56 protein-coding genes, 1 tRNA gene and 2 pseudogenes (1 of these 59 only partly in view) are annotated in these 52,686 nt (G+C 72.0%); 23 read left to right on the forward strand and 36 right to left on the reverse strand.

Annotated elements, in window-relative coordinates; all coding sequences use genetic code 11:
* Both ACE3Q8_RS16880 and sugE read left to right on the forward strand, forming a co-directional pair.
* On the forward strand, positions 1-544 hold a 544-nt coding region (locus ACE3Q8_RS16880), incomplete at its 5' end, for a hypothetical protein (RefSeq protein ID WP_374471462.1).
* 96 nt (positions 545-640) lie between these two features.
* Complete coding sequence (gene sugE / locus ACE3Q8_RS16885; RefSeq protein WP_374471463.1) at positions 641-970, forward strand: quaternary ammonium compound efflux SMR transporter SugE; 330 nt, start codon at positions 641-643, stop codon at positions 968-970.
* Here the strand turns inward: sugE and ACE3Q8_RS16890 are convergent.
* The 4 genes from ACE3Q8_RS16890 to ACE3Q8_RS16905 form a co-directional block, all read right to left on the reverse strand.
* On the reverse strand, positions 967-1,728 hold the full coding sequence (locus ACE3Q8_RS16890) for an alpha/beta fold hydrolase (RefSeq protein ID WP_374471464.1): 762 nt from the start codon (positions 1,726-1,728) through the stop codon (positions 967-969). The two genes, sugE and ACE3Q8_RS16890, sit on opposite strands and share 4 nt — an antisense overlap.
* Positions 1,729-1,817: 89 nt before the next feature.
* On the reverse strand, positions 1,818-2,324 hold the full coding sequence (locus ACE3Q8_RS16895) for an RNA pyrophosphohydrolase (RefSeq protein WP_374471465.1): 507 nt from the start codon (positions 2,322-2,324) through the stop codon (positions 1,818-1,820).
* On the reverse strand, positions 2,321-3,445 hold the full coding sequence (locus tag ACE3Q8_RS16900) for a divergent polysaccharide deacetylase family protein (RefSeq protein WP_374471543.1): 1,125 nt from the start codon (positions 3,443-3,445) through the stop codon (positions 2,321-2,323). Before ACE3Q8_RS16900 ends, ACE3Q8_RS16895 begins: the two co-directional genes overlap by 4 nt.
* 43 nt (positions 3,446-3,488) lie before the next feature.
* Positions 3,489-4,100: a hypothetical protein gene (locus ACE3Q8_RS16905; RefSeq protein WP_374471466.1), complete on the reverse strand. Its 612-nt coding sequence runs from the start codon at positions 4,098-4,100 to the stop codon at positions 3,489-3,491.
* A 56-nt stretch (positions 4,101-4,156) separates the two neighbouring features.
* Between ACE3Q8_RS16905 and ACE3Q8_RS16910 the strand changes: the two genes are divergently transcribed.
* On the forward strand, positions 4,157-4,624 hold the full coding sequence (locus ACE3Q8_RS16910) for a DUF417 family protein (protein WP_374471467.1): 468 nt from the start codon (positions 4,157-4,159) through the stop codon (positions 4,622-4,624).
* A 55-nt stretch (positions 4,625-4,679) separates the two neighbouring features.
* Here ACE3Q8_RS16910 and ACE3Q8_RS16915 read toward each other — a convergent pair whose 3' ends face one another.
* The 3 genes from ACE3Q8_RS16915 to rlmH all read right to left on the reverse strand — a co-directional run bounded on the left by ACE3Q8_RS16915 (position 4,680) and on the right by rlmH (position 7,458).
* Positions 4,680-6,074 (reverse strand): S41 family peptidase, encoded by a 1,395-nt coding sequence (locus tag ACE3Q8_RS16915; RefSeq protein WP_374471468.1) that lies wholly within the window; start codon positions 6,072-6,074, stop codon positions 4,680-4,682.
* 73 nt (positions 6,075-6,147) lie between these two features.
* Positions 6,148-6,993, reverse strand: a complete 846-nt coding sequence (locus ACE3Q8_RS16920; protein WP_374471469.1) for a murein hydrolase activator EnvC — start codon at positions 6,991-6,993, stop codon at positions 6,148-6,150.
* On the reverse strand, positions 6,994-7,458 hold the full coding sequence (rlmH, locus tag ACE3Q8_RS16925; RefSeq protein WP_374471470.1) for a 23S rRNA (pseudouridine(1915)-N(3))-methyltransferase RlmH: 465 nt from the start codon (positions 7,456-7,458) through the stop codon (positions 6,994-6,996). It abuts the gene before it with no gap.
* A 106-nt stretch (positions 7,459-7,564) separates the two neighbouring features.
* Here rlmH and ACE3Q8_RS16930 point away from each other — a divergent pair, with 106 nt between their 5' ends.
* Positions 7,565-8,065, forward strand: coding sequence for a DUF2231 domain-containing protein (locus tag ACE3Q8_RS16930; RefSeq protein WP_374471471.1), 501 nt, complete (start codon positions 7,565-7,567; stop codon positions 8,063-8,065).
* Here the strand turns inward: ACE3Q8_RS16930 and ACE3Q8_RS16935 are convergent.
* From ACE3Q8_RS16935 to rplU, 11 genes and pseudogenes are all read right to left on the reverse strand, one after another.
* Positions 8,037-9,350, reverse strand: a complete 1,314-nt coding sequence (locus ACE3Q8_RS16935) for a hypothetical protein (RefSeq protein ID WP_374471472.1) — start codon at positions 9,348-9,350, stop codon at positions 8,037-8,039. The genes ACE3Q8_RS16930 and ACE3Q8_RS16935 overlap by 29 nt on opposite strands.
* Before the next feature lie 16 nt (positions 9,351-9,366).
* The gene (gene rsfS / locus ACE3Q8_RS16940) at positions 9,367-9,795 is read right to left on the reverse strand and encodes a ribosome silencing factor (protein WP_374471544.1); all 429 of its coding nucleotides are present in this window, start codon (positions 9,793-9,795) and stop codon (positions 9,367-9,369) included.
* A 128-nt stretch (positions 9,796-9,923) separates the two neighbouring features.
* Complete coding sequence (locus ACE3Q8_RS16945; protein WP_374471473.1) at positions 9,924-10,592, reverse strand: nicotinate-nucleotide adenylyltransferase; 669 nt, start codon at positions 10,590-10,592, stop codon at positions 9,924-9,926.
* A gap of 8 nt (positions 10,593-10,600) precedes the next feature.
* Positions 10,601-12,163, reverse strand: a complete 1,563-nt coding sequence (locus tag ACE3Q8_RS16950) for an aldehyde dehydrogenase family protein (protein WP_374471474.1) — start codon at positions 12,161-12,163, stop codon at positions 10,601-10,603.
* Between the two features lie 53 nt (positions 12,164-12,216).
* Positions 12,217-14,592, reverse strand: a complete 2,376-nt coding sequence (locus ACE3Q8_RS16955) for a PAS domain S-box protein (protein WP_374471475.1) — start codon at positions 14,590-14,592, stop codon at positions 12,217-12,219.
* Between the two features lie 73 nt (positions 14,593-14,665).
* Positions 14,666-15,796, reverse strand: coding sequence for a glutamate 5-kinase (gene proB / locus ACE3Q8_RS16960; protein WP_374471476.1), 1,131 nt, complete (start codon positions 15,794-15,796; stop codon positions 14,666-14,668).
* Positions 15,793-16,851, reverse strand: a complete 1,059-nt coding sequence (gene obgE, locus ACE3Q8_RS16965; RefSeq protein WP_374471477.1) for a GTPase ObgE — start codon at positions 16,849-16,851, stop codon at positions 15,793-15,795. The genes proB and obgE overlap by 4 nt, the downstream gene beginning before the upstream one ends.
* Positions 16,848-17,426, reverse strand: a complete 579-nt coding sequence (locus tag ACE3Q8_RS16970; RefSeq protein ID WP_374471478.1) for a biotin transporter BioY — start codon at positions 17,424-17,426, stop codon at positions 16,848-16,850. The genes obgE and ACE3Q8_RS16970 overlap by 4 nt, the downstream gene beginning before the upstream one ends.
* Positions 17,427-17,553: 127 nt before the next feature.
* Positions 17,554-18,087 (reverse strand): GNAT family N-acetyltransferase, encoded by a 534-nt coding sequence (locus tag ACE3Q8_RS16975; protein WP_374471479.1) that lies wholly within the window; start codon positions 18,085-18,087, stop codon positions 17,554-17,556.
* A 133-nt stretch (positions 18,088-18,220) separates the two neighbouring features.
* Positions 18,221-18,496: a 50S ribosomal protein L27 gene (rpmA, locus tag ACE3Q8_RS16980; protein WP_374471480.1), complete on the reverse strand. Its 276-nt coding sequence runs from the start codon at positions 18,494-18,496 to the stop codon at positions 18,221-18,223.
* A 169-nt stretch (positions 18,497-18,665) separates the two neighbouring features.
* A pseudogene (gene rplU / locus ACE3Q8_RS16985) lies at positions 18,666-19,178 on the reverse strand (50S ribosomal protein L21); the annotation flags it as partial.
* Between the two features lie 157 nt (positions 19,179-19,335).
* On the opposite strand from rplU, the gene ACE3Q8_RS16990 reads away from it, so the two are divergent.
* Together ACE3Q8_RS16990 and ACE3Q8_RS16995 are read left to right on the forward strand one after the other, a co-directional pair.
* Positions 19,336-19,794 carry a GFA family protein gene (locus tag ACE3Q8_RS16990; RefSeq protein ID WP_374471481.1) on the forward strand — a complete coding sequence of 153 codons (459 nt, stop codon included), beginning with the start codon at positions 19,336-19,338 and terminating at the stop codon, positions 19,792-19,794.
* A gap of 352 nt (positions 19,795-20,146) precedes the next feature.
* Positions 20,147-21,064: a sulfotransferase domain-containing protein gene (locus ACE3Q8_RS16995; protein WP_374471482.1), complete on the forward strand. Its 918-nt coding sequence runs from the start codon at positions 20,147-20,149 to the stop codon at positions 21,062-21,064.
* Between the two features lie 10 nt (positions 21,065-21,074).
* Here ACE3Q8_RS16995 and ACE3Q8_RS17000 read toward each other — a convergent pair whose 3' ends face one another.
* The 3 genes from ACE3Q8_RS17000 to ACE3Q8_RS17010 form a co-directional block, all read right to left on the reverse strand.
* The gene (locus ACE3Q8_RS17000) at positions 21,075-21,482 is read right to left on the reverse strand and encodes a hypothetical protein (RefSeq protein ID WP_374471483.1); all 408 of its coding nucleotides are present in this window, start codon (positions 21,480-21,482) and stop codon (positions 21,075-21,077) included.
* A 254-nt stretch (positions 21,483-21,736) separates the two neighbouring features.
* The gene (locus tag ACE3Q8_RS17005; RefSeq protein WP_374471484.1) at positions 21,737-22,681 is read right to left on the reverse strand and encodes an electron transfer flavoprotein subunit alpha/FixB family protein; all 945 of its coding nucleotides are present in this window, start codon (positions 22,679-22,681) and stop codon (positions 21,737-21,739) included.
* Positions 22,681-23,433 (reverse strand): electron transfer flavoprotein subunit beta/FixA family protein, encoded by a 753-nt coding sequence (locus ACE3Q8_RS17010; RefSeq protein ID WP_374471485.1) that lies wholly within the window; start codon positions 23,431-23,433, stop codon positions 22,681-22,683. Before ACE3Q8_RS17010 ends, ACE3Q8_RS17005 begins: the two co-directional genes overlap by 1 nt.
* Positions 23,434-23,584: 151 nt before the next feature.
* Between ACE3Q8_RS17010 and ACE3Q8_RS17015 the strand changes: the two genes are divergently transcribed.
* Complete coding sequence (locus ACE3Q8_RS17015; RefSeq protein WP_374471486.1) at positions 23,585-23,863, forward strand: hypothetical protein; 279 nt, start codon at positions 23,585-23,587, stop codon at positions 23,861-23,863.
* A gap of 7 nt (positions 23,864-23,870) precedes the next feature.
* Here the strand turns inward: ACE3Q8_RS17015 and ACE3Q8_RS17020 are convergent, their stop codons facing one another.
* Together ACE3Q8_RS17020 and ACE3Q8_RS17025 are read right to left on the reverse strand one after the other, a co-directional pair.
* Positions 23,871-24,440 carry a cob(I)yrinic acid a,c-diamide adenosyltransferase gene (locus tag ACE3Q8_RS17020; protein WP_374471545.1) on the reverse strand — a complete coding sequence of 190 codons (570 nt, stop codon included), beginning with the start codon at positions 24,438-24,440 and terminating at the stop codon, positions 23,871-23,873.
* An 11-nt stretch (positions 24,441-24,451) separates the two neighbouring features.
* Positions 24,452-24,649: a twin transmembrane helix small protein gene (locus ACE3Q8_RS17025; RefSeq protein WP_374471487.1), complete on the reverse strand. Its 198-nt coding sequence runs from the start codon at positions 24,647-24,649 to the stop codon at positions 24,452-24,454.
* Positions 24,650-25,080: 431 nt separating this feature from the next.
* Between ACE3Q8_RS17025 and ACE3Q8_RS17030 the strand changes: the two genes are divergently transcribed.
* Positions 25,081-25,731, forward strand: coding sequence for a TetR/AcrR family transcriptional regulator (locus ACE3Q8_RS17030; protein ID WP_374471488.1), 651 nt, complete (start codon positions 25,081-25,083; stop codon positions 25,729-25,731).
* A 28-nt stretch (positions 25,732-25,759) separates the two neighbouring features.
* Complete coding sequence (locus tag ACE3Q8_RS17035) at positions 25,760-26,398, forward strand: TetR/AcrR family transcriptional regulator (RefSeq protein ID WP_374471489.1); 639 nt, start codon at positions 25,760-25,762, stop codon at positions 26,396-26,398.
* A gap of 2 nt (positions 26,399-26,400) precedes the next feature.
* Here the strand turns inward: ACE3Q8_RS17035 and ACE3Q8_RS17040 are convergent, their stop codons facing one another.
* Positions 26,401-28,041 (reverse strand): acyl-CoA dehydrogenase family protein, encoded by a 1,641-nt coding sequence (locus ACE3Q8_RS17040; protein ID WP_374471490.1) that lies wholly within the window; start codon positions 28,039-28,041, stop codon positions 26,401-26,403.
* 74 nt (positions 28,042-28,115) lie between these two features.
* On the opposite strand from ACE3Q8_RS17040, the gene ACE3Q8_RS17045 reads away from it, so the two are divergent.
* Complete coding sequence (locus ACE3Q8_RS17045) at positions 28,116-28,727, forward strand: glutathione S-transferase family protein (protein ID WP_374471491.1); 612 nt, start codon at positions 28,116-28,118, stop codon at positions 28,725-28,727.
* A 31-nt stretch (positions 28,728-28,758) separates the two neighbouring features.
* On the opposite strand, the gene ACE3Q8_RS17050 is transcribed toward ACE3Q8_RS17045, so the two are convergent.
* Positions 28,759-29,544, reverse strand: coding sequence for an alpha/beta fold hydrolase (locus ACE3Q8_RS17050; protein WP_374471492.1), 786 nt, complete (start codon positions 29,542-29,544; stop codon positions 28,759-28,761).
* A gap of 17 nt (positions 29,545-29,561) precedes the next feature.
* Complete coding sequence (locus ACE3Q8_RS17055; RefSeq protein WP_374471493.1) at positions 29,562-30,497, reverse strand: D-alanyl-D-alanine carboxypeptidase family protein; 936 nt, start codon at positions 30,495-30,497, stop codon at positions 29,562-29,564.
* Positions 30,498-30,527: 30 nt separating this feature from the next.
* Between ACE3Q8_RS17055 and ACE3Q8_RS17060 the strand changes: the two genes are divergently transcribed.
* Together ACE3Q8_RS17060 and ACE3Q8_RS17065 are read left to right on the forward strand one after the other, a co-directional pair.
* The gene (locus ACE3Q8_RS17060; protein WP_374471494.1) at positions 30,528-31,616 is read left to right on the forward strand and encodes a L,D-transpeptidase; all 1,089 of its coding nucleotides are present in this window, start codon (positions 30,528-30,530) and stop codon (positions 31,614-31,616) included.
* Positions 31,617-31,675: 59 nt separating this feature from the next.
* A complete protein-coding gene (locus ACE3Q8_RS17065) occupies positions 31,676-33,307 on the forward strand; it encodes an NAD(P)/FAD-dependent oxidoreductase (RefSeq protein WP_374471495.1) in 1,632 nt (543 codons plus the stop codon).
* Here the strand turns inward: ACE3Q8_RS17065 and ACE3Q8_RS17070 are convergent.
* Entirely contained in the window at positions 33,304-34,395 is a 1,092-nt protein-coding gene (locus ACE3Q8_RS17070) for a Rieske 2Fe-2S domain-containing protein (RefSeq protein ID WP_374471496.1), read from the reverse strand. The two genes, ACE3Q8_RS17065 and ACE3Q8_RS17070, sit on opposite strands and share 4 nt — an antisense overlap.
* Positions 34,396-34,534: 139 nt before the next feature.
* On the opposite strand from ACE3Q8_RS17070, the gene ACE3Q8_RS17075 reads away from it, so the two are divergent.
* On the forward strand, positions 34,535-34,924 hold the full coding sequence (locus ACE3Q8_RS17075; protein WP_374471497.1) for a hypothetical protein: 390 nt from the start codon (positions 34,535-34,537) through the stop codon (positions 34,922-34,924).
* Here ACE3Q8_RS17075 and ACE3Q8_RS17080 read toward each other — a convergent pair.
* The 3 genes from ACE3Q8_RS17080 to ACE3Q8_RS17090 all read right to left on the reverse strand — a co-directional run bounded on the left by ACE3Q8_RS17080 (position 34,921) and on the right by ACE3Q8_RS17090 (position 38,723).
* Complete coding sequence (locus ACE3Q8_RS17080; RefSeq protein ID WP_374471498.1) at positions 34,921-36,540, reverse strand: alpha-glucosidase family protein; 1,620 nt, start codon at positions 36,538-36,540, stop codon at positions 34,921-34,923. The genes ACE3Q8_RS17075 and ACE3Q8_RS17080 overlap by 4 nt on opposite strands.
* A gap of 1 nt (position 36,541) precedes the next feature.
* Positions 36,542-37,165: an ATP-dependent Clp protease proteolytic subunit gene (locus ACE3Q8_RS17085; protein WP_374471499.1), complete on the reverse strand. Its 624-nt coding sequence runs from the start codon at positions 37,163-37,165 to the stop codon at positions 36,542-36,544.
* 82 nt (positions 37,166-37,247) lie between these two features.
* Entirely contained in the window at positions 37,248-38,723 is a 1,476-nt protein-coding gene (locus ACE3Q8_RS17090; RefSeq protein ID WP_374471500.1) for a M20 family peptidase, read from the reverse strand.
* Between the two features lie 94 nt (positions 38,724-38,817).
* Between ACE3Q8_RS17090 and ACE3Q8_RS17095 the strand changes: the two genes are divergently transcribed.
* The gene (locus tag ACE3Q8_RS17095) at positions 38,818-39,564 is read left to right on the forward strand and encodes an extensin family protein (RefSeq protein WP_374471501.1); all 747 of its coding nucleotides are present in this window, start codon (positions 38,818-38,820) and stop codon (positions 39,562-39,564) included.
* Positions 39,565-39,649: 85 nt separating this feature from the next.
* Entirely contained in the window at positions 39,650-40,435 is a 786-nt protein-coding gene (locus tag ACE3Q8_RS17100) for an SDR family oxidoreductase (protein WP_374471546.1), read from the forward strand.
* Here ACE3Q8_RS17100 and ACE3Q8_RS17105 read toward each other — a convergent pair.
* Positions 40,399-41,601 carry an aminotransferase gene (locus ACE3Q8_RS17105; protein ID WP_374471502.1) on the reverse strand — a complete coding sequence of 401 codons (1,203 nt, stop codon included), beginning with the start codon at positions 41,599-41,601 and terminating at the stop codon, positions 40,399-40,401. The genes ACE3Q8_RS17100 and ACE3Q8_RS17105 overlap by 37 nt on opposite strands.
* 57 nt (positions 41,602-41,658) lie before the next feature.
* Between ACE3Q8_RS17105 and ACE3Q8_RS17110 the strand changes: the two genes are divergently transcribed.
* Complete coding sequence (locus ACE3Q8_RS17110) at positions 41,659-42,111, forward strand: GNAT family N-acetyltransferase (protein ID WP_374471503.1); 453 nt, start codon at positions 41,659-41,661, stop codon at positions 42,109-42,111.
* Positions 42,112-42,177: 66 nt separating this feature from the next.
* The gene (locus tag ACE3Q8_RS17115) at positions 42,178-42,633 is read left to right on the forward strand and encodes a hypothetical protein (RefSeq protein ID WP_374471504.1); all 456 of its coding nucleotides are present in this window, start codon (positions 42,178-42,180) and stop codon (positions 42,631-42,633) included.
* 9 nt (positions 42,634-42,642) lie between these two features.
* On the opposite strand, the gene ACE3Q8_RS17120 is transcribed toward ACE3Q8_RS17115, so the two are convergent.
* From ACE3Q8_RS17120 to ACE3Q8_RS17130, 3 genes are all read right to left on the reverse strand, one after another.
* On the reverse strand, positions 42,643-43,311 hold the full coding sequence (locus ACE3Q8_RS17120; RefSeq protein ID WP_374471505.1) for a hemolysin III family protein: 669 nt from the start codon (positions 43,309-43,311) through the stop codon (positions 42,643-42,645).
* A 47-nt stretch (positions 43,312-43,358) separates the two neighbouring features.
* Complete coding sequence (typA, locus tag ACE3Q8_RS17125; protein ID WP_374471506.1) at positions 43,359-45,191, reverse strand: translational GTPase TypA; 1,833 nt, start codon at positions 45,189-45,191, stop codon at positions 43,359-43,361.
* Positions 45,192-45,571: 380 nt separating this feature from the next.
* Complete coding sequence (locus ACE3Q8_RS17130) at positions 45,572-46,477, reverse strand: N-formylglutamate amidohydrolase (RefSeq protein WP_374471507.1); 906 nt, start codon at positions 46,475-46,477, stop codon at positions 45,572-45,574.
* 113 nt (positions 46,478-46,590) lie between these two features.
* Between ACE3Q8_RS17130 and cpdR the strand changes: the two genes are divergently transcribed.
* The 4 genes from cpdR (at position 46,591) to ACE3Q8_RS17150 (ending at position 48,578) form a co-directional block, all read left to right on the forward strand.
* Positions 46,591-46,950, forward strand: a complete 360-nt coding sequence (cpdR, locus tag ACE3Q8_RS17135; protein ID WP_374471508.1) for a cell cycle two-component system response regulator CpdR — start codon at positions 46,591-46,593, stop codon at positions 46,948-46,950.
* Positions 46,951-47,027: 77 nt separating this feature from the next.
* Positions 47,028-47,102 (forward strand) — tRNA-Val (locus tag ACE3Q8_RS17140).
* Between the two features lie 169 nt (positions 47,103-47,271).
* On the forward strand, positions 47,272-47,673 hold the full coding sequence (locus ACE3Q8_RS17145; protein ID WP_374471509.1) for a hypothetical protein: 402 nt from the start codon (positions 47,272-47,274) through the stop codon (positions 47,671-47,673).
* Positions 47,674-47,753: 80 nt separating this feature from the next.
* Positions 47,754-48,578, forward strand: coding sequence for a matrixin family metalloprotease (locus tag ACE3Q8_RS17150; protein ID WP_374471510.1), 825 nt, complete (start codon positions 47,754-47,756; stop codon positions 48,576-48,578).
* A gap of 75 nt (positions 48,579-48,653) precedes the next feature.
* On the opposite strand, the gene ACE3Q8_RS17155 is transcribed toward ACE3Q8_RS17150, so the two are convergent.
* Positions 48,654-50,339, reverse strand: a complete 1,686-nt coding sequence (locus ACE3Q8_RS17155; protein ID WP_374471511.1) for a S8 family serine peptidase — start codon at positions 50,337-50,339, stop codon at positions 48,654-48,656.
* A 242-nt stretch (positions 50,340-50,581) separates the two neighbouring features.
* Here ACE3Q8_RS17155 and ACE3Q8_RS17160 point away from each other — a divergent pair, with 242 nt between their 5' ends.
* Entirely contained in the window at positions 50,582-51,754 is a 1,173-nt protein-coding gene (locus ACE3Q8_RS17160; protein ID WP_374471512.1) for a hypothetical protein, read from the forward strand.
* Positions 51,755-51,769: 15 nt separating this feature from the next.
* On the opposite strand, the gene ACE3Q8_RS17165 is transcribed toward ACE3Q8_RS17160, so the two are convergent.
* Complete coding sequence (locus tag ACE3Q8_RS17165) at positions 51,770-52,462, reverse strand: Crp/Fnr family transcriptional regulator (protein ID WP_374471513.1); 693 nt, start codon at positions 52,460-52,462, stop codon at positions 51,770-51,772.
* 127 nt (positions 52,463-52,589) lie between these two features.
* Here ACE3Q8_RS17165 and ACE3Q8_RS17170 point away from each other — a divergent pair.
* Positions 52,590-52,686: pseudogene (locus ACE3Q8_RS17170) on the forward strand (adenylate/guanylate cyclase domain-containing protein) (its annotated part continues 323 nt past the right edge of the window); the annotation flags it as partial.

The raw sequence follows: 52,686 nt of genomic DNA on the forward strand, positions 1-52,686 counted from the left end.
CCCCGCCGCGGCCCCGCCGGCCGCGACCCCGGCGCCCGCCGCCGCCGAGCCCGCGCCGACGCTGCCGACCTCCGGCCCCGCGGCCGAGGTGATCGCGGTGCTGGACAACGTCTGCGTGCCGGCCGTGCGCGGCCAGAAGCTGGACGACCTCGCCAAGGCGCAGGGCTTCAAGCAGAATCGCCGGGACATGACGTGGGCGAAGATGCTGGGCGGCCAGAAGGCCTACCAGGTGGTCCTGTTCCCGCAGGGCTCCAACAAGGACGTCTGCTTCGCCGAGCTCCGCTACGGTCCGGGCCAGGCGGAGGAGATCGCCAAGGGCCTGAACGTGTGGGCGTTCACCCGCCAGCCGCCGCTGGACCCCACCGCCAACTACACCCAGCCGGTGGATCCGGACGGCCTGAAGCGCGTGCGCCGTTCGTGGGAGAGCCTGTCCTCGGCCCAGTCCATCGGCCTGAACTTCTCCACCGTCCGCAAGCCGGACGACAGCCAGGTCAACGCCCGCTACGACATGGGCACCCTGCAGTACCAGGAGCGCAAGCTCTAAGGGATCGGCCAGCGCCGAGCGGATCAGCGCCGGGGACGACCCCGGCGCTTTTCTTTTGCCCGCGGGGACGACCCCGCAGAATCCTGGGAGTCCGCCATGGCCTGGGTCATCCTTTTCATCGCCGGCCTGTTCGAGATCGGCTGGGCGATCGGCTTGAAGTACACCGAGGGCTTCACACGCGTGGGGCCGACGATCTTCACCGCGGTCAGCCTGGTGCTCTCCATGGGCCTGTTAGGTCTGGCGGTCCGCAGCCTGCCGATCGGCACCGCCTATGCGGTCTGGACCGGCATCGGGGCGGTGGGCACCGCGGTGCTGGGCATTCTGCTGTTCAAGGAGCCGGCCACGGCGCTCCGGCTGATGTGCCTGGGGCTGATCATCGCGGGAATCCTGGGGCTGAAGTTCCTCAGCCCGGGGGGCGGCGCCTAGGCGGCGGCGCGAGCCTCCTCGGCCAGCCAGCGCAGCACCCGGCGGGCCACCTCCTCCCAGCCCGGCTCCCCCACCAGCCAGTGACTCATGCCCGGCATCTGCAGGAAGCCTGCGCCGACCCGATCGGCGGTGAGGCGCACGGTGGCCGGCGGATGGACGAGGTCGTGCTCGCCCGCCACGGCGAGCGCCGGGGCGCCGAGGGGGCCCGGGCCAACGCTCGTGGTCATGAACGGGTCCAGCCACCAGTTCAGCGTCTCGCGCAGCGCCCGCGCGCTCTCGGGGCGCAGGCTGGCGAGGATCGGCGCGCGCTCCCCCTTCGGCATCCGGCTCAGGCTGTAGCGCTTCATCAGGCCCAGGTCGGGCTCCACGGCGCCGGAGGAGAACGGGCCGAGCATCTGGATCCCGAAGGCCGTCGCCGCTTCCTCGAAGCTGGAGCCGGCGACGCCCCACGGCGCCGAGGGCGCCAGCAGCACGAGGGCGCGCGGACGCACGCGCCGTGCGGCGAGCTGGGCCACGAGGCCGCCCATGGAGTGGCCGACCAGGACCGGCGGCTCGGACAGGCTCTCGCACAGCGCCGCGACGGCGGCGGCGTAGTCGGTCATCGAGAGGTTGGTCACCGCGCCCGCCGGGTCGCCGGCGGCGTGGCCGGGCAGGTCCGGGGCGATCACCCGGTGGCCGGCCGCCTCGAAGGGACGCCGGAAGCGCTCGAACGCCCAGCCGCCGCAGAATGCGCCGTGGACCATCACCGTGGTCGTCATGATCCCCTCGTCCGGACCGGCGCCGGCCTTCTGCGGGACCCAGTCGCCGCCACCATCCTAACCCGGAACGCCAAAGGGGTCCTGCGGTCTCAGGCGCGGTGCGGCATCGGGGCCGCGAAGCCGTCGAAGGCGCGCACCACCTGCTCGTAGGCCGCCCGCTTGAACGGCACCACCAGGCCCGGCGCTTCGGCCAGCCAGCCCCAGCGCCAGGTGTCGAACTCCGGCTCGTGGTGGGCGGCGAGGTCGAACTCCGTCTCGTCGCCATCGAAGCGGAAGGCGAACCACACCTGCTTCTGTCCCTTGAAGCCACGCCAAGCCTTGGGGCCGCCCATGTTCTCCGGGAAGTCGTAGGCGATCCAGCCGTCGGTGCGGCCGAGATAGGCGATGGTCCGGGCGCCGGTCTCCTCCTCGAGCTCCCGGCGGGCGGCGGCCTCGAAGTCCTCGCCGGCGTCGACTCCGCCCTGCGGGAACTGCCAGTTCCAGGGGCCGGGCGCGCCGGCGCGCCGGCCGAACCAGACCCGTCCGTCGGGGTGGAACAGCACCACGCCGACGTTCGGCCTGTGGTGGGGAAGGGGATCGTCGCGTTCGGGTCTCATCGCTTCTCGGCCAGGGCGGAGGCAGGGGCAAGCTGATAGCCCCTTTGCTCCACGCTGGCAGCCCAACGCGCGACCTTCTCGAGGGTTACCGGGTAGGCGAATCCGGAGCCCAGCGCCTTGCCTCGCTGCAGGGCGCCGGCCTCCAGCGCCAGGAGCTGCTGGTCGATGGCCTTGGCGGTGAGCTGGTCGTCGATCACCCGGTCGGCGGTGGCGCGCGGCAAGCCGCCGCCGCGCCGACCGGCCGAGCCGTCGTCGATGAAGCCGAGCCCGCGGGCGCGCACCGCGGCGGCGAAGCCCTCGTAGGCGCCCTCGTCGGCCAGGAAGCGCGAACCGAGGTAGTTGGTGACGCCGAAGTAGCCGGTCGCCCGCGAGAGCACCCACTCCAGCTTCTTGGCGGTCTCCGCCGCCCCCCCGTCGACCATCAGGGCGTAGGGGCCGGGATCGTTCTCGGGAAAGTCCTCGGGCTCCATCGGCGTCTCGAGCAGCACCTCGTGGCCGTGCTGCCGGGCGAGGTCGATCCAGCCCTGCAGGCCCTCGGCGTAGGCGACGAAGGACAGGGTCACCGGCGCGGGCAGGGTCTCGATGGCCTGCTGGGTGGCGCGGGCGTTGAGGCCCAGGCCGCCGATCACCAGGGCCACCTTGGGCTTGCCGTTGTCGCGGAATGGGCGGGCATAGGCCTCGAAGGGCGTGCGGCCGTCGGCGGCGATGATCGGCAGCGGGCCGCCCGGCCCGGGCGCGAACAGGCCGGCGATGGGCGCGCGTGGCAGGGGCCCGCTGGGCGGCGCACGGTCGACGAGCGGGGACGGCGTGTTCCAGTCGCCGCCGGCCAGCGGCGCGAGCGGGCGGTCTGACAGCCGCACGAGGTCCTCAGTGACCGGCGCGCCCTTCACCTTCGGCAGGGCCTCGCGCCAGCCGTGCGGCGCGGCGCGGAGCGCCTGGTCGAGGGAGACATGGACGATGGGCGCGCTGGGGTCGGCCGGCCCCATGATGGCGAGCAGGGAGGCGGCGGCCACCAGCAGCAGGGCCCCCGCGGCGCCGACGCCGGCATAGGGGCTGGCCGCCAGCCCGCGCAGCTTCTCAAGGCTGACCGCCGGCGCCTGCAGACGGGGAATCGCGATCATGGCCAAGGTCGGGCTCCAGTGGCCGGAGCCTCCCGCCATATGGTTAACGAAGGGTCGCCGGCTCCCGCCCGAACAGCAGGCGCGCGTCGTCAAGCCGCAGGGACAGCAGCGGCCGGCGGCGATCCAGGAAGGCCAGCGGTCCCGCCGCCCGCCAGCAGGCGCGGGCGAGCCGCAGGCGGGCGACCAGCCGCACCGGCGTCTCCACCGGCTCGGCTCCCCGACCCTGCGCCACGCGGATCGGCGCCGGCCAGCGGCCGGGCAGGGCCGCGCCGGCCACGGCGTCCACGGCGGCCAGCCCCGGCGCCGCGTGGGCCGGCCAGCCTTCGAAGGCCGCCATCTCCTTCGGGATCGCCCAGAGGCGTCGCGCCCCGTCGCGGGAGGCTGCGCTGTCGACCCAGATCCAGGGGATGGTCACCGCGACCCGCAGCCCGCGTCGCACCAGGACCGCGGCGACCAGCTCGCGATAGGCGAGGTCGCCGGGCGAGCGGTAGGTGGCGAAGGCCGCGCCGACGCAGAGCCGCCCCCACAGCCTCACCGGCCGCCACCCCGGCGGGGGGGCGAACGGGGCGTACGTCGCCGGGACGAGCCAGAACGACGCCCAGGCCTCGGCGGTGAGGCGCCAGGGCTCCGGCGGAAAGGCGGACGGCTTCGCCATTGACGCCGCAACCCGGGGACGGCAGGGCGGTTCCTCCCGTCCGTACGGAGAGTCCCTTGCCCAGACGCGCCCCCACCGCCGGCCTGCGCCGCTTCGCCACCGGCTATCTCTGGCTGGTCCTCGGCCTGATCTTCCTCGGCATCGGGCTGCAGAAGCTGACCGCCTACGAGGCGTTCGCGGTGCGTCCGTACGCCGCCAGCAGCCCGTTCCTCGCCCACTGGTACGAGTGGCTGGGCGTGCGCAACGCGAGCCGCCTGTTCGCCGCGGTGGAGGTGCTGATCGGCCTGGGGCTGCTGTCCGGCCTGCGCTGGCCGACGCGCTGGCCGGCTCGGGCAGGCGCCCTGCTGGCGGCCGGCACGTCGTTCATCACGGCCAGCTTCCTGTTCACCGCCCCCGGCGTGCTGGTGGCCGACGCCCAGATCCCGCTACTCACCCTTGGGGTGGGCCAGCTCTTCCTGAAGGACCTCGTGCTGCTGGGCGCGGCCCTGCTGCTGTTCGCCGAAAGCCTCGGCGGCCGGCGCTGAACGCGAAAAGGGCGGCCCCGCGGGACCGCCCCTCCGTGAGGCCTGGGCCTCGCGCTTACTTCTGGGTCGTCTGGGGCGGCTTGACCTCGGCCACGCGGGCCTTGGAGCCGACCACCTCGGCCATTTTCGCCGTCGGTTTCGGCAGCTTGGGCGTCGCGGCCACCGAGCCGTAGCGCAGCACGTCGGCGGCGCGGGCGAGCTGGAAGTCCTTCTTGGTGTCGAAGGCCTCCGGCGGCGCCTCAGCCGGCTCGTGGGCGCCCCGGCGCACCTTGCCCTCGTCGGCGTTCAGCGCGTTGCGGAACGAGGCCTCCGAGAACTGGAACGCCCGGTTGGCGATCGCCTGGGCCTCGTCGCGACTGGACGCCACCTCGAGGTCCGGCTCGATGCCCGTCTTCTGGATCGAGCGGCCCGACGGCGTGTAGTAGCGCGCCGTGGTCAGCTTCAGGGCGCCGTCCATGCCGCCGCGCAGCGGGATGACGGTCTGCACCGAACCCTTGCCGAAGGTGGTCAGGCCCACGACCTCGGCCCGCTTGCGGTCCTGCAGGGCGCCGGCGACGATTTCGGCCGCCGAGGCCGAGCCGTTGTTGACCACCACCACCATCGGCAGGCCGCCGGTGATGTCGCCCGGGCGGGCGTTGTAGCGTTCCACGTCCCGGGGATCGCGGCCGCGCTGGCTGACGATCTCGCCGCCTTCCAGAAACAGGTCGGAGACCGCCACCGCCTGATCGAGCAGGCCGCCCGGATTGTTGCGCAGGTCGAGGATCAGGCCTTTCATCTGCGGGTTCTTGGCCCGCAGTTCGGCGAAAGCCGCCTGGGCCTCGTCCGTGGTCTTCTCGTTGAACGTGGAGACGCGCAGGACGCCGTAGGCGCCTTCCATCTTGGCCGTGGCCGAGCGCGGCTTGATGACTTCGCGGACCAGCTTCACGTCGAAAGGATCGGACTTCTCGCGGGCGATGGTCAGGGTGACGGCCTCCCCGGGACGGCCGCGCATCTGCTTCACCGCCTCGGTGACCGTGAGGCCGAGAACGCTCTCGCCGTTGACCGCGGTGATGTAGTCGCCGGCCTTGATGCCCGCGCGGCCCGCCGGCGTGTCGTCCATCGGCGAGATCACCTTCACGACCCCGTCCTCGCTGGTGACCTCGATGCCGAGGCCGCCGTACTCGCCGCGCGTCTGATCGCGCATGTCGTCGAAATTCTCGGGGTCGAGGTAGCCGGAGTGGGGATCGAGGCTGGTCAGCATGCCGTCGATCGCCGCCTGGATCAGCTTGGTGTCGTCCACGTCGGTGACGTACTGCCGCTCGACGGTGTCGAGCACGTCGCCGAAGAGGCCGAGCATCCGGTAGGTCTTGGCCCTGGGCTCCGCCGAGGCGATCGCCTGCTGGCTCACGTAGGCCATGGACCCCGCGCCGAGCACGAAGGCCGAAACGCCGATCAGGAGGTACTTCTTCATCGCCTTTTCAGGCTCCCCTCTGCGGCTCTCGCCGCTTATGACCCGAGCCCCCCGACCGCTGTTCATGCAGCGCTCAGCCCCGGTTTTGGTTCAGCCAGCGCCCCGGATCCACCGGCGCGCCCTGCTCCCGGACCTCCAGATAGAGTTCCGAGGGCGATTGTCGATCATCGGGCATCCATCCGACAGGCTGTCCGGGCGCGACGGATTGTCCGACCGAGACCGACGGTCGCTCAAGGCCAGCCAACACGAGATGATAGCCGCCCGCCAGCCTTAAAATAAGGATGACGCCCCAACCTTTCACGGGGCCCACGTACTGAACAGCGCCCGCTCCCGGGCTTGTGACCCGGGCGGCGCGCGGCGTCTGGATCATGATGCCATTGGCGTGGCCGCCTCCGGCCACCGGGGCGCCGAAGCGGCGGATCACCGGTCCGGCCGCGGGCGCGATCAGCACATCGGGCGGCCGGATGGCCTCGGCCGGGAGCGGCGGCAGGCGGCCGGCCTCCGGCGCCCCGCGCTCCGCCTCCGGGGCCTGCTCGGCGGCGAGGCTCTCGGTCGTGAACAGGGCCTCGCTCTGGACAGCGGCCAGCCGGCGCTGGCGCATCATCTCGTTGGCGGCCGTCGCGTAGGTGCGGGCCCTGGCCTGCAGCTCCGGCGTCATGGCCTTGACCAGGATGGCGGCGCGCACCGCGTCCTTGGCGTCCTCGGGCGACACCAGCAGGGCCGGCGGGGGATCGCGGCGGATCTGCTCCAGCACCGACAGCAGCCGGGCGAGCTGGCTCATGTTCTCGGCCTGCTCGGCGGAGAGCTGGGTCTCGGCGAGGTTCAGGCGCGCCAGGCGCTCGCCGCCGGTCTGGGCCAGCGCGACTGCGCCCACGGCCACCGCCGCCACGCTCCCGCCGATCGCCGCCGCCTTCAGCATCTAGTCCCTATGATAGGGCGAACCCGCCAGAATTGAGACCGCACGATAGACCTGTTCGGCCAGCATGGCGCGGGCGAGCGCGTGCGGCCAGGTCTGAGGGCCGAAGGCCAGCTTGCCGTTCGTCTGCGCCAGCAGGTCGGGGTCGAGGCCGTCGGCTCCGCCGATCAGGAACACCAGCCGCCGCACGCCCCGGTCCCGCAGCGCGGCGATCTCCTCGGCGAAGCGCCGCGACGGGCGGGCGGCGCCATGCTCGTCGCAGGCGATCACGTGGGCGTCGGCGAGGTGTGGCCGCAGCGCCTCCCCCTCGGCGGCCTTGCCCGGTTTGCGGCTCTCCACCTCCACCACCTCGACAGGCCCCAGCCCGAGCGCGCGTCCGGCGTTCGTGGCGCGCTCGACATAGAGCTTTACCAGCTCGGTCTCGGGCGAGCGGGCGAGGCGTCCGACGGCGACGATGGCGATCTTCACGGCGCAAGCCTTAGGCGCTTCGCGGGCCCGTCAAAAGGCCCGGACGGGAACCTTTCCACGGTTCAGCCCGTCCCTTGCGGTGAGGAACCGCAGGAGAGGGACACCCATGTCCGACCATCACCCCCACAGCACGGCGAAGGTGGCTGGCCACCCGCTGCACCCGATGCTGATCCCGTTCCCGATCGCCTTCCTGGCGGCGGCGCCGATCACCGACATCGTCTACCTGTCCACCGCCCGTCCGGGCTGGGCGGAGGCGTCCATGTGGCTGCTGGGCGCGGGCGTGGCGAGCGCGCTGCTCGCCGCGGTGTTGGGCTTCATCGACTTCTTCGGCGATCGCGACGTCCGCCGCCTGCGGCAGGCCTGGCTGCACATGGTCGGCAACCTGATCGCCGTGGCGCTGGCGGCGGTGAGCTTCTACCTGCGGGCCACGACAGGCGCCGAGGCGGCTGTGGCGCCCGCCGGAGTGACGCTGTCGGTGGCGACGCTGGCCATCCTGCTGTTCACCGGCTGGCTGGGCGGGGAACTGGTCTATCGCCACCGGGTCGGGGTGGACGACGAGGCCATGGCGGCCGTCCGCGTCAGGACGGGGGACCGCCTGGCCCGCTGAGCGGCGTCCACAGCATGGGGCCGCGGCCGGCGTCGAACAGCACGACCCGCCCTGCGTCGGACAGGGCCACATCGCGATCGTCCAGCGGGCCGTCGTAGCGGCCGAGCGGGGCCACGCCGAGCGTCTGGCCGGTCGCGGCGTCGGCGAGCCGAAGACGCGTGCGGCCGAACCGGACCGTGCCGTCCGCCTTCGGCCAGGTCTCGATCTCGTGCGCCAGGACCACGCTCCCGTCGGGGGAGCCGAACAGCGCGTGGGCCCGCCAGGCGTCCTCCTGCCGGGTGGTCCAGCGGCTGGGCGCGGGATCCAGGGCGACGACGTGGGCCAGGGGATCCTCGAGAGTCCAGCAGGAGACGACGAAGCCCTGGTCGCCCCGGCGGGCGACGAGCCGGGCATAGCGGCAATCGCCGATCTCGACCACGGGCCGGCCCGTGCGGCTGTCGACCACCGCCAGGGTCTGGCCGACGATGCGGTTCGCCGCGTCCAGCCGGCTGTCCAGGGTCAGGAGGCGCGAGCCGTCGCGGGAGAGGTGGTTCAGGCCCCCGACGTTGGCCGTCGAGCGCGTCCACAGGGGTGTCGCGCGACCGCGGGCGTAGACTTCCAGCGCGCGCGAGGGCCAAGGCCCGACGCGCTCCCACACCGCGATGTCATGGGCCAGGCTGATCTCGCGGGGGCCGACCAGCTCAGGGCGCTGGCAGGCCGGCGGCCGGGCTTCGCGAGACTGGGTGTAGTCCCGTCCCGCCGCCCGGTCGACCGGGCCGATGGCCGGCAGCGCGCGACCGCGAGGGTCGAGCTCCACCTGGTAGATGTCGCGCTCGCACTCGATGTTCTCGACGACGAGGCTGCGGCCGTCCGCGGTTCGGAGCGGCGGCGGCAGGAACAGGCCGTCGCGAAGCTCGAACACCTGCCGCCCGTTCGTTGCGTCCAGCAGCCGCCGCAGGACCGGACCATCGCCCACCGCCAGCCAGAGCCCGTCGTCCGAAAAGGCGACGTCCATAGCCGCGCGGGACGCGAAGAGCGGATTTGGCGGCTCCTGAAACGTCCAGAGGCGGCGGCGGTCCTCGCGGCTCCAGACGGTGACTAGGCCCGGGGCTCCGACGGCGATGCGCGTCCCGTCACGGCTGAGCGCCAAGTTCGGGAAGCAAGGCTCGGGACGGGTGTCGGGGGCGGCGCAGGCTGGCAGGCCCTCGGTCCAAGGGCGGAGCTGCGCCCCGGCCCGCCCAGCCGGCGCTGCACCCTGCAGCAGCAGGGCGCAGGCGGCGATGCAGATGGCGGTCAGCCGTCGCACGGAGACCGCCGTCCGCTCACATGGCGGCGGTGCGGTGCGGGCTGTCCACCGACCAGATCTTCTCGATGTTGTAGAAGCTGCGCACTTCCGGGCGGAACAGGTGGACGATCACGTCGCCGGTGTCGATCAGCACCCAGTCGCAGTGCGGCAGGCCTTCGACCCTGACGCGGCCGTAGCCCTCGTCCTTCAGGGCGCGCAGCAGGTGGTCGGCCATGGCCCCGACGTGGCGATGCGACCGCCCGGAGGCGACGATCAGCCCGTCTGCGACGGCGCTCTTGCCCTTCAGGTCGATGAAAACGATGTCCTGGGCCTTGTCGTCGTCCAGCTTGGCCAGGATGAGGTCTTCCAGGGCGGTGACGCGACCCTGGTCGTCTTGGGAGGCGTCGCCGTCCGAGTGGACGTCGTTCGAGGCCTCCGGCGCGCGCGGCGCGGTCTCACGTTGCAGCGGGGTTGCTCCTTTGATGTCCTCGCTCCACAGACCCTATCACGGGAAAGGGCCGGGGTCAGCGTCCCTCACAAAGACGTCAAAGCGCAGGCGCCGGGGCGCGTTCCCGCTGCGCCGCGCGCGGCCGCTCAGCCCTTCGGCTCGGCGGGCCGGCGCTGGCGCGCGCGGAGCGCCGTCGAGGACTGGAAGTTGAACCGGCCGAACAGGAACACCCAGGCCGGCGGGCGGACATCTGGAAGGCCCATGGCCCGGTGCGCGGGCAGGCGGAAGGCGCGGAAGCGGACCGCGGCTGGCGCGAAGCGGCTCTTCAGCGAGATCCATGGCCGCGAGACCACAGCCACCGGCACCTCGCGCATGATCTGGGTCCAGCCGCGCCAGCGGTGAAAGGTCGCCAGGCTGTCCGCGCCCATGATCCAGACGAACTTCACGCCCGGGAAGCGGGCCTTCAGAGCGCGGACCGTGTCGATCGTGTACTGCGAGCCGAGGCGGGTCTCCGCGTCGGAGACGATCATGTCGGGCCCGTCGGCGAAGGCGCGCGCGCCGGCCATGCGATCGGCCAGGTCGGCGGTTTCGTGCGTCGGCTTCAGCGGGTTCTGGGGTGAGACCAGCCAGATCACCCGGTCCAGGTCGAGGCGCCGCCGGGCGGTCTCCGCCACGTGAGCGTGCCCCTCGTGCGCGGGATTGAACGAGCCGCCGAACAGGCCCACGCGCATTCCCGGGGCGAGGTCGAAGCCGAGGCGGAGCGCCTTCGGCCGTCCGGCCGGCGGGATCCGCCGGGCCGGACCTGCGAACCACATCCTCGCCATCAGGCGCGGCGGGGCGGGGTGGGATGGCCCCCGCGATCCAGGTGGGGATCGGCCTGCCGGACCCGGGCGCGGACGGTGAACACGCCGTCGCCGGCGAGCACTCCGCCGCGGGCGAACAGGCGGCCGTTCTCCCAGTTCGAGAGGCCGAGTTCGGGCCGGTCGAGGGCGTATTGTCCGTCGACCCAGCGGGTGAAGCCGTCGCCAACGAAGGGCGCGTCGATGGTCTCGTAGAAGCGCGCGTGGGCGGCCGGGTCGGCGCTGAGCAGGCTGGCCGTGAAACGCGGGCTCAGCCGGTTGAACAGGGCGACGGCCTCGTCCACCGAGTCCACCAGGCGCAGCGTGACCTCGGGCGTCTCCTCCCACTCCCACTCGCGACCCAGGTCCTCGTCGGCCATGGGCTCCACGAGCGGCTCGTCCACGGGGCCTTCCGCGCGGATCACCGGACCACGGGCGGCCCGCAGGGCCGGCGGGATGCGATCGAGGTCGGCCTCGGCGACGTGCAGCTTCCACCCGCGGCGGCGTTCGCCCGCCTGCTGGAGCGCGTCCAGGAAGACCGGCAGCAGGGCGTCGGCGCCGGTGCGCACGATGCAGCAGGTGTTGAGCGTGTTGCAGACCTTGCGGTCGAGGGAATGGAAGGCGGCGGCGAACAGCCGGTCGGGGTCCGCGCCGGCGTCGACGACCATCCAGGCGCCGCCCGTGCCGTGCAGGCTGACCGGCGTGCCGGCGCCCCGGGCGATGGCGCCGAGCTGGGCCACGGCCGGACCGGAGCCGCGGGCCACCGCCAGCGCCAGGCGCGGGTCGGCGAACATCGCCCAGCCGGCGGCGTGGGCGGCGGAGTCCACCAGCACGGCGGCGCCTTCGGGCAGGCCGGCCGCGGCCAGCGCCGGCTCCAACGCCTGTCGCACGATCGCGCGCGCGGTGCCGAGGGCGTCGGAGCCAATGCGGAAGACCACGGTGTTGCCGGCGCGGATCACCCCGGTGGCGTCGGCGAAGACATTGGGCCGGCCCTCGAAGACGAAGCCGACGACGCCCAGGGGCGCCACCACCTGCTCCACGCTCCAGCCCTGGTGGGCGACCGTCTCCAGCACCCGTCCGCGCGGCGGCTCGGCGTCGCGCCAGGCGCGCAGACCGGCGATCATGTCGGCCCGCATGGCGTCGGAGACCTGCAGGCGGGTGGTGGAGCGGCCACGGGCGCGGGCGCGGGCCACGTCGTCGGCGTTGGCCGCGGCGATCTCGGCCCAGCGGGCGTCGTCCTCCAGATGCCGGGCGAAGATGTCGAAGAAGGCGTCCACCTGGACGTCGCCCACCTCACCCATGCGGGCGAAGGCGGCGGCGGCGCGGCTTACCGCCTCGCCGGCGGTGCTGTGCTCGGCTTCGGGCACGTGCAGCAGGGCGCCGTCGGCCACCAGCAGGCGGTCGCCGGCCCGGAAAGCCTGGGCGAGCGCCTCGTCCACATAGGCGACGCGGTCGCCGCCCCAGACGATGGGCTGGCCGGGGGCGAGCGTCTCCAGCCGCCCCTCGCGGGTCGCCTGCGTGCGCCGTCCTGTTCCGCCGTCGTCCATATGCTCAGCCTGAGCCTTACCTAGCCGCGCGCGGGGCCGCGCGCCAGCGGAACTCAGGCGCCGAGCGGCTCCAGCGCCGGCTCGCAGGGCACCACGAAGCGGAACACCGCGCCTTGGCCAGGGATCGAGGCGACCCCGATCGCCCCGCCCATGGCCTCGACCAGGCCTTTGCAGATGGCGAGGCCGAGTCCGGTGCCGCCGTGGCTGCGCGAAGCAGAGCCGTCCACCTGAGAGAACCGCTGGAACAGCATCGCCTGCTGCGCCTCGCTGAGCCCGGGACCGGTATCCGCCACCTCGACGATCAGCCCCGCTTCCTCATAGGCGGCGCTCACGGTCACCCCGCCGGCGGAGGTGAACTTCACCGCATTGCCCATGAGGTTCAGCAGGACCTGACGCACGCGGTCGCGGTCCACCTGCAGGCGCGGCGGCAGGCCGGACAGCCGGGTCTCCAGCGTCAGCCCCTTGGCGGAAGCCTGCTGCTCGAGCACGGCGGCCACCTCCTCCACCAGGGCCGCGACGTCACATGGCGCGGGGCGGATCTCCACCTGCCCCGCCTCGAGCTTCGAGAAGTCGAGCACGTCGTTGATGGTGGCGAGCAGCGCCTGGCTCGCGCCTTCGATCCGGCGGGCGAACATGGCCGCCTGGGCCGGCAGGTCGGTGCGGACCTTCAGAAGCCCCGAGAAGCCGATGATCGCCGTGAGCGGCGTGCGCAGCTCGTGGCTCATGTTGGCCAGGAACTCGGACTTCGCGCGCGCCGCGGCGTCGGCCTGGTCGCGGGCCAGCCGCAGCTCGGCCTCCAGTTCCACCTGCTCAGTGACGTTGCGCAGCACGTCGACGATCTCGACAGGAGCGCCGTCGGAACCGACCACCAGGCGCGGATTGCCCTCCACCCACACCCAGGCCCCATCGCTGCGGCGAAGCCGGTAGCGGATCGGCTGGCCCGCCGGCCGCACCCCGCGCAGCAGGTCGCCGTAGGCCCCCGCGAAGGCGGCCAGGTCGTCCGGGTGGACGACGATGGCGACGTTGCTCTGCAGCGCCTGGTCGGCCGTGTAGCCCAGCAGCGCCTCGACGCTGGGCGTGACGTAGAGGATCTTCCCGCGCAGGTCGGTCCGGGCGATCACGTCGGTGGCGTGCTCGGCGAGCAGCCGGTAGCGCGCCTCGCTCTCCTCGCGGGCGGCCTCGGCGGCCTTGCGGTCGCTGATGTCGCGGATCACCGCCACCATCTCGACGGGCTGGCCGGCGGCGTCGCGGACGGTGCGGAAGCGGGTTTCGACCCAGACGGCGCGGCCGTCCTTGTGCTGGGCGCGGTGCTCCACCGTCTTTTCGTCCAGACCCCTGGCCATCTCGGCGAAGGTGGCGAGGATCAGCGGCTGGTCCTCGGGCCAGACGAAGGCGTGGGCCGGCCGCCCGGCCATCTCGCGCGGCGTGTAGCCGATCAGTTGCTCAATGCCCGGAGAGATGTAGCCGGAGCTGCCGTCCAGCCGGATCCGGGTGACCGTGTCGGCCATGTTGTCGGCGAGCAACTGGTAGCGTGCGCGGCTGCGCTCGGCCGCCCGCTGGCCGCGAAGCTGGTCGGTGATGTCGAGCACGACGCCGAACAGCCCGGTGACCTGGCCGTCCGGCTCCACGTGACAGCGCGACTTGATGATCACGTCGCGGACCACCCCGTCGGGGCGGGTCAGCTTGAGCTGCAGGTCGTAGCCCTCGCCAGTCGCCCGGGCGTGGGCCACGCGCTCGGTGATCTGGGCCTGGTCCTCGGGCGCGAAGAAGCCGACGGCGCTGTCGTAGCCGGGCCGGAAGGTCGCCTTGTCCACGCCGTGCAGGCGGTAGGTCTCGTCCGACCAGGTCAGCCGCCCGTCGCGCAGGTCGAGCCGCCAGTGGCCCACTTCGGAGATGTGCTCGACCATCTCGAGCAGTAGGCGCGTCGCCTCCCCCTGGCGCTTGGCGCGGGCGGCTTCCATCTCGCCGACCACGATGGCCGCGAGCCGCTTCAGCCGCTCCAGGTCCTTTGCGGGCGGAGTCGAGCGCGGCTTCTCGTCGATGACGCAGAGGGTGCCGAGGTTGTGGCCGTCGTGGGTGGTCAGCGTGGCGCCGGCGTAGAAGCGGATGTTCGGCTCGCCGGTGACCAGCGGGTTGCCGGCGAACCTCGGGTCGAGGGTGGCGTCCTCAACGACGAACGTCGAGGCCGGCCCGCCCTCGATCGCGTGGGCGCAGAACGCGAGGTCCCGCGCGGTGCAGGCGGCGTCGAGGCCGATGCGGGACTTGAACCACTGCCGCTCGCTGTCGATCAGCGAGATCAGGGCGATGGGGGCGTCGAAGATGTCGGCGGCGAGCGCGGTCAGACGGTCGAACGCCGGCTCGGCAGGCGTGTCCAGAACCTCGTACTCGAACAGCGCCGCGAGGCGCCGGGCCTCCGCCTGCGCATCCATGATCGAAGTTTTCCGTCCCGCGAAAGATACATTATCGCACGCCGGCCGGATTGGGGACGTGCGGCGCGCCGCCTCAGGCCAACGCGGCGTCGTGGTGGGCCAGCGCCAGGTCGTTGGCGTGCACCAGCGGACCGGAGGTGTAGCCCAGCACCGCTTCGATGGCCTCGCTCTTCAGCCCGCAGATGCGCAGGGCGTCCTCGGCCTCGTAGCGCACCAGGCCGCGGGCGATCTCCTGCCCCGCCTCGTCGCGGATCAGCACCGCATCGCCCTTGTCGAAGGTTCCTTCGACGCGGCGGAGGCCGGCGGCGAGCAGACTCTTGCCGCGGCGGACGGCGGCGGCGGCGCCCTCGTCGACCACCAGGGCGCCGGCCGGGGCGAGCGAGCCGGCGATCCAGGCCTTGTAGGCGGCCGCCGGGGTGGTGGCGGGCTCGATGATGGTGGCCGCCTCGCCGTGCTCCACAGCCCAGAGCGGGGAGGGCCGGTGGCCGAGGGTGATGACGGTGGCGCAGCCGGCGGCGGCGGCGATCCGCGCCGCCTCAAGCTTGGTGGCCATCCCGCCGGTGCCGACGCCCGCGTCGGCGTTCGCGCCGCCGGCCATGGCCTCCACCTCGGCGGTGATACGGGCCAGGCGGGGAATGTGGGTCGCCGAGGGATCGCGCCTGGGGTCGGCGGTGTAGAGGCCATCGATGTCGGAGAGCAGGACCAGCACGTCGGCCCCGGCCATCTGCGCCACGCGGGCGGACAGCCGGTCGTTGTCGCCGACGCGGATCTCCTCGGTCACCACGGTGTCGTTCTCGTTGACGATCGGGATGACGCCGAGCTGGAGGAGGGTGTCGACGGTGGCCCGGGCGTTCAGCCAGCGGCGGCGGACCTCGGTGTCGTCGCGGGTCATCAGGACCTGGGCGCAACCCAGGCCGTGGGGCTCGAAAGCCTCCTCCCAGGCGCGCATCAGCAGGGATTGGCCGGCGGCGGCGGCGGCCTGCTTCTCGGGCAGGGTGAGCGGGCGCTTGGTCAGGGCGAGGCGGCGGCGGCCGAGCGCCACGGCGCCCGACGACACGATCAGCACCTGCTGCCCGCGCTCGCGCAGGCGCGCCACGTCGGCGGCCAGGGCGCCCAGCCAGCGGGCGTCGGCGCCGGCCTCGCCCACCAGCAGGGCCGAGCCGACCTTGATCACCACACGGCGGGCGCGGGCCAGCTCGCTCACGGCGTCCAGCCCCCGGGCGTCTCCTGAACGGTCTCCTCGTCCTCGTCGACGACGATCTCGCCGCGGCGACGGCGGACCAGCGCCCAGGCCTCCCGCAGCAGCTCGGTGACGTTCTCCCCGGTGAAGCCGGAGACCAGGCGCACCGGCACGCCGGCGGCTTGCGCGAGCTCGGCGGCCTTGGCCTGCCGCTCCTCCTCGGACAGCGCGTCGATCTTGTTGAGCGCCAGGATCTCGGGCTTGTCGGTCAGTTCCTCGCCGTAGGCCTCGAGCTCGTGGCGGACGATCCGCCAGGCCTGGCCCACGTCCTCCTGGGTCCCGTCCACGAGGTGGATCAGAACGGCGGTGCGCTCCACGTGGCCGAGGAAGCGGGTGCCGATGCCGGCGCCTTCGCTGGCGCCCTCGATCAGCCCGGGGATGTCGGCCAGCACGAACCGCTCGCCGGCCGACAGGTCGACCACGCCGAGGTTGGGGGCGAGCGTCGTGAAGGGATAGTCGGCGATCTTCGGCTTGGCGGCCGAGGCCGCGGCCAGGAAGGTGGACTTGCCGGCGTTCGGCAGGCCCACGAGGCCCACGTCGGCGATCAGCTTCAGCCGCAGCCAGATGGCCCGCTCCTCGCCCTCCTGGCCCGGGTTGGCGTGCTTCGGCGCCTGGTTGATCGGGCCCTTGAAGTAGGCGTTGCCGAACCCGCCGTTGCCGCCCTTGAGCAGGCGGATGCGCATGCCCGGCTGGTCGAGGTCGTAGAGGATGGTCTCCTTGTCCTCGCCGAGCACCTGGGTGCCGACCGGCACCTTCAGGACCACGTCCGCGCCGGCCGCGCCGTGGCGGTTGCGGCCCATGCCGTGGCCGCCGGTCTCGGCCTTGAAGTGCTGCTGGTAGCGGTAGTCGATGAGGGTGTTCAGCCCCTCCACCGCCTCGATCCAGACGTCGCCGCCCTTGCCGCCGTCCCCGCCGTCCGGGCCGCCGTACTCGATGTACTTCTCGCGCCGGAAGGAGACGGCGCCGCCGCCCCCGTTACCGGAGCGGATGTAGACCTTCACCTGGTCGAGGAACTTCATCGGGCGGAGACTCTGCGGCGGACGGCGTGCACGATCAGCGCCGCCAGGAGGGATTTGACGAGGGCGCCGGGGACGAACGGCAGCACCCCCTGCATGAAGGCGCGGCCGACGCCGGCCAGGGTGGCGAGCCACGCCCAGCCAAGCGCCAGGATCAGCAGATGGCCCAGCAGGAAGGCGCCGGCAAGCCTCGGCCACTCCTGGGTGCGCTCGGCCGTGCGGCCGGTGAGCGGAGCGGCGAACAGCATGCCCAGGATGAAGCCGGCGGTCTGGCCCATCAGGGCCTCAGGCCCGCCCTCGCCACCGGCCAGCACCGGCAGGCCCGCGGCGGCGAACACCAACCAGGCCAGCACCATCTGGAACGACAGCCGCATGCCCGAGAGGCCCGCCAGGGTGAAGACGGCCAGGGTCTGCAGGGTGAGCGGCGCCGGGCCGATCGGGATCGAGACCTGCGAGGCGAGCGCCAGGATTCCGGCCCCGGCCAGCACCACGGGCACGCGCCAGACGGCGTGGCGCGCCACCAACCGGGCGAGCGGCGGCCGGTGCACCAGCGGGTCTTGGTCCGGGGCGACGGTCATGGCCTGGGCGATACCACGAAAAGGGAAGGAACCACGAAAGCCACGAAACCCGCGAAAGAAGGCGGAACCACGGAATACACGGAGGCCGGCGGCCCGGCCCTGTCCGTGTCGTCCGTGGTTCCTGCGCCTAGGCCAGCCACACCATACGGCGGGCGGGGACCTGCCCGCCCCGGGCGGCGCAGTCCTGCAGGACGACGTCGCCGGTGTAGAGGAAGCCCGCCTTGCAGAGCACCTGGCCGGAGGCCGGGTTGTCGGCGAAGTGGCCGGCCTCGACGACGTTACGGCGCCAGTCGCGCCGGACCCACTTCAGCGCCCCGCGCACCGCCTCGGTGGCGTAGCCGCGGTTCCAGAAGGGACGGCCCAGCCAGAAGCCGATCTGGGCGCGGCCGTTGCCCCCGTTCTCGAGGCCCAGCACGCCCACGGGGCCGAAGCTGTGGTGCTCGATGACGAAGGTGGCGTTGCGGCCCCAGTCCTGCACCAGGCAGCGGTCGAGCCACGCCTCGGCGTCCTGTTCGATGTAGGGGTGCGGCAGGCGGGCGGTCATGGCGGCCACGTTGATGTCCGAGGCCAGTCGCACGATGGCGTCGGCGTCGGTCCGCACCGGCCCGCGGAGCACGAGCCGTTCCGTCGAGACGACGGGGGTCACTTCGATGGCGCACATGTCTTACCTCCCGGCCCACTTTGCTGGGGCCCAAAACGAAAGCGGGGAGCCCGGCTGACCGGACTCCCCGCTTGGTTCGTCTGTCCGGTCCGCCTGTCTTGGAGAGGGCGGAACCGGAGAGAGGTGGTTCCGCCTATTCGGCCGCAATCACCTCGGTCGCCGGGACCACCGTCACGTAGGTGCGGTCGTCGCGCTTGGTCACGAATTTCACGGCGCCGTTCGCCATGGCGAAGAGGGTATGGTCCTTGCCCATGCCCACGTTGTCGCCCGGCCAGAACTTGGTGCCGCGCTGGCGCACGATGATGTTGCCGGCGAGCACAGCTTCGCCGCCGAACTTCTTTACGCCGAGACGCTGACCGGCGGAGTCGCGCCCGTTGCGCGAGGAGCCGCCCGATTTTTTGTGAGCCATTGTGCTCTCCTAACTCTCTAGAGGCTGCCCGTTCCGATTACTCGGCGGCGCCTTCGTCCTTCTTGGCGGCCTTCTTGGCGGCCGGCTTCTTGGCGGGCTTGGCTTCGGCGTCGGCCTCGACCGGCGCGTTCACCTCGGCGCTGGCCATGGCTTCCTGCACCGCCGGATCGGCGACGACCTCTTCGGCCTTCGGCGCGGCGGCCTTCTTCGGCGCGGCCTTCTTGGCCGGAGCCGGAGCGGCTTCCGCGGCCGGCGCGGCGGCGGCCACGGCGGCCGGAGCCACGAAGGCCAGGTTGCGCGAGCGGGCGTTCAGCTCGGCCTTGGTGGTCAGCTTCACTTCGCCGTCCCACTTGGCCGCTTCCTTGCCGCCCTCGCCGTTGATGGCGGTGACGCGGAGCACGCTCTCGAGCTGGCGGTGGCCCTTGGTGCGGCGGTAGCCCTGGCGGCGGATCTTCTTGAAGATCTTCACCTTCTCGCCCTTGCGGGTCTCGATCAGGGTGGCGGCCACGGAGGCGCCGGCCACGGTCGGGGCGCCCAGGGTCACCGCGTCGCCGTCGCCCAGCATCAGGACGTCGCCGAACGACACGTTCGCGCCGGGCTCGCCGTCGAGCTTCTCCACGACCAGCACGTCGCCGGGCTGGACCCGGTACTGCTTGCCGCCGGTCTTGATCACCGCGTACATCGTTCGCGCGCCTTCGTACTTATAGTGTGTGCAAAACGGAATGCGCCCGCAGGAACCCCGCGGGCGAGAGGGGCGGACTTATACGCAAGGGCGGCGCAGAGTCAACGCGGGGGAGCCATGATTTGCCGCCCTTGCCAAGCGGCGGGAGGAGGACGCGATGAGCCAACCCAAACTGCCCCTGGACGGCGGGTGCCGGTGCGGGCGGGTGCGGTTCCGGATCTCCGGCGTCCCGATGATGACGTCGGCCTGCCACTGCGCCGGCTGCCAGCGGATGACGGCGAGCGCCTATTCGCTGTCGGTGATGGTGGCGGCGTCGGACTTCGCGGTCACCGAGGGCGAGACGGTGATCGGGGGCCTGCGCGAGCCGCCGGCGCACCACTTCTGCGGCTTCTGCATGAGCTGGGTGTTCACCCGCCCGCCCATGGCCGACTGGGTGGTGAACGTGCGGGCGACGATGCTGGACGACACGTCCTGGTTCTCCCCCTGGATGGAGACCTACACCTGCGAGAAGCTGCCCTGGGCGGCGGTTCCGGCGGTGCGCTCGTTCGAGCGGTTCCCGGAGATGGCGGAATACCAGGCGCTGATGGCGGAGTACCGGGCGTCGGCGGGGGCTTAGCGGCCGCGGGCGGGCGGCCCGCCGGGCGCAGAGCCGGGCGGCGAGGGCCGGGGCAGGACTGGGCCATCCCGGAAGGCTAAGCCCCGAGGCGCGAAAACCACGAAGAAAAGCTGGGGCGCCAGATTGTCGCGGCGCCCGTGACCGGGGTCACGGCGGGGGCAGTCGTCGCGGCGCAGAACCGCGGCTCCTGCGGGCGGCGCGGCGCCGACCTCAGGGCGTTCCAGCGTCAACACGAAGGTGCAGGGCCGGCCGGGGCGGACGCCGCGGGTCGACCCGACGCCGTTCGGACGCGCCCACGCCCCGAGGACCGATGCGGCGCCTGCCCGCCAACCCGCGACGAGGATGACGAGCGATGCCGCAGGCCCCCGCCTGGCCGCGCAAGACGCGCGAGCTGCAGAACCACCACATGGACTCCACCGCCTGGAACGACTTCCCGTTCCGCGACGACGACGTGATCGTCGGCACCTACGCCAAGAGCGGCACCACCTGGACGCAGCAGATCGTGGGGCAGTTGATCCACGGCGGCGACCCGGAGGTGCGGATCGCCGAGCTGTCGCCCTGGTGGGACATGCGGGTCATCCCGCCCGAGGTCCGCGCCGCGGTGCTGGCCCAGCCGCACCGGCGGGTGCTGAAGACCCATCTGCCGGTGGACGCCCTCGTGATGTCGCCGAAGGCCAAGTACCTCTACGTGGTGCGCGACGGCCGCGACGTGATGATGAGCATGTGGAACCATCACGCCAACTTCCTGCCGCTGGCGTTCGAGCTGCTGAACGGCACGCCGGGCCGGGTGGGGCCGGAGCTGCCGCCGGCCGATCCGGATCCGCGGCGCTATTTCCGCACCTGGCTGGACGAGGACGGCGCGCCGTTCTGGTCGTTCTGGGAGAACATCGCGAGCTGGTGGGCGGTGCGCGACCTGCCCAATGTGCGGCTGGTGCACTTCGAGCACCTGAAGCGCGACCTGGCCGGGGAGATGGCCGCCATCGCCGACTTCCTGGAGATCGACGTGCCGGCCGCGGCGTGGCCGCGGATGATCGAGCACTGCACCTTCGAGTGGATGAAGGCCAACGCCGAGAAGGTCGCGCCGTTGGGCGGGGCGGTCTGGGAGGGCGGCGGCGCCACCTTCGTGAACAAGGGCGTCAACGGCCGCTGGCGCGACGTGCTGACCGTCCGCGACAGCCTCGACTACGAACGCATGGCGCAGCTCAGGCTGGGCGCGGAGTGCGCCCACTGGCTGGCCACCGGCGAGGACCTGGCCGCGAAGGCCGCCTGAGCCCCCGCCGTCAGTCGACGCAGAGGCCGCCCACGAGCTGGCCGTCCTCGACGTTGGACCAGCAGCCGCAGGGGTCGGTGTCGGCCTGGCAGCGGCCGGTGACCGGGCCCGTGGCGTCGGGCTTGGGGCCCTCGGTGCGGCAGTCGCCCTGGCACTGGTCGCCGTCGGTGCAGGCCCTGCCGGCGTCGGCGAAGGGAATGACGCACATCGGCCGTTGCAGGCGGCAGACCGGACGGACGGTCCCGCCCTTGGCCGCGCAGGCGGCGGGGTCGGCGCTGGCCACCGGGCTCGGCTGGACCGGGTGCGGGCCGCCGGGCGGCGCCGGGCGGGCCCGGGTCGGCGTCGTGGGCCCGGCGGCGGGCGGCGCGGCGCAGGCGGCGAGGGCGAGCAGGGCGGCGAGGAGGGCGCGGCGGAGCATCCGGGCACGGTAGCATCTCCTCTCACCCGACACGAAGTGCGGGCAAGAGGGCAGGGTGAGGGGCGGTTCGTCGGGGCGGATCCACGCAGAACGGTCGAGGGCCCTCGGGTTCGCCTCCGGGCCAGGGACGGTTTCGGCCACCCCTCTCGCCGACTCTCCCGCTCGGCTTCGCCGGGCGAGACGAGATGAAGAAAAAGGGCGGCTCCCCTGCGGGAGCCGCCCTTCTCACCCGTGCGGGCGGATCCGCTAGGCGGTCACTTCCCGACCTTGCCGAGCTCGGTCATCAGCTCGGGGACGGCGGACTTGTAGTCGGCGACGAGGCCGTAGTCGGCGACCTGGAAGATCGGGGCGTCGGGGTCCTTGTTGATCGCGACGATCACCTTGGAGTCCTTCATGCCGGCCAGGTGCTGGATGGCGCCGGAGATGCCGACGGCCACGTAGAGCTCCGGAGCCACGACCTTGCCGGTCTGGCCGACCTGGTAGTCGTTCGGCGCGTAGCCCGCATCCACCGCGGCGCGCGAGGCGCCGACCGCCGCGCCGAGCTTGTCGGCGAGCGGCTCGATGACGGCCTGGAACTCCTCGGCCGAGCCCAGGGCGCGGCCGCCGGAGACGACGATCTTGGCGCCGCCGAGTTCGGGGCGGGCCGACTTCACGATCTGCTGGTCGACGAACTTCACCTTGGCCGGCGCGGCCGGTGCGGCGATCGTCTCGACCGCGGCCGAGCCGCCTTCGCCGGCCGCCTTGAAGACGGTCGGGCGGACGGTGACGACCTTCTTGGCGTCGGACGAGCTGACGGTCTCCAGCGCGTTGCCGGCGTAGATCGGGCGCACGAAGGTGGAGGCGTCGACGATCTCGACCACGTCGGAGATCGGGGCCACGTCCAGCTTGGCGGCGATCCGCGGGGCGACGTTGCGGCCCTGCGAGGTGGCCGGCGTCAGGATCGCGTCGTAGCCCGCCGCGAGCGGAACCACGAGGGCGTCGAAGGCCTCCGCCAGGCCCTGGCCCAGCTCGGCGCTCTCGGCCACGAGGACCTTGCGCACGCCCTGGATGCCGGCCGCGGCCTTGGCCACGTCGCCGACGCCCTGGCCGGCGACCAGCACGTCGATGTCGGAGGACAGCTTCTGGGCGGCGGTGACCGTCTTGTGGGTCGCGTCGCGCAGCGTCGCGTTGTCGTGATCGGCGATGACGAGAACGGCCATTAGAGGACCCCCGCTTCGTTCTTCAGCTTCATGACCAGGTCGGCGGCGCTCTCGACCTTCACGCCGCCGGCGCGCTTCGGCGGCTCGGTGACCTTGGCCACCTTGAGGCGCGGATTGACGTCGACGCCCAGCGAACCGAGCTCCTTCACGTCCAGCGGCTTCTTCTTGGCCTTCATGATGTTGGGAAGGCTGGCGTAGCGCGGCTCGTTCAGGCGCAGGTCGGCGGTGACGATGGCCGGCAGGGTGGCTTCCAGGGTCTGGAGGCCGCCGTCGACTTCACGGGTCACCTTCACGGACCCGCCGGAGACCTCGACCGCGCTGGCGAAGGTGGCCTGGGGCCAGTCGAGCAGGGCGGCGAGCATCTGGCCGGTGGCGGCGTTGTCGCCGTCGATGGCCTGCTTGCCCATGATGACCAGGTCCGGGTTCTCCTCGGCGATCACCGCCTTGAGCACCTTCGCCACGGCCAGGGGCTCGAGGTCGGCGTCGTTGGCGTTGACCAGGATGGCGCGGTCGGCGCCCATGGCGAGCGCGGTCCGCAGCGTCTCCTGGGCCTGGGTCGGCCCGACGGAGACGGCGACCACCTCGGTGGCGGCGCCCTTCTCCTTCAGGCGCACGGCCTCTTCGACGGCGATCTCGTCGAAGGGGTTCATGGACATCTTCACATTGGCGAGGTCGACGCCGGACTGGTCCGGCTTCACCCGCGCCTTGACGTTGTAATCAATCACCCGCTTGACGGTGACCAATACCTTCATGGCCTACGCCTCAAAATTTGCATTGCGGAAAAGAGGGGTCGCCAGGGGGCATAACGGTTCCGCCGGGCTTTGCAAGTGTTCGCAGGCGCCGCAATTCCGTCGGGAGAGGCCGCTAGCCAGGGACCGGACGCAGGCTTAAAGACCGATCCTCATGAACCGCACCATCCCCCGCCTGATGCTGATCTTCCTGGGCGTCTTCGCCATCCTGTCGGTCGGCGTGGTCGTCTACCAGGTGGGCTGGGTGATCCCGGGCAAGCGGTGCGCGGAAGCCAAGAAGTGGTGGGATCCGGACGAGCGGGTCTGCGCCACCCCCGTGCTGATCTCCGACATCACCGGCCGCACGATCCAGGACAAGCAGGCCGAGGCCGAGGCCCGCGCCGCCATCGGCCGTCCCGCCCCCGCCGCCCCGCTCGCGCGGCCGGCGCAGTAAGGCGCGCTCAGCGCGTCGCGCCCGATTGCCAGAAGACCTCGGCCGCCCCGCGGTCGTTGGCGAAGCGGGCGGCGACGAACAGGAAGTCCGACAGCCGGGTGAGGTAGCGCAGCGCCGGGCCGCGGACCGGCTCGCCGGCCTCCGTCAGACGGACCGCCTCGCGCTCGGCCCGGCGGCAGACCGTGCGGGCGAGGTGCAGGGCGGCCGAGGCCGGCGTGCCGCCGGGCAGGACGAAGGACTGCAGCGGCGGCAAGAGCCCATTGAGCTCGTCGATCTCGCGCTCCAGCCGTTCCACCTGGCCCTCGGTGACGCGCAGGGTGCCGGCCTCGTCGCGGGCCGGCGGGGTGGCGAGGTCGGCGCCCAGGTCGAAGAGCTCGTTCTGCACGCGGGCCAGCATGGCGTCGAGCGTGGCGGCCGAGGCGGTGTGCAGCCGCGCCATGCCGAGGCAGGCGTTGGTCTCGTCCACCGCGCCGTAGGCCTCGACGCGCAGCGCGGCCTTGCTGACCTGCTCGCCGCTGGCCAGGCGCGTCAGGCCGCCGTCGCCCGTGCGCGTGTAGATCCGGTTGAGGGTGACCACCTGGCCCGCCGTCAGTGGTTGGCGCGCCACCAGACGGCGCTCACCAGCACCGCGATGGCGACTGCCTGCATGACCACCCGAAGCCGCATCAGCTTGTTGGAATAGCTGCGCCCGAAGTCGCCGCCGCGGAACAGGGCGAAGATGCCGAGCGCCAGCACCACGGCCACCGCGATCAGGGCGGCGGGGATCAGGATGTCGAACAGGTCCATGGCCCCAATTTAGGCCTCGCCCGCCTGTTCCGCCATCGAGAACGATGATTTACGCCGAACGGTGAAATTGCAGCTTGACTGTGCGTGGATTGATCATGTTCAACGATCCGCATTCCGCGGCAAGCGTCGCAAATCAGCCACACTGATCGAGGATTAGATAATCATAGGCCTACGAGTCGACCTTCGGTCGCCGAGGCCCACAAATTTTCCAGTCAGGGTTGTGAGCGCTATCCCCGATCGTCGAACGGCAATACTGAACGCGTTCAACTAACTGGTTTTCCCGCGCGGGACGTGACGCCGGGAGTCGAGGGACGGCCAGGCCGGATGGCGGCCACGCTGCGGCGCTCCAGACCACCGGGGGCCGCGCCATCACCGAGAGAAGAGCAGTCAATCGAAACGAGCGCCTCCCCGCGCTCCCAGAAGGTCAGGATATGAAGCACGTTTCTCCCCTCCAGCCCGCCGCCGAAACCAAGGTGAAGATGCCGACGCGCCGGGCGCTCGCGAAGCAGCAGACGCGGGCCAAGGTGCTGGCCGCCGCGCGCCGGCTGTTCAGCGAGCAGGGCTATGAAGGCGCCACGATCCGCGACATCGCCGCCGCGGCGGGCATGTCGACGGGCGCGGTGTTCGCCAACTTCACCGACAAGTCGGACCTGTTCCGCGAGATCATGATGGCGGACCTGGCCGCGCTGACCGAGGCCATGCGGGAAGCCGCCGGCCGCGGCCGCACGGTGGAAGACGCCCTGCTGAAGATGTTCATGGCCGGCTACGCCTTCTACAAGTCGCAACTGCCGCTGGCCCGCGCCGCCTTCAGCGTCTCCTGGTCCCAGGACGAGGGCCCGGCGCTGCGCAACGCCGCGCCGGTGCAGGCCCTGCAGGACCTGATCGCCGAGCAGCTCGACGCCGCCGTGGAGCGTGGCGAGCTGGGCCAGGAGGCCGAGGTGAAGCTGCGCACCCAGATGCTGTTCGACACCTACCAATCCAACTTCCCGCATGCGATCTTCCACGGCTGGAGCCTGGATGCGCTTCAGGCGCGTGCGCGCGACCAGATCCGCATCCTGCTGGCCGGGGCGCGCCGCGGCTAACATCTGAGCTGCCCGGGGGGGCTCTCGCATGAAGGCAGACGCCATCGGAACGGCGGGCGCGCTGGGAGGCGCCCGCCGGGTCCAGCGGGAGGCCACCCGCAACCGCGTCCTCAACGCCGCCCGGGACCTGTTCGAGACCCAGGGCTACGAGGGCACCACGATCCGCGAGATCGCCCGCCGCGCGGGCGTCTCGGTGGGCTCGGTGTTCACCACCTTCGCCTCCAAGGGCGAGATCCTGTCGCAGGTGATGCAGGACCGGCTGGAGCCGCTCTATGCGGAGCTCGACCGGGTGATGCCGCACCTGCGCGGCTGCACGGCCGACCGGCTGCGCTCGATGTTCGCCATCCACTACGCCTTCGAGGCGCAGCGTCGCCGGCAGTTCCTGGCCCACATCGCCGCCGCCTACGACTGGACCCTGCCGCCGACCGCCCGGCCCTACGGCACCACGCTCCGGCTGCAGGACATCATCCGCGAGTGCCTGCAGAAGGGCGTCGAGGATGGCGACGTCGATCCGGCGAGCGACCTGCAGGAGATCATCGACCTGCTGATGGCGGCCTACGCCTGGACCTACCGGCTGGTGGTGCGCACCAACGCCAACGCCCACGAACTGACGGCGGTGATGGACCGCCAGATCGGGCTGATCGCGGACGGCTTCCGCCCGCGCTGAGGTCAGTTGCCGCCCTCGAGCAGGCGGCGCGCGATCACCTGGGCCTGGATCTCGCCGGCCCCTTCGAAGATGTTGAGGATGCGCGCGTCGGCCAGCACGCGGCTGACCGGGCTCTCGAGCGCGAAGCCCGTGCCGCCGTGGATCTGGACCGCGTTGTCGGCGGCCGCCCAGGCGACCCGGGCGGCGACCAGCTTGGCCATCCCGGCCTCCAGGTCGCAGCGCCGGCCCTCGTCCTTGGCCCGCGCCGCGAACCACGCCAGCCGCCGCGTCCCCAGGATCTCCGCGGCCATCATGGCGAGCTTGTTGGCCACCCGCGGGAAGGCCGCGACCGGCCCGCCGAACTGCCGGCGGGCGAGCGCATAGTCGACGGCCAGGTCCAGCGCGTTCTGGGCGACCCCGATGGCCCGGGCGGCGGTCTGGATGCGGGCGCTCTCGAAGGTGGCCATCAGCTGCACGAAGCCCTGCCCCTCGTGGCCGCCGAGCAGGTCGGCGTGGGGGACCTCGAAGCCGTCGAAGCCGATCTCGTACTCCTTCATGCCCCGGTAGCCGATCACCCGGATCTCGCCGCCGCTCATGCCCGGGGCCGGGAAGGGCATAGCCTCGGTCCCGCGCGGCTTCACGGCCAGGAACATGGACAAGCCCCGGTGGTCCCGGGAAGCCGGGTCGGTGCGGACCAGCAGGGTCATCAGGTCTGCGCGGGCGGCGTGGGTGATCCAGGTCTTGGCGCCCGTCACCCGCCAGACGTCGCCGTCGCGCAGGGCGCGGGTCCGCAGCGACCCGAGGTCGGAGCCGGCCTCCGGCTCGGTGAAGACGGCGGTCGGGATGATCTCGCCCGAGCAGATCCCCGGCAGGAAGCGGGCCTTCTGATCCTCCGTGCCGTGGGCGATGATCAGCTCGGCGGCGATCTCGGACCGGGTGCCCAGCGAACCCGTCCCGATCCAGGCGCGCGACAGCGCCTCGGAAACCACGCACATGGCCGTCTTGCCGAGCCCTGAACCGCCCCAGGCCTCGGGCGCGGTGAGGCCGAAGACCCCGAGGTCCGCCAACTCGCGGTAGAGCTCGATCGGGATCAGCTCGTCGCGCAGGTGCCAGCCGTGGGCGTGCGGCGCGATCTTCTCCGCCGCGAAGGCGTGGAACTGGTCGCGGATCGCCTCCAGCGTCTCGTCCAGGCCGCTGGCCTCGAGGGAGGGGCGGCCGCGGGCCTCGTCCAGCAGCTCGACGATGCGCAGCTTCACGGCCTGGGAGGCGCCGGGCCGCAGGGCCTCGAGGGCGGGCGCCAGCCGTCCGGGATCGACGCCGAGGTCGCCGGGCCGGAACAGCTCGCCCTGGTTCATGGGCAGGCCGCCGGCGAGCTGGCTCAGGTACTCGAAGGCGAGCAACTGGCCCGGCAGGGCCTCGGCCTCGCCGAGGCGCGGGCCGAGGTCGCGCGCCCAGGCGGCGGTCTGGCGGAGCGTCTCGGCATAGGCGGCGGCCCACGCGAGCCCGTGGGCGGCGTGCTGCTCGGCGTCGAGGGCCGCCCGGTCCAGGCGGCCGTCGCGCAGCACGCGGGCGGCGACCGCGGCCCTGAGCTCGGCGACCAGGGAGTGCGCCGCGGCGGCGGCCTGGTCGAGGCGGTCGGGGAGGTTCGGCAGGACGAGGCTCATCGCGCCCTTATAGGCGATGCTTGCGTTGCGTAAGGGAAGCGGGGCTTCTAGGCCGCATCGCCCGGAGACCCCGCATGATCGTCGTCCACCACCTGAACCAGTCCCGCTCGCAGCGCATCCTGTGGCTGCTGGAGGAGCTGGAGCTGCCCTACGAGATCAAGCGCTACGCCCGGGACGCCACCACGCGCCTGGCGCCGCCGGAGCTGAAGGCGGTGCACCCGCTCGGCAAGAGCCCGGTGATCACCGATGACGACCGGACGGTCCACGAGAGCGGCGCGATCATCGACTACCTGATCCGCCGGCATGGCGGCGGCCAACTCGCCCCGCCGTCCGATAGCCCGGCCTACGACGACTACCAGCAGTGGCTGCACTATGCGGAAGGCTCGGCCATGCTGCCGCTGATGCTGGAGCTCTACGTGAGCCGGATCGGCGAGGCCGGCGCGCCGCTGAAGCCGCGCATCGACAGCGAGCTCGACAACCACCTGGGCTACATCGACCAGTCGCTGGAAGGCCGCTACTGGCTGATGGGCGACGACTTCACCGGCGCCGACATCAACCTGAGCTTCGTGGCCCAGGTGGCCGGGCTGTTCGGCCGGCTCGACCGCTTCGAACACCTGTCCGCCTGGTTCCGCCGCTGCCAGGCGCGGCCGGCCTACCAGCGCGCGGCCCAGCAGGAGCTCGGCTAGCAGCCCGTACGCGCGGCGGCGCAGGGGCGGCCTAGAAGTCCTCGTCCAGCAGGCCGTCCAGGAAGTCGAACACGGTGGCCTTGGTCAGCCCATGGGGAATGGCCGAGAAGTGGTCGCACCCGGGCAGGCTGACCCCACGGCCGTAGGGGAAGACCTGCGCGAGCCCTTCGGGATCGCCGGCGCCCTCGTCCCGTTGTCCGGCCACCACCAGCACCGGCATGGCCAGGGCGGCCATGGCGTCCTGGTCCAGCGGAGGATTCTGCGCCTGCACGAAGGCCGCCAGCGCGCGGCGGTCCTCGCCCTGCTCGTCGGCGAACTGGCGGAAGCTGCGCAGGAAGGGGTGGGCGATGCTCGCCGGGTCCTCGGCCAGCATGGCGTCGGCCATGATGCTCCCGCGGTCGGTGGAAGGCTGCAGCAGCCGGCCGCCGACGCCGCCGAGGATCAGGTTCGAGACCCGCTCCGGGGCGCGGATCGCGACCTCGATGGCCGTGCGCGTGCCCATGGAGTAGCCGAACAGGTCGACGCGGCCGACGCCCAGGTGGTCCATCAGCGCCAGGGCGTCGCCGGCCAGCCTGTCCCGGGTGTAGGCCTCGGGCTCGTAGAGCTTCTCGCTCTCGCCGTGGCCGCGCTGGTCGAGTGCGATCACCCGCAGGCCGCGGCGCTCGAACGCCCCGTACCAGCCCGTCCGCCGCCAGCCCTCGCTGCGGTTCGAGGTGTAGCCGTGCAGCAGCAGGATGGTGCGCTCGGGCTCGCGGCCCGCCGGCTGGATGTCGTCGTAGGCGAGGGTGACGCCGTCGGGGGTGGTGAAGGTGGCCATGGGGCGGGACGGTAGCCCTAGGGCGTCTCGCCGGTCCACTCCCAGTGCCAGGGCTCGAAGGGGTAGTTCACGAAGCCGAACCGGTGGGCGTTGGCCATCAGCCAGCGGTAGGTGGGCGTCCGGGTCATGTAGAGCCGGTTTGGATCGGCGGTGGAATCCGGGCCGTAGCCGGGCGCCTGGCCCACATAGAGGTCCATGGCGAGGCCGGTGCGGTGGGGGGAGCAGCGGGCGCGCACCACGCCGTTGCAGTTGCCGTCCCGTGCGCAGCGGGCCGCGTCGTACGCCGGGCTGCGGTAGGCCGAGAAGATGGTCAGGTTGCGCGGGTCCGCGGCGATCTCGGGCGACTCCGCCTTGGCCGCCTCGACCATGGCCCGATAGGCGGCGAAGGCGCCCTGCCGAAGCTGCACCTGCTTGCCGGCGTAGCCTTCGCCGGGCCGGGCGGCGGTGAGGCGCGCCTCGTTGGCCGGCCGCGGGCAGACGCCCTGGGAGGCGAGGCGGACGAACACCCGCCGCTCCTGGGCCGCCCCCTTCATGTGCTGGAAGGCCTCGGGGCTCATCACTCCGTTGGGGAACAGCCGCGCGTCGCCCTGCCAGGCGGCGAAGGCGGCGGCGAAGCCCGGCGTGTCGGGCGGGCAATCGGCGCCGATCGTCTGCTGGATCATCGGCAGGTAGATCTCCCACCCGCGCTCGGGCCGGCCGAAGGGCGCCCATTGAAGGGTCCTGAGGCTGGCGGCGTTCAGCCGCGCCGCGCGGTCCCAGCCGCGCGCCGAGTGGCAATCGGGGCCGGCGGGCGGCGGCGCCGTGGCCACGACGGGCGGGGGCGCGGGCCGGACCGGCGGTTCGGGTCCCTTGCCGGTGGTGACGCGCACGACCAGCAGGACGAGCAGCACCGCGGCGGCGGCGAGCGCGCCCAGGAACTTCAGAACGTCTGACGGCTTCAACCTCACGCGCATCAAATGCGCATCCTGCGGCAGAGGTCCAAGATGAGTTTCCGCAAGGCCGCCCTGGCGACGGCCGCCGCCCTCGCCGTGACGGCCTGCAACGAGCCGGCGCCGGGCGGGACCCGACAGGCGGAGGTTCCCGCCCCGGACGTGCACCCGGCTCCCCTGGCCGTGCCGCCGCCGGTCGCGGCCTCGACCTCGCCCGTGGGCCAGGCGATCGACAAGGCGGTGTGGGGCCAGGCGCTGACGCCGGAACAGCTCCGCCAGCTCCTGATCCGCACCCAGGTGCTGCTGTCGCGGGCGCGGTTCTCGCCGGGGGTGATCGACGGCCAGGACGGCGACAACCTGAAGGACGCGGTGCTGCACTACGAGCAGGCCAACGGCCTGCCGGCCGACGGCAAGCTGGACGCCGAGGTGTTTCGTCGGCTCAGCGTCGACGCAGGCCCGGTAATGACCGACTACGTGATCACCGACGAGGACGCGAAGGGACCCTTCGTCGAGAAGATCCCCAAGGACTACAGGGACATGGCGAGGCTCGAGCGGCTCGCCTACACGAGCCCGCGCGAACTCCTGGCCGAGAAGTTCCACATGGACGAGACCCTGCTGGCGGCGCTGAACCCGGGGGCCGACTTCGGCCGGGCGGGGACGACCATCGTGGTGGCCGCGCCAGGGCCCGAGACCCTGCCGGCGCAGGTCACCCTGGTGCAGGTGGACAAGGCCCAGCGGCAGGTCCGCGCCTACGGCGCCGACGGGCGGATGGTGGCGTCCTATCCGGCGACGATCGGCTCGGAGGAGATGCCGACACCGGCCGGCCAGTGGGAGGTCACGGCGGTCGCCTTCGACCCGGTGTGGAACTACGACCCCTCGAAGCTGAACTTCGGCGACAAGCGGGCCGGCAAGCTCTCCATCAAGCCCGGGCCGAACAATCCGGTCGGCGCCGTGTGGATCGATCTCTCGAAGGAGACCTACGGCATCCATGGCGCGCCGGACCCGGTGCTGGTCGGCAAGGTGGCCAGCCACGGCTGCGTGCGGCTGACCAACTGGGACGTGCGGCAACTGGCGAGCGCGGTCACCAAGGGCACGAAGGTGGTCTTCGTCGGCGAGGCGCCCGCGCCTCCCACCAAGGTCTGACGCGGCTCCGGCGTCGCAGGCCGCTGCGCGGCGGGCCGCGAGCCGCTAAATAGGCGGCGATGCTGCGGATCTCGGAACTCAAGCTGCCCCTCGACCACCCGGCCGACGCCCTGCCGGCGGCGATCGCCCACCGCCTCGGCGTCGGGCCCGACGACCTGCTGCGCTGGTCGGTGTGGAAGCGGGCGCACGACGCGCGCAAGAAGACGGCGATCCTGAAGGTCTATATCGTCGACGCCGAGGTGAAGGACGAGGCGGCGGTGCTGACGCGCCTGAGCGGCGACCCGCACGTGCGGCCGACGCCGCACACCGCCTACCGTCATGTGGCCACGGCGCCCCCGCCGGGCGGGCCGCGGCCGGTGGTGATCGGGGCCGGGCCGTGCGGCCTGTTCGCGGGGCTGATCCTGGCCGAGATGGGCTTCCGCCCGATCATTCTCGACCGCGGCAAGGTGGTGCGCGAGCGGACCAAGGACACCTGGGGCCTCTGGCGGCGCGGCGAGCTGAACCCGGAATCCAACGTCCAGTTCGGGGAGGGCGGGGCCGGCACCTTCTCGGACGGAAAGCTCTACAGTCAGATCAAGGACCCGCGGTTCCTCGGCCGCAAGGTGCTCACCGAGTTCGTGGCGGCCGGCGCGCCGCCCGAGATCCTGACAGAGGCCCACCCGCACATCGGCACCTTCCGGCTGGTCACCATGGTCGAGAGCCTTCGGGCCAAGATCGAGAGCCTGGGCGGCGAGTACCGGTGGCAACACCGCGTGACCGACATCGAGCTGGACCGCGGTCTGGACGGCGTGCGGCGGGTTCGCGGCGTGCACCTGCAGACCGGCGAGTTCCTGGAGGCCGACCAGGTGGTCCTGGCGGTCGGCCACTCGTCGCGGGACACCTTCCAGATGCTCCACGACCGGGGCGTCCACGTGGAGGCCAAGCCGTTCTCCATCGGCTTCCGAATCGAGCACCCGCAGTCGTGGATCGACCGGGCGCTGTTCGGCCCCTGCGCGGGACACCCCGACCTGGGCGCGGCGGCCTATTCCCTGTCGCACCACTGCGCCAACGGCCGGACGGTCTACAGCTTCTGCATGTGCCCGGGCGGCACGGTGGTGGCGGCCACGTCTGAGCCGAACCGCGTCGTCACCAACGGCATGAGCCAGTACTCGCGCAACGAGCGCAACGCGAACTCCGGCTTCGTGGTGGGCATCTCGCCGGCCGACTATCCGAGCGACCATCCGCTGGCGGGCGTCGAGCTGCAGCGGGAGCTGGAGAGCCGCGCCTTCGTGGCCGGCGGCGGAGACTATCATGCGCCCGGCCAGCTCGTGGGCGACTTCCTGGCGGGCCGGGCCTCGACCGCGCTCGGAAGCGTCACGCCGAGCTACCGGCCGGGCGTGCGGCCGACCGACCTGGCGGCGATCATGCCGGGCTATGTGGTGGAGGCGATGCGCGAGGCCCTGCCGGTCTTCGGGCGCAGGATTCCCCGCTACGACGATCCCGAGGCGGTGCTGACAGGCGTCGAGACGCGCACCTCCTCGCCGGTCCGCATCACCCGCGGCGCCGACTTCCAGAGCCTGAACGTGCGCGGCCTGTTCCCGGCGGGCGAGGGCGCGGGCTATGCCGGCGGCATTCTCTCGGCGGCGGTGGACGGCATCAAGGTCGCCGAGGCGGTGGCGCGGGCGTCCGTGGGCGAGGCGGTCGCGGCCTAGCTGCGCCAGCGGAGCACGGCCGGCTCCACGGGATTGCGGAACGGGCGGCCCTCGCGCCGGGAGGCCAGCCACTCGCGCTTCAGCGCCTGGTACCACTTCGCCTGCCGGTCGGCGTCGTCGATCCACAGCAGAGGCGGGTCGTACTTCAGCCCCTCGTTCTGCAGGTTCACCATGTCGCCGTCCTGGCGCAGGAAGGCGCGGGCGCCGGCGCGGACGAACGGCTTCAGGACGGTGAAGGCGGGGTGGTCGGACCAGACGATCTGGGTGATCCGGGTCTTCGCCTCGGTCACCGGCGTGAGGCAGGTGAGGGAGAGGACCTGCCGCCGGCCGACGGTGATGTGCTCCCAGCGCAGGCCGGGCAGGCGGAAGGTGATCTCGGTGAGCGGCTCCCCGCCCAGGATGGCGTAGGCGCGCGAGTTCTTCGACGGCTCGTGGCGCACCATGGCGAAGCCGGCCTCGCGCGGCTCGAAGCGCTTGGCCTTGTCGTGCTGGCTGCGGGACGAACGCCACCACCACTGCTGGTGCACGTAGGGGCCATGCGCCGGGTCCATCAGGCCCACGACGGCGTGGTCGATGTGGGCGTCGAAGTCCATCCGGTCGACGAGCTTGGGCGGGCCGCCGACCACGCCCGGGAACACCGGCGGTTCGTGGTCAGGCTCTGTCCTGGGGTCGGCGCCCATCCAGACGAACACCAGGCCCTGGCTTTCCGCCACCGGGTAGCGGCGCACGCGGATCCGGCCGACCTCGAGGTCCTGGTCCGAGACCAGCGAGGGAATGGCTGCGCAGGCGCCGTCCTGGCCGAACCGCCAGCCGTGGTAGGGGCACTCCACCGTCTCGACCCCCGAGACCTCGGTGTGGAAACGGCCGGCCGACAGGGGCGCGGCGCGGTGGGGACAGATGTCGCGGAGCGCGAACAGGGCGCCGGACTTCGAGCGGCCGAGCAACACCGGCTCGCCGAGGATCTCGTGGCGGGCGAGGCGTCCCGGCTTCAGGTCGGCGGCGAGCGCGGCGACGTACCAGGTGTCCGTGAGGAAGCCCTGGCCGAAACGGCTATCGCTGCGGGCGGTGCGGGTCTCGCCGTCGGGCATGGAGTCGTTCTAGTCCGGCGCGCCGCGCAGCGGAACCGCGCCATCGTGAATTCAGCGGCATGGAACTCACTCATGCAGCCAATTCAGTGGTTTGGCTCGCGGGCCGGCGCCAACCTTGGCGTCGAGAAGGAGCCAACCCATGAGACCGCGCAACATCCTCGCCCTGCACGCCGCCGCCCTGGCCAGCCTGGGACTGGCGGCCGTGGCCCTGGCCTCCGAGCCGCTGGACCCGATGGCCGCCTTCTACGGCAACACCATCATGATCGCCGTGCCCGCCGGCGACTATTACGCGCGCCGCTATGTGGATCCGGACGGCGCCTGGCGCGAGCCGCGCGGCGACGGCTGGATCAAGGGCGTCTGGCGGATCGAGGGCGGGCAGGTCTGTAGCTGGCAGACGGAGCCCGAGGTCCGCAACCCGCAGCGCTACTGCTACCCGCCGGTCGCGCGGAAGGTGGGCGAGACCTGGGTGACCGTCGACCCGCAGACCGGCAACGAGGTGATCCAGACCCTCGTCCGCGGGCGGGACTAGGAGAGCTTCAGGAAAACCGCCGCGTACGGGGAGAGGCCGAGGGAGCCGGCGCGGAGCTCGGCTTCGCCGCCCACCGGCAGGAGCTCGGCGGTGGCGAAGGCGTCCTGCTGCAGGACGGCGGGCTGGGCCGACAGGTTGAACACGCAGGCGATGGCCTCGTCGCCCTGCCGGCGGACGAAGGCCAGCAGCGGCTCGGGCGCGTCGAGGAACTCGATCTCGCCCACGCGCATGGCCGGGGAGCCCTGGCGGAAGGCGATCAGCGCCCGGGCGCAGGCCAGCACCGAGTCCGGGTCCTGCTCCTGCTCGGCGACGGTGAGGCCGCGGTGCTCCCGCGCGGCCGGCAGCCACGGCGCGCCGGTGGTGAAGCCCAGCGTCGGGCCGGGCTCCCAGGGCATGGGCGTGCGGCAGCCGTCGCGGCCGCTGTCGTAGGGCCAGTAGAGGTCGCCCACCGGGTCGCGGAGCTGGTCGCGGGCGAGGCTGGCCTGGGGCAGGCCGAGCTCCTCGCCCTGGTAGATCAGGGTGGTGCCCTTCAGGCTGACCAGCAGGGCGAACAGCATCTTGGCGAGCTCGGGCGTCGCGTGCTTGCCGCCGAAGCGGCTGACGGTGCGCGGCACGTCGTGGTTCGAGAAGCTGATCGTCGGCCAGTGGAACGGGTAGTCGCCGAGCGTGCGGTAGTGCTCCAGCACGAAGCCCGGGGAGAGCTTGCGGGCCAGCAGCATGACGAAGGTGTAGCCGGAGTGCAGGCCCTCGTCGGGCGTGCAGTAGGCGCCGCAGCGGGCCTCCTCCTCCGAGAACTCGCCGAACACGAACCGCTCGCCGCCGTTGCGCCCGTCGTGCTCCTCCACCCGGCGGCGGATGAGCTCCAGCATCTCCACGTTCTCGGGCAGGTTGGAGTCGTGGAGGTGGCGCTGCAGGTTGCCGGCGTGGCCCCAGTGCAGCTTCGTGCGCGCCTCGAGCGGGACGGGCGGATTGTCGGTCAGCGCCGCGTCGTGCAGGTAGGTGCCGGCGACGTCCAGGCGGAAGCCGTCGACGCCCTTCTCGAGCCAGAAGTCGAGCACCGAGAGCGCCGCCTCGCGCGCCGCGTCGTTGCGCCAGTTGAGCTTGGGCTGCTGGCGCAGGAACTTGTGGTGGTAGTGCTGCCGCCGCGCCGGCTGGTAGGCCCAGGCCGGCCCGCCGAACACGGACAGCCAGTTGTTGGGCGCGGTCCCGTCGTCCTTGGGGTCGGCCCACACGTACCAGTCGGCCTTCTCGCCGTCCTTGCCGCCGGTCAGGCTGTCGACGAACCAGGGATGCTCGTCCGAGGTGTGGCTGAGCACCTCGTCGAGGACGACCTTCAGGCCCCTGGCGTGGGCGGCGTCCAGCAGGCGCTGGAAGTCCTCGGGGCTGCCGTAGTCGGCCTGCACGCCCTCGTAGTCAGCGATGTCATAGCCCCAGTCGCGGTTCGGCGACGGGTGGATCGGCGACAGCCACAGGCCATCCACGCCGAGCGAGGCGATGTAGTCCAGCTTGGCCATGACGCCCGGAAGGTCGCCATGGCCGTCGCCGTCGCTGTCGAAGAAGGAGCGGACGTAGACATGGTAGAGGACGGCGCCCTTCCACCACGGCTCGCCCGCCATCTCAGACTTCCGAGGCGTTGGTGATGATCCGGCTGACGAGGCCGTACTCCACGGCCTCCTCGGCGTTCAGCCAGTAGTTGCGCTGGGTGTCCTTGACGATCCGCTCGTAGGGCTGGCCCGTCTCGTTGGCGATCATCCGGTTCACGCGGTCGCGCATCTTGATGATCTGCTCGGCCTCGATCTGGATGTCGGACGCCTGGCCGCGCATGCCGCCCGCCGGCTGGTGCAGCATGAAGCGGGTGTTCGGCAGGCAGAGCCGGTTTTCCTTCTTCGCGCCCAGGAAGATGCTGGCGCCGGCGCTGGCGACCCAGCCGGTGCCGATCGCCTTCACCTCGACGCCGCAGAAGCGGATCATGTCGTGGATGGTGTCGCCGCTCTCCACGTGGCCGCCCGGCGAGTTGATGATCATCCGGATCGGCTTGTCGCTCTCCGCGGCGAGGGCGGTGATCTGGGCGGTGACGCGCTCGGCCAGGCGCATGTCGATCTCGCCGAAGACGAGCACGGTGCGGGACTTGAACAGCGCGTTCTGGACCGGCCCCGCCGTCATCGGCATGTCGGGCAGGCGGCCCTTGTCCTCGTCGTCGCCGTCTTCGTCGTCCAGGCGGCCGGTCCACTGATCGCGCATAGATACCTCTGTAGGTCGCAGGCCTTCGCAGTTATTGGCCCGCGCGGGTTCCGGCAAGGCCCGGCGTGCGGATTGTGCCGGTTCAGCCGGCCGCGGTGGCGATCAGCCGGGCGTAGAACTGCACCGCCTGCTCCAGGTTCCGGAGCGTGAGGTGCTCGTTCGTGCCGTGGATCATGCCGACGGTGTCCACGCGGAAGGTCATCGGCTGGAAGCGGTAGACGTCCTGCGCCGCCGGCTGGAGGTAGCGGCTGTCGGTGCCGGCGGTGACCAGGCCCGGGCTGACCGGCGCGCCCGTCGTGGCGGCGGCGACCGCGGCGACCGTCTTCCAGGCGTCGGACGTAGTGGAGGAGACCGGCGACGGCTCGTCCGGGGTCTTCGACCAGGCCAGCCGGACCGGCAGGTCGCCCACGGCGGCGCGGGCGCGGGCCATCACCTCGGCCGAGGTGTCGCCGGGGGCGATGCGGTAGTTGATCCAGGCGGTGGCGTCCTGCGGCAGGACGTTCTCCTTCGGGCTGCCCTTCAGCATGGTGGGCGCGACGGTGGTGTGCATCAGGGCCGCGCCGGCAGGCGTGGCGCCGAGCTCCCGGACCAGCAGCGGCTTGAACAGCCAGGGATTGGCCAGCGCCATCCGGGTCGCGAAGGGGGCGTGCGGGGCCGAGGCGGCCAGCATGTCGCCGGCCGGGCCCTGCAGGGTCATGGGGAACGGCCGGTCGACGATGGCGACCACCGCGCGGGCGAGGGCGGCGACGCCGCCGGCGTCCTTCGGCGGGGCCGAGGAATGGCCGCCGGGCGCTGGGGCGGTGACCTTCAGGGTGGCGTAGCCCTTCTCGGCCGTGCCGATCATGGCGAGCTGTCCGCCGGTCAGCGGATGGTCGTCGATCACCGCCAGGCCCTCGTCGAGCACGAATTGGGCGCGCAGGCCCCGGGCCTTCAGCAGGGCGGCGGCGGCGCGGGCGCCTTCGCCGCGCACCTCCTCGTCGTGGCCGGCCACCAGGATCACCGTCCTGCGAGGCCGGAAGCCGCGGGCCGCCAGTGTCTCGGCGCCCTCGAACAGGGTGATCAGCGAGCCCTTATCGTCGATCGCGCCGCGTCCCCAGACGGCGCCGTCGGCGATCGTTCCGGCGAAGGGCGGGTGCTTCCAGGCCCCCTCGGTTCCCGGCGTGACGGGCACCACGTCCTGATGGGCCATCAGCACGACGGGCGCGAGCGCCGGATCGGAGCCTGGCCAGGTGTAGACGAGGGTGCGCCCGGCCACGACCTCGCGGCGCATGGCGGCGTGGGCGGCGGGGTAGCTCGCCTCCAGGAAGGCGTGCAGCCGCGCCCACTCCTGCGGCTGGTCCTCGGCCGGGTCCTGGTGGCTGACGGTGCGGATCTGCACCGCCTGGGACAGCCGCTGGGCCGCACGGGCCACGTCCACCGGCACGGGGGCCGCGACGCGGACCCCGGATGAGTCGGCGACGCCCTGCGGCCGGTAGGTGAGGGTGCGGACCACCACCACCACGGTCAGCGCCACGACCAGCGCCAGCACGGCGAGCGCGATCTTGCCCACGAGACGCATCCTGGAGGTCCCCCGAAAGTCCGCCGCGACCTTAAGCGCTGCCACGGGGAAGGAAAGCCGCTGAACCGGAGCCGTCCGCGGCCGTTCGTGCCCCGTGCGCCTCACCCCGCCCAAGCTCAAGCCAGTCTCGCCCGAGGCCCTGGCGCTCGCCGGGCTCTGGGCGGCGCTCGTGGACTTCGCCGTCGCAGGCCTGCTGCTGGCCGGCCTGGTCAACGCCTGGGCCCCGCCGCAGGACCTGCCGTGGAAGCCGTTCCGCCTGGATCGACCGGTGGGCCTGGCCACCGCGGTCCAGTTCGCCCGAGCGGCCGCGGACCCTCGGCTCTGCCGGCTGGCGCTGTCGGAAGGCCGGGTCACCTTCGTCGAGGAGCCGGACCGCGACCTCGGGGAGTGCGCCACCGAAAACACCGTTCGGGTCCGCGACGGGACGGCGGCGCCGCTGGCGCCTGCCGCGCCGGTGGTGACCTGCCCGATGGCGCTTTCCTACGCCATGTGGACCCGCAACGTGGTGCAGCCGGCGGCGCGCGAGACGCTGGGGACGCCGATCTCGCGGATCGACCACTACGGGACCTATGCCTGCCGCAACGTCTATGGCCGCGCCGACGGCCGCCGCAGCGAGCACGCCTTCGCCAACGCCATCGACGTCGCGGGCTTCCGGACGGCCGACGGGCGGCGGATCACCGTGCTGCGCGACTTTCGGCGCGACGACGCCCGGGGCGAGTTCCTACGGCGGGTGCGGGACGGCGCCTGCCCCTGGTTCCGGGCCGTGCTCAGCCCGGACTACAACGCCGCCCACCGCGACCACCTGCACCTGGACTTCGGCCGCTTCGACCTGTGCCGCTAGCGGGTTGACCTCGCCGCGCGGCCCGGCGCAAATGGCCGCCAATCAAACAACTGTTTCAGAGCGAGGAGCGACCATGAGCGAGGTGATGGACCGTACGGCCGTGGGCGTCGGCGGGCTCTTCGACCTGACGGGTAAGGTGGCGGTGATCACCGGCTCGTCGCGGGGCATCGGCCGCGCCATCGCCGAGCGCATGGCCGAGCAGGGCGCGAAGGTGGTGATCTCCTCGCGCAAGGCGGGGCCCTGCGAGGAGGTGGCCGGCCTGATCAACGAGAAGCGCCCGGGCCACGCCATCGCGGTGCCCGCCAACATCTCGTCGAAGGAAGACCTGCAGCGGCTGGTGGACGAGACCCGCGCCGCCTTCGGCAAGATCGACATCCTGGTCTGCAACGCCGCGTCGAACCCGTACTACGGCAGCCAGCTCGACATCTCGGACGACGCTTTCCGCAAGATCCTCGACAACAACATCATCGCCAACAACTGGCTGATCCAGATGGTCACGCCGGAGATGCGCGAGCGGAAGGACGGGGCGATCATCATCGTCTCGTCGATCGGCGGCCTGCGCGGTTCGACGGTGATCGGCGCCTACTGCATCTCCAAGGCGGCGGACATGCAGCTCGCCCGCAACCTCGCCCAGGAGCTCGGGCCCGACAACATCCGGGTGAACTGCATTGCGCCGGGCCTGGTGAAGACCGACTTCGCCAAGGCGCTGTGGGACACGCCGGAAGGCGAGAAGAGGGCCAGCTCCGGGACCCCGCTGCGCCGCCTCGGCGAGCCCGACGACCTCGCCGGCGCGGCCATCTACCTGGCCTCCCGGGCCGGCGCCTGGACGACCGGTCAGACCCTCGTCGTGGACGGCGGCTCGACCTGCTGAGCCGCCTTGCGTGACAGGTCGCGGGCGCGGGCCAACCGCTCGACGCCCGCGTCCAGCGTCTCGTCGCGCTTCGAGAAGCACAGCCGCAGGATGGTCGTGACCGGCGCCTCCTCGTAGAGGGCGGAGACCGGGATCGAGGCCACGCCCGCCTTGGTGACCGCCCGCAGCGCGAAGGCGCGGTCGGGCTCTTCGACGCCGGAGGCGGGCAGGTCGAGGTTCAGGAAGTAGGTCCCCTGGCTCGGCAGCACGGCGAAGCCCTCCCGCCGCAGGCCGTCGGTGAGCCGGTCGCGCGAGCGCTGCAGCGCCACCGGCATCTCGCGGAACCAGGCCTCCGAGTTCAACAGCCCCCACGCCACCGCGGCCTGGAGGTTGGGCGGAGTGGTGAAGGTCAGGAACTGGTGCGCGCGGGCGAGGCTGTGGACCAGTGCGGGCGCCGCGCACAGGAAGCCCACCTTCCAGCCGGTCAGGCCGAACATCTTGCCGGCCGAGCCGATCTTCACGCACCGCTCGCGCATGCCCGGGAAGCCCATCAGCGGCCGGTGGACGGCGCCCTCGAACACCACCTGCTCCCAGACCTCGTCACATATGGCCACCGTGTCGTGGCGGACGCAGAACTCGGCGAGGAGCGAGAGATCCGCCTCCGGCAGGACGACCCCGGCCGGGTTCACCGGATTGTTGAGCACGACGAAGCGGGTGCGGTCGGTGAACGCCGCCTCGAGGATCGGCCGGTCGAAGCGCCAGTGCGGCGGCTGCAGGCGCACGAGCTTGGGGATCCCGCCGGCCCGCCGGATCAGCGGCACATAGGCGTCGTAGAGCGGCTGGAAGACGATCACCTCGTCGCCCGGCTCGATCAGCGCGAGGAAGGACGCCGCAAGGGCCTCGGTCGCGCCCGAGGTGATCACCACCTCGGTCAGGGCGTCGAGGTCGAGGCCCTGGGCGCGGGCGTAGTGGGCCGCCACGGCCTCGCGGAGTTCGGGCACGCCGGCCATGGGCGGATACTGGTTGTAGCCGTTCAGCACCGCGTCGGCGGCCTTCTCCCGGATCGCCAGGGGCCCGGGGTCGTCCGGAAAGCCCTGGCCGAGGTTGATGGCCTGCAGCCGCCGCGCGAGCCCCGACATCTCCTCGAAGATGGTGGTGGGCAGGTTGGAGAAGATCGCGTCGGCCATGTGCTATCTTTGCGGCTGTCCCGCTTCGCTGAACACCACGCCCGGAGGGCTTCGTCCATGGAGATCGTCGCGTTCCGTCCCGAGCACGCGCAGGCCTTCCGCCTCCTGAACGAGGCCTGGATCTCGAAACACTTCACCCTCGAGCCGAAGGACCGCGAGGTGCTGGAGGACCCGCAGGGCAAGATCCTCGACAAGGGCGGCCGGATCTTCATGGCGATGGACGCCGGGCGGCCGGTGGGCTGCGTGGCGATGATCCGGATGGCGGACGGCGGCTACGAGGTCGCCAAGATGACCGTCGACGAGACCCTTCGCGGCTCCGGTCTCGGCCGCCGGCTGATGCAGCGCTGCATCGACGAGGGACGGGCGCTCGGCGCGCCGCGGCTCTACCTGGAGACCAATTCCAGCCTCGCCCCGGCCCTGGCCCTCTATCGCGCCATGGGCTTCCGGGAGCTCGCCGGCTGCGACACCGACTACGCCCGCTGCGACGTCTGGATGGAACGGCCGCTCTGACGGCGGAACTCTGTTGCGAATGACTCGCAACTGCAATAGCGTCCGAGTCCAGCGACGGAGCGGACGATGGACGACCTGGAAGCGGACCTCACCTCGGGCGAGCGGCTTCTTCTCTGCGGGCTGAGGCTGCTGGCGGCTGAGGCCGGGCGGCACACCCTGCAATCCAACTTCGAGGCGGCCTGCGGCTGCGCCGGCCCCCAGGCCTTCCGCGCGCTCCAGGTGTTCGTCCAGCAGCTCGGGCTGCACAGCCGGCGGCGGATCGTGGTCGCGCCCCCGGCGGCTGCCCCGCCCACCGGCGACGAGGCCCTGGTGCTGGAGGTGTTCGGCTGCGCCCAGGTGGACGACTACGCCGGCATGGACGTGCGGCTGGCGAGGCTGATCGGCTGCGACCCGCCGGCCTCGCTGGGCGGCGCGGCCTGCGTGGTGGCGGAGAGCTTCGGCCTGGGCGGGCTGATGCTGCGGGCGCGCGGCAACGCCGCTCAGCGTCCGGCGCCGCTCAGGACGGTGGCCGGCCTCGCCTGAGCGGCGGGCCTAGCGCTGGGTGGCGAGGACCACGCCCAGCAGCACCGCCGCCCAGTGTGTCGCGGCGGCGGCGACCACATGGCCGTGCCAGATGGCGCGTGCGAACTTGAGGCGCTTGTTCACGTAGAAGATCACGCCGGTGGAGTAGAGGACGCCGCCGGTGGCCAGCAGGGCCAGCGCGTACCAGGCGAGGTTGTCGATCATCGGGCCCAGGGCCACGACGACGAGCCAGCCGAGCGCCAGGTAGACCCCGACCCAGAACTTCCGGTCCAGGCCCTTGAGGAACAGCTTCCCGAGCGCGCCGAAGGTGGCGATCGACCACACCGCCGCCGTCATGCCCCAGCCCCAGGCGCCGGGCAGGCCCAGGGTGAAGGGCGTGTAGGACCCCGCGATCATCAGGAAGATGCCGGCGTGATCGAGCCGGCGCAGCAGCGGCCGGCGGCGGGCCGGGGCGAAGTTGTAGGCGGTGGAGAAGGCCAGCATGGCGGTGACGCCCGCCGCATAGATGGAGCAGCCGACGATGGTGCTGATCCGCCCGGCCCCGACCGCCAGGGCCAGCAGCACGATCCCGCCCACCAGCGAGAGGGTCAGGCCCACCACATGCACCACCAGGTCCGCGCACTTCGCGGCCGGAGTGGGATAGTGGCGGGGCGGCTTGGCGGGGGAGAGCGTCGTCATGGCTGACTCCATATCTCCCCCGAGTGTCATGCTGATGGCGCCGGCGTCTAGTCCTCGCGGGCGCGCTTCTTGCGGAAGCTGGGGTTCAGCACTTCCTTGCGCAGGCGGATCGACTTCGGCGTCACTTCCACCAGTTCGTCCTCCTCGATGTAGGCGATGGCCTGTTCGAGGGTCAGGCGGCGCGGCGGAGTGAGGCGCACGGCCTCGTCCTTGCCGGACGCGCGGACGTTGGTGAGCTGCTTGCCCTTGATCGGATTGACGTCGAGGTCGTCGGCGCGGCTGTTCTCGCCGATGATCATGCCCTGGTAGGTCTTCTCGCCGGCCCCGACGAACATGACGCCGCGCTCCTCGAGGTTCCACAGGGCGTAGGCCGCCGTCTCGCCGTCGGAGTTCGACACCAGCACGCCCTTCGGACGGCCCTCGATCGAGCCCTTGTGCGGTTCGTAGTGGCTGAACACCCGGTTCAGCACGCCCGAGCCGCGGGTGTCGGTGAGGAATTCGCCCTGGTAGCCGATCAGCGAGCGCGACGGGCAGGCCAGTTGGATGCGGGTCTTGCCGGCGCCGGACGGGCCCATGTCCTTCAGCTCGGCCTTCCGGGCCGACAGCTTCTCGATCACCACGCCGGTGAACTCGTCGTCCACGTCGATGACCACGTCCTCGATGGGCTCCAGCCGCTCGCCGTTCTCGCCGGTCTGATAGACCACGCGCGGACGCGAGATGCTGAGCTCGAAACCTTCGCGGCGCATGTTCTCGATGAGCACGCCGAGCTGCAGTTCGCCACGGCCGGCGACGTCGTAGGCGTCGGAGCCCGGCGTCTCGGTGACGCGGATGGCGACGTTGGCCTCCGCCTCCTTCAGCAGGCGGTCGCGGATGACGCGCGACTGCACCTTGTCGCCTTCGCGGCCGGCCAGCGGGCTGTCGTTGACGCCGACGGTCATGGAGATGGTCGGCGGGTCGATCGGCTGGGCGTCGAGCGGCTCGGACACCTCCAGCGCGCAGAGGGTGTCGGCCACGGTGGCCTTGGACAGGCCGGCGATGGCGACGATGTCGCCCGCCTCGGCGCCCTCGTCCACCGGCTGGCGCTTCAGGCCGCGGAAGGCCAGCACCTTGGTGATCCGGCCCTGCTCGATCTGCTTGCCGGTCCGGTCCAGCGCCTTGATCGCCATGCCGGGAACGGCCTTGCCGCCCTCGATGCGGCCGGTGAGCAGGCGGCCCAGGAAGGGATCGCTTTCGATCAGCACGTTCAGCATCCGGAACGGCTTGTCCTTGTTGGCCTCCACGGCCGGCGGCGGCACGTGGTCGACGATCATGTCGAACAGCGGGGCGAGCGTGTCGGACGGCTGGTTCAGGTCCAGGGTCGCCCAGCCGTTCCGCCCCGAAGCGTAGATGTGCGGGAAGTTGAGCTGCTCGTCGGTGGCGCCGATGGCCGAGAACAGGTCGATCGTCTCCAGGTGGACCCGGTCCGGGTCGGCGTGGGCGCGGTCGACCTTGTTGATGCAGAGGATGGGGCGCAGGCCCATCTTCAGCGCCTTGGTCAGCACGAACTTGGTCTGCGGCATGACGCCTTCCTCGGCGTCGACCAGCAGCACGCAGCCGTCCACCATGCCGAGGATCCGCTCCACCTCGCCGCCGAAGTCGGCGTGGCCGGGGGTGTCGATGATGTTGATGCGGGTCTCGCCGGCCTTCCCGTGCCAGAGCACCGAGGTGCACTTGGCGAGGATGGTGATCCCGCGCTCGCGCTCCTGATCGTTGGAGTCCATGGCGCGCTCCACCGTCGCCTCGTTGGCGCGGAACACGCCGGACTGGGCGAGAAGCTGGTCGACGAGCGTGGTCTTGCCGTGGTCGACGTGGGCGATGATGGCGATGTTGCGGAGCGACATGAGGGGGAGGCGGTCTTCGTCTTTTGAAAGAAGGCGGGCTTGTAGGCGAGGCGGAGGCTTCCCGCCAGCCACAGTTCTATGGCGCGACCGCGAGCCCCAGGGGGCGAACGCCCATGGTCAAGCTATTTTGCGGTGCAAAAGGGACATGGGGCCTGCGCCGTGGAATTGCAAGCTATTGTGCAGGCTAAGGAAATTTCTTGTAACGCAACGTGATAGCGCAACCATGGCCGCTCTGGCTTGCCATTTTGTGCGCTGCACTCTATATCCCCACCTGTGAGGCGTCGCTGACGCCTCTGCCCTTCCTGGGCGTTTCCTCCCTAATGAACTGGCCGCGCCGTTTGGCGCGGCTTTTTTTTTGGCCAGTGCTTCGGAGCGGCGGTTCAGGCGGCGCGGAGCGCGCTCCAGTCGGCGTCGGCCAGCGCGCGGGTCAGCGTCTCAAGGTGCGCCTTGAGGGCCTCGAAGCCGGCCGTGGGGGCGAGGCTCGCCTCGTCGAGGTAGAGGCCGCGGTTGATCTCGATCTGCAGGGCGTGGACCCGCCGGGCCGGCCGCCCGTAGTGCTCGGTGGTGTAGCCCCCGGCGTAGGGGGTGTTGCGAGCCACCCGGTAGCCCATGGCCTCGAGCTCGCGCTCCACCCGGGCCGGAAGCAGGCCGGCGCAGGCGGCGCCGAACCGGTCGCCCAGCACCATGTCGCTCGGCCGCTCCCGTCCGCCGGCCTTGGCGGCGGCCGCGGGCATGGAGTGCCAGTCCACCAGGATGGCGAAGCCGTGGGCCGCCTGGGCCTCGGCGATCAGCCCCGCCAGCGCCACGTGGTAGGGGCGGTGGGCGCCCTCGATGCGGCTGCGGGCCTCGGCGAAGGTGAGCTTGCGGTTGTAGATCTCCTGGCCTTCCGAGACGACGCGGGCGATGGCGCCCAGGCCGGCGGCGACGCGCGCCGTCCGGGCGCGGGCGAACTCCGGCAGCTCGTCGGCGAACATGTTCGGGTCGAGCTCGAAGGCCTCGCGGTTCAGGTCGATGTAGGCGCGGGCGAAGCGGGCGGTGATCAGCGCCGCGCCGAGATCGGGGGCCGCGCCGATCAGGTCGTCGACGAAGGCGTCCTCGGAGCGGCGGATCGACAGCGCGTCCAGCGCCGCGGCGGCCATCATGTCGTCCGGATAGAGCCGCCCCGAATGGGGCGAGGCGAACACCAGCGGGGTCGGCGGCCGTCCCGCGGGTCCCGCCCGCCGGACGTCGAAGGCCGCATGGCGCACGTGCGCGGGCTCTGCGGCGATCGGCTCCCAGGCGTTCATCACCGCATAGAACGCTCAGGGGCGGCGTTAGGTCAAAGGGTTCATCGCGAGTTTACGCTTGGGCCGGTATGGTTTCTTCTTTCCGTTCCGACACCTGCCCAGCCGCACGAGCCATGCCCCGCATCCTGCTTGCCGAAGACGACGATTCCCTGCGCGGCTTCCTGGCCCGCGCCCTCGAGCGCGCCGGCTACGACGTGGTGTCGTGCGCCGACGGCGACGAGGCGGCGGCGGTCCTGGATCAGGACTGGGACCTGTTGCTCACCGACATCGTGATGCCCGGCCTGGACGGCATCGAGGTGGCCCGCCAGGCCGCCGCCCGTCACCCGGGCCTCAGGATCATGTTCATCACCGGCTTCGCCGCGGTGGCGCTTGCGGCCGGCGAGCAGGCCCCTCCGGGCGCCAAGGTGCTGTCCAAGCCCATCCACCTGCGCGAGATCGTCTCCGAGGTGGAGCGGATGATGGCCGCGGCTTAAGCCGGCTTGCGCCGGGCAAGGCGCCCCGTTATATCCCCGCCTTCCCGACGCCCCGCCCCCGGCGGAGCCATGGATACGGACGCGTAGCTCAGCGGGAGAGCACTACGTTGACATCGTAGGGGTCGCTGGTTCAATCCCAGCCGCGTCCACCATCCCCTCCCGACAATCTGACCTGTCGCACCCGCCGCCTGGCTGGCGGTGTGGCGAATCTCACGCCTGCAGCGTGGCGGCGCCCACGGCGGGACCTCGCTCGCGGCGCGATCCTCCGGCGCGATATGGCCAGGTCCTGCTCGGGCCGATGGCTCTCCGCAGGGGGATCCGATGACGCTGGAAGGCATGCAGATCGCCGTCGCCGTGGCGGCCACCGGCTGCGGCGTCGCCAGCTTCGCGCTCTATGCGCTGGCTTGCGTCCGTACGCTCACGTCTCAGCCGCAGGTCAAGACCGCCGCCGCGGCGGCCCAGCGGGCGCAGTTCACCACCCCGGCCGACGTGGCCGAGCTGATCAAGGCGCTGGGGGCCCTCACCGACAGCCTTGCGAAGGCCGGGCCGGCGCTCTGGTCGCTGATCGGCTCGGTGCTGTTCCTCCTGGTGGCTGCGATCTCCGTCGGCGTGCTGCAGAGCCCGCCGGCCCAGAAGACGGCCGAGCGTCCGTCGCCCGCAGCCGCGGCGCCCGCGGCGCCGAAGGACCCGCGGCTCGGCCTCCGGCCCCCCGGGGGATCCTGATCGTCATTCGCGCGCGGGCCCGCCGCCGCGCCCGGGCCCCGCGAGCGCTCAGCCGGCGCGACGATGGGAAGGGATTGAAGATGCCAGACGACAACCTGTTCGACCGGTCCCGCCTGAGGGAGGAACCGGACCCGTTCCGGCCGCGGGAGATCAGCCAGGAGGAGGCGCTGCAGCTTCGCTCCGAGGTCCACAGGCTTCCCGGCGGATTCCGCTGCGACACGGAGAGGGCCGGCCATCCGACGCCCGACAACAAGTCGCCGCTGGAGCTGGTGCTGGACGCGACCGAGGGCTTCATCCCGCTCTGGGATCAGGACGTGGTCCTCCGCTGGCAGTTCGCGAAGGGGACGCTGGACAAGTTCCAGAACCCGACCGCGGCGGGCGCGGCGATCGAGGAGCTCCTCGCCGAGGCGATCCTGGCCTGGGGCGACGCGGCGCCGGTCAAGTTCAGCAAGAACGCCAACATCTGGGACTTCGAGATCGTGGTGCGCGGCTCCGACGACTGCGACGGGGGCGGCTGCGTGCTGGCCAGCGCCTTCTTCCCCGACGCCGGGCGGCATCAGTTGGAGATCTATCCGATGATGTTCGAGCAGCCACGGCGGGAGCAGGTGGAGACCTTGATCCACGAGATCGGGCACATCTTCGGGCTGCGGCACTTCTTCGCGCTCATCTCGGAGACGGCGTGGGCGGCCGAGGTGTTCGGCGAACACAACCCGTTCACGATCATGAACTATGGCGATGAGAGCGTATTCACCGACACGGACCGGGCCGACCTGAAGCGGCTCTACACCGAGGCCTGGTCGGGGGCGCTCACCCACATCAACGGCACGCCGATCCGCCTGGTGCGGCCGTATCACGAGACGCCGGCGCGCGGCGGCGCGGTGGCGATCGCGGCGGCCAGGACCTGACCGCCGCGGCAGGGCGGGCGGCGACGTCCGCCCTGCCGCGTTCCTCATGAGACAGCCGAGCCGCGCTCCCCGGCCTCAGGCCGCGGGAGCCGTCAGCGTGGCGCGAAGCCGGGGCCGGCTGGCGAGCTTCCCGGCGAGGCCCGGCGACAGCGGCGGGGCCGCGCGGATGCCGGCCAGCGCCTCAGGGCGCTCGCGCAGGGTGGCGTAGGCGCGGTCGCGGGCGCCCTGCTGGTAGCGAAGCCACAGGATCTCGCCGGCGAAGTGCCGCAGGTCCTCGTCGATCTCGGCCCGCGCCGCCTCGTCCATCTGCTCGGCCTGCTGGCGCAGGATCTGCAGGGTGGACCCGGCCCGCGCCGCGGGGGGGTGCTCGAACTTCAGGGCCGCGGCGGGCAGAGGGGCTGCGAGGGTGCGCTCGGCGTTCAGCACGCCTGCGCCGAGATCCCGCGCGCCGTTCCACACGGCCGGCGGGGCGATGTCGTGCACGACCGCCCGCAGGAACAGCTCCTGGACCGTGAGGTTCGCCTGCGCGGCCCGCTGGCGGAGGGCCTCGCCGCCGCCGTGGCGGGCGACCCAGAGGGCCGCGACGCCGGCGGTGAGGGACGTGGCCACCGTGGTCCCCTGGGAGGGTTTCACCGCCGTGACGCTGGGCCAGGCGTCCCCCTCCGGCCCCCGGACCGTCGCGCCCCAGACGTCCTCGCCGGGGGCGCTGAGCGTCACCGCGCCGCCACGGGCGGTGAACCGCCAGGGCGTCAGGTCGTAGGTGAGCGCCGCCACCGCGACGCTGAGCCGGTCGCGGGAATAGGCGGCGGGGAAGGTGACGAACGGCCAGCAGTTGCCCGCGGCGCAGACGACCACGCAGCCGGCGTGGACCGCGTCGCGCATCGCCTGTTCGACGGAGGCCACCCGGCTGATCCCGCCGACGCACATGACCAGGACCTCGCAGCCGGCGGCGGTGGCGTGGGCGATCGCCGCCGGCAGGCGCGACTGGCGCAGGTCGACCACCGAGCGGAAGGCCCGGATGGGGGTGACCTTCGCCTCCGGCGCCACGCCGGTGACGACGCCGGGCGCGAGGGTGTCGAACCGCGTGGTCAGCCCGCCCCGGCTGGCGATCAGGCTGGCCACCAGCGTCCCATGTCCCGGGTTCGGCCAAAAGACATCGGTGGAAAGCCGGTCGCGCGCGTCGCCGTCGTGCTCCACGTAGTTGGCCTGGGCGGCGAGGTCGTAGACGTCCGCCAGCTCCCGGTGGTCGGTATAGCCGGTGTCGATCTGGCCGATCCGCACCCCGGCCCCCTTGCTGGCGCGCCAGGCTTCGCGGGTGGCGATGGGGCTGTGGGCCCACCCCTTGACGTAGGACCAGTTGTCGCCGGAATCGCAGAAGCCGCTGAGGGCGAGCGGCAGGTCCGGCGCCAGCGCCTGCGCGTCGACCGCCGCGACGCCGCCGTAGAGCGAATCGCGGTGGACGAGGTTGGCCTCCTCGGCGCCGAGCGCCTCCCGCAGAGCGCGCGCGAACTCGAAACCCTCGGGCTCCGCGCCTTCGAGGCGCTTCGCGGGATAGGCCGCGAACAGGAACCGGTCGGCCTCTCCTCCGAACGCCGTGCGGATCTGCACGGCGTCGCCGGGCGTGGCCTCGGCCGCCGCGCGCTGCAGGGCCTCCGCCGGAACGGGTTCGCCGAAGACCAGCTCGATCTCGAGCTGGTCGTCGCGCGCGCCGGCCTGCGGGTCGTCGGGCAGCCGGCGGAGGAGCTCGCTGAGGTCCGTCATCGCACCCTCGGGCTGAATGCTGCGAACAGGCGCCGGGGGTGGCCGGCGCCCGAGCCGGGCCGCGAGGCGGGGCTCGTCCGCACGCTGCCCGTCGTCCCGCAGCCTGACTGTGTGGGCGCCCACCTGTCGAGCGTGACGTTTCTCACCGTCCCGGCGCGGGGCAGCGCACAGTCGCCCGCCAGCGCCGCCGGCATGCTTTCCCCGATCCGGCCGTGGATGGCCGGGACGAAGAGGAGGGGGCCATGCCTCGCAACCAGATCCGTCTCACCTCATCGCCGTCGGCCGCGCGTCGCGTCGTGGCCACGGCCTCGGCGCTCGCGATCGCGCTCGGCGCCGTTGCGCCGGCGTTCGCCCAGGACGCCGGCGAGCAGGCGGCCGTTGAGCGGACGAAGGCGCAGACCGAACAGACCAAGGCGGAGACCGACCGGATCAAGGCCGAGACCGACAAGGCCAAGGCGCAGATGGACGCCCTCGGTCTCTCCCCCGCCAAGGGGGAGACAACGCTCGGCGAAGGCGCGGGCAAGATGGAGGCCTACATGCTCTCGGGCGCGGCGATGAACACCGCGGCCCGGATGATTGCGGCTCAGGCCACCGGGCCGACGATCGTCGTCGGCGGCGAAGAGGCCGTGGACCTCAGCCTGCCCGAGACCCTCCACACCCAGATGGAGGCCGTCACCGAGGAAGCCAGGACGCTGGTGGCGATGGCGTGCGCTAAGGGGCCCGCGCCCAACAGGGACAATCGGCTGAAGATGCTCACCCCGGGGACCATGGCGGCGATCGGGGCTGTGGTGAGCGCGCTGAAGGTCGACACCGAGATCCGCGGCATCGAGATCGATACGGCGTCGGATCGGGCGTTCGTCAACGCCGTTGCGAGCTACATGCAGGACGCAGTCGTGCTTTCCGAAGCCGTGCTGCCGGCGAATTTCAGAGGATCGACCGTCAGTAAGGACTGGCGCGAGCTGCGCAGCGCCCGCGACGAGGTCACCGCGTGCCACGCCAGGCTCGTCCAGGCCGACAAGAAGGACGCCGCGGCCAAGGTGGCCACGAGCGTGGGCCAGATCGACGCCTTCATGACCGCCCTGACCAAGGCCGAGGCCGGCGGCAGCCCGTTCGTCCGGGCGGCGATCCTCGAGCAAGCCGTCAAGCCCGGGGTGCGGGTGCTTCGGGTGGCGTCGGAGTACACCGGCGGCAGTCTCGTGCAGCGGACGAACCTCTGGACCATGTTCGGGGCCACCGGCGTGAGCCTGACCGGCGGCCTGGTGGCGAGCTACCGGCTGGTCGATCCGACCACCGGCCGCGTCGCGCGATCGGGCCTGCTGATCTGCCGCACCGCGCACACCAACCTCACCAAGGTGCAGAACGGCGATGTCGGGGCGGGAAGCTGCACCCAGGCGCTGAGGACCGGGGCAGAGTGAGGCGCGGGAGGCCGGCTACCAGCCGGCCTCGTCGCCGATGGGGGTGCGGAGCTTGGCCTGCACCTCCTTCTCCAGTTGCTCGAGGTTGAGAAAGGTCAGCCGCCGGCGGCCGCTCCGCAGCACGTTGCGCTCCTCGAGCGCGCTGAGCTCGCGGGTGACGGCTTCCCGATGGGTGGCGATCCGGCTGGCGAGTTCGGCATGGGTCGGCGAGGGATCGATCTCTCCGCCGTGCTTGCGCGCCAGGCGCAGGAGCTCGCAGTGCAGCCGGGTCTGCACGTTCAGCGCGCTGAGCTCGAACACCCGGTCGGTGAGGTTGCGGACCTGGGCCACCAGCCGCCGCAGGAGCCAGTCGGCGGCGGCCGGCGAGGTCTCGATCAGCTCACGGAAGACCCTCTGGCTGAACGCCATCAGGCGGGCGTCGGTGACCGCCACCGCGCTCGCCGAGCGCACCACGCCGTCCAGCGCCGCAAGCTCGCCGATGAGCTGGCCCGGCGCGAGCTCGCGGAGCGACACCTCCCGGCCGTCGGCGCCGTAGAGCAGGACCCGCACCCGGCCGTCGTGGATGATCAGCACGTCCGTGGAGGCCTCGCCCCGCGAGAACAGGGCCTGACCCTTGCGGACGCGGATGAGCCGCGCATGCGTCATGAGCTGGCGCCGCGCCTCCGGCTCCAGAACCTCCAGCAGTGGCGGTTGGCCGCTGTTCGTCATCCGGTCGCTCCCCCGCCCAGATTAGGAGCAGCCGGCGCGACTTCGCGCAACTGGAAGGCGAGGCCTGCCCGCCTTCGCGTATTGGCGGAAGCCGGCATTGTGGCTAGCCTTCGGCCTGGGGGTCGGCATGAGCGAGCAGACACCGGCCGAGCGCAGCATCGTCACGGTCGTGGCCGCGGACGTGGTCGGCTCGACGAAGCATATCGTCGGGCAGGACCCCGACG

The organism is Phenylobacterium sp. (assembly GCF_041913825.1).
Taxonomy (GTDB): Bacteria; Pseudomonadota; Alphaproteobacteria; order Caulobacterales; family Caulobacteraceae; genus Phenylobacterium.

Excerpts from the sequence above, each read along its gene's own strand:
- sugE (WP_374471463.1), top strand. The coding sequence starts at position 641 with ATGGCCTGGGTCATCCTTTTCATCGCCGGCCTGTTCGAGATCGGCTGG.
- ACE3Q8_RS16890 (WP_374471464.1), bottom strand. The coding sequence starts at position 1,728 with ATGACGACCACGGTGATGGTCCACGGCGCATTCTGCGGCGGCTGGGCG.
- ACE3Q8_RS16895 (WP_374471465.1), bottom strand. The coding sequence starts at position 2,324 with ATGAGACCCGAACGCGACGATCCCCTTCCCCACCACAGGCCGAACGTC.
- ACE3Q8_RS16900 (WP_374471543.1), bottom strand. The coding sequence starts at position 3,445 with ATGATCGCGATTCCCCGTCTGCAGGCGCCGGCGGTCAGCCTTGAGAAG.
- ACE3Q8_RS16905 (WP_374471466.1), bottom strand. The coding sequence starts at position 4,100 with ATGGCGAAGCCGTCCGCCTTTCCGCCGGAGCCCTGGCGCCTCACCGCC.
- ACE3Q8_RS16915 (WP_374471468.1), bottom strand. The coding sequence starts at position 6,074 with ATGAAGAAGTACCTCCTGATCGGCGTTTCGGCCTTCGTGCTCGGCGCG.
- ACE3Q8_RS16920 (WP_374471469.1), bottom strand. The coding sequence starts at position 6,993 with ATGCTGAAGGCGGCGGCGATCGGCGGGAGCGTGGCGGCGGTGGCCGTG.
- ACE3Q8_RS16930 (WP_374471471.1), top strand. The coding sequence starts at position 7,565 with ATGTCCGACCATCACCCCCACAGCACGGCGAAGGTGGCTGGCCACCCG.
- ACE3Q8_RS16945 (WP_374471473.1), bottom strand. The coding sequence starts at position 10,592 with ATGTGGTTCGCAGGTCCGGCCCGGCGGATCCCGCCGGCCGGACGGCCG.
- ACE3Q8_RS16950 (WP_374471474.1), bottom strand. The coding sequence starts at position 12,163 with ATGGACGACGGCGGAACAGGACGGCGCACGCAGGCGACCCGCGAGGGG.
- ACE3Q8_RS16955 (WP_374471475.1), bottom strand. The coding sequence starts at position 14,592 with ATGGATGCGCAGGCGGAGGCCCGGCGCCTCGCGGCGCTGTTCGAGTAC.
- obgE (WP_374471477.1), bottom strand. The coding sequence starts at position 16,851 with ATGAAGTTCCTCGACCAGGTGAAGGTCTACATCCGCTCCGGTAACGGG.
- ACE3Q8_RS16970 (WP_374471478.1), bottom strand. The coding sequence starts at position 17,426 with ATGACCGTCGCCCCGGACCAAGACCCGCTGGTGCACCGGCCGCCGCTC.
- ACE3Q8_RS16975 (WP_374471479.1), bottom strand. The coding sequence starts at position 18,087 with ATGTGCGCCATCGAAGTGACCCCCGTCGTCTCGACGGAACGGCTCGTG.
- rpmA (WP_374471480.1), bottom strand. The coding sequence starts at position 18,496 with ATGGCTCACAAAAAATCGGGCGGCTCCTCGCGCAACGGGCGCGACTCC.
- ACE3Q8_RS16990 (WP_374471481.1), top strand. The coding sequence starts at position 19,336 with ATGAGCCAACCCAAACTGCCCCTGGACGGCGGGTGCCGGTGCGGGCGG.
- ACE3Q8_RS16995 (WP_374471482.1), top strand. The coding sequence starts at position 20,147 with ATGCCGCAGGCCCCCGCCTGGCCGCGCAAGACGCGCGAGCTGCAGAAC.
- ACE3Q8_RS17000 (WP_374471483.1), bottom strand. The coding sequence starts at position 21,482 with ATGCTCCGCCGCGCCCTCCTCGCCGCCCTGCTCGCCCTCGCCGCCTGC.
- ACE3Q8_RS17005 (WP_374471484.1), bottom strand. The coding sequence starts at position 22,681 with ATGGCCGTTCTCGTCATCGCCGATCACGACAACGCGACGCTGCGCGAC.
- ACE3Q8_RS17010 (WP_374471485.1), bottom strand. The coding sequence starts at position 23,433 with ATGAAGGTATTGGTCACCGTCAAGCGGGTGATTGATTACAACGTCAAG.
- ACE3Q8_RS17015 (WP_374471486.1), top strand. The coding sequence starts at position 23,585 with ATGAACCGCACCATCCCCCGCCTGATGCTGATCTTCCTGGGCGTCTTC.
- ACE3Q8_RS17025 (WP_374471487.1), bottom strand. The coding sequence starts at position 24,649 with ATGGACCTGTTCGACATCCTGATCCCCGCCGCCCTGATCGCGGTGGCC.
- ACE3Q8_RS17030 (WP_374471488.1), top strand. The coding sequence starts at position 25,081 with ATGAAGCACGTTTCTCCCCTCCAGCCCGCCGCCGAAACCAAGGTGAAG.
- ACE3Q8_RS17035 (WP_374471489.1), top strand. The coding sequence starts at position 25,760 with ATGAAGGCAGACGCCATCGGAACGGCGGGCGCGCTGGGAGGCGCCCGC.
- ACE3Q8_RS17040 (WP_374471490.1), bottom strand. The coding sequence starts at position 28,041 with ATGAGCCTCGTCCTGCCGAACCTCCCCGACCGCCTCGACCAGGCCGCC.
- ACE3Q8_RS17045 (WP_374471491.1), top strand. The coding sequence starts at position 28,116 with ATGATCGTCGTCCACCACCTGAACCAGTCCCGCTCGCAGCGCATCCTG.
- ACE3Q8_RS17050 (WP_374471492.1), bottom strand. The coding sequence starts at position 29,544 with ATGGCCACCTTCACCACCCCCGACGGCGTCACCCTCGCCTACGACGAC.
- ACE3Q8_RS17055 (WP_374471493.1), bottom strand. The coding sequence starts at position 30,497 with ATGCGCGTGAGGTTGAAGCCGTCAGACGTTCTGAAGTTCCTGGGCGCG.
- ACE3Q8_RS17060 (WP_374471494.1), top strand. The coding sequence starts at position 30,528 with ATGAGTTTCCGCAAGGCCGCCCTGGCGACGGCCGCCGCCCTCGCCGTG.
- ACE3Q8_RS17065 (WP_374471495.1), top strand. The coding sequence starts at position 31,676 with ATGCTGCGGATCTCGGAACTCAAGCTGCCCCTCGACCACCCGGCCGAC.
- ACE3Q8_RS17070 (WP_374471496.1), bottom strand. The coding sequence starts at position 34,395 with ATGCCCGACGGCGAGACCCGCACCGCCCGCAGCGATAGCCGTTTCGGC.
- ACE3Q8_RS17075 (WP_374471497.1), top strand. The coding sequence starts at position 34,535 with ATGAGACCGCGCAACATCCTCGCCCTGCACGCCGCCGCCCTGGCCAGC.
- ACE3Q8_RS17080 (WP_374471498.1), bottom strand. The coding sequence starts at position 36,540 with ATGGCGGGCGAGCCGTGGTGGAAGGGCGCCGTCCTCTACCATGTCTAC.
- ACE3Q8_RS17085 (WP_374471499.1), bottom strand. The coding sequence starts at position 37,165 with ATGCGCGATCAGTGGACCGGCCGCCTGGACGACGAAGACGGCGACGAC.
- ACE3Q8_RS17090 (WP_374471500.1), bottom strand. The coding sequence starts at position 38,723 with ATGCGTCTCGTGGGCAAGATCGCGCTCGCCGTGCTGGCGCTGGTCGTG.
- ACE3Q8_RS17100 (WP_374471546.1), top strand. The coding sequence starts at position 39,650 with ATGGACCGTACGGCCGTGGGCGTCGGCGGGCTCTTCGACCTGACGGGT.
- ACE3Q8_RS17105 (WP_374471502.1), bottom strand. The coding sequence starts at position 41,601 with ATGGCCGACGCGATCTTCTCCAACCTGCCCACCACCATCTTCGAGGAG.
- ACE3Q8_RS17110 (WP_374471503.1), top strand. The coding sequence starts at position 41,659 with ATGGAGATCGTCGCGTTCCGTCCCGAGCACGCGCAGGCCTTCCGCCTC.
- ACE3Q8_RS17115 (WP_374471504.1), top strand. The coding sequence starts at position 42,178 with ATGGACGACCTGGAAGCGGACCTCACCTCGGGCGAGCGGCTTCTTCTC.
- ACE3Q8_RS17120 (WP_374471505.1), bottom strand. The coding sequence starts at position 43,311 with ATGACGACGCTCTCCCCCGCCAAGCCGCCCCGCCACTATCCCACTCCG.
- typA (WP_374471506.1), bottom strand. The coding sequence starts at position 45,191 with ATGTCGCTCCGCAACATCGCCATCATCGCCCACGTCGACCACGGCAAG.
- ACE3Q8_RS17130 (WP_374471507.1), bottom strand. The coding sequence starts at position 46,477 with ATGAACGCCTGGGAGCCGATCGCCGCAGAGCCCGCGCACGTGCGCCAT.
- cpdR (WP_374471508.1), top strand. The coding sequence starts at position 46,591 with ATGCCCCGCATCCTGCTTGCCGAAGACGACGATTCCCTGCGCGGCTTC.
- ACE3Q8_RS17145 (WP_374471509.1), top strand. The coding sequence starts at position 47,272 with ATGACGCTGGAAGGCATGCAGATCGCCGTCGCCGTGGCGGCCACCGGC.
- ACE3Q8_RS17150 (WP_374471510.1), top strand. The coding sequence starts at position 47,754 with ATGCCAGACGACAACCTGTTCGACCGGTCCCGCCTGAGGGAGGAACCG.
- ACE3Q8_RS17155 (WP_374471511.1), bottom strand. The coding sequence starts at position 50,339 with ATGACGGACCTCAGCGAGCTCCTCCGCCGGCTGCCCGACGACCCGCAG.
- ACE3Q8_RS17160 (WP_374471512.1), top strand. The coding sequence starts at position 50,582 with ATGCCTCGCAACCAGATCCGTCTCACCTCATCGCCGTCGGCCGCGCGT.
- ACE3Q8_RS17165 (WP_374471513.1), bottom strand. The coding sequence starts at position 52,462 with ATGACGAACAGCGGCCAACCGCCACTGCTGGAGGTTCTGGAGCCGGAG.